This window comes from Hymenobacter sp. BT491 (genome assembly GCF_014349165.1).
Taxonomy (GTDB): Bacteria; Bacteroidota; Bacteroidia; order Cytophagales; family Hymenobacteraceae; genus Hymenobacter; species Hymenobacter jejuensis.
This window is the reverse complement of the sequence record NZ_JACSJJ010000002.1, coordinates 403,700-461,370: the sequence shown is the minus strand read 5'-3', so window position 1 is coordinate 461,370 and position 57,671 is coordinate 403,700. Positions and strand designations below refer to the sequence as shown.

General features: G+C 55.4%; 38 protein-coding genes (2 of these 38 running past the window's edge). 30 read left to right on the top strand and 8 right to left on the bottom strand.

All coding sequences use genetic code 11. The features are described 5' to 3' along the window. The 4 genes from H9I52_RS07765 to H9I52_RS07750 form a co-directional block, all read left to right on the top strand. Nucleotides 1-993 carry the 3' portion of a contractile injection system tape measure protein gene (locus tag H9I52_RS07765; protein ID WP_187453399.1) on the top strand. The gene continues 171 nt to the left of window position 1, outside the view, so only the last 993 of its 1,164 coding nucleotides appear in the window; the start codon falls outside the window, past its left edge; it ends in the stop codon at nucleotides 991-993. Between the two features lie 62 nt (nucleotides 994-1,055). Further along, entirely contained in the window at nucleotides 1,056-5,024 is a 3,969-nt protein-coding gene (locus H9I52_RS07760) for a DUF4157 domain-containing protein (RefSeq protein WP_187453398.1), read from the top strand. Between the two features lie 3 nt (nucleotides 5,025-5,027). Further along, nucleotides 5,028-5,600: a hypothetical protein gene (locus tag H9I52_RS07755; RefSeq protein WP_222940433.1), complete on the top strand. Its 573-nt coding sequence runs from the start codon at nucleotides 5,028-5,030 to the stop codon at nucleotides 5,598-5,600. A gap of 35 nt (nucleotides 5,601-5,635) precedes the next feature. Continuing rightward, the gene (locus tag H9I52_RS07750; protein ID WP_187453396.1) at nucleotides 5,636-6,958 is read left to right on the top strand and encodes an ATP-binding protein; all 1,323 of its coding nucleotides are present in this window, start codon (nucleotides 5,636-5,638) and stop codon (nucleotides 6,956-6,958) included. 34 nt (nucleotides 6,959-6,992) lie between these two features. On the opposite strand, the gene H9I52_RS23005 is transcribed toward H9I52_RS07750, so the two are convergent. Beyond that, nucleotides 6,993-9,176 (bottom strand): ATP-binding protein, encoded by a 2,184-nt coding sequence (locus H9I52_RS23005; protein WP_262385989.1) that lies wholly within the window; start codon nucleotides 9,174-9,176, stop codon nucleotides 6,993-6,995. Nucleotides 9,177-9,535: 359 nt separating this feature from the next. On the opposite strand from H9I52_RS23005, the gene H9I52_RS07740 reads away from it, so the two are divergent. Next, on the top strand, nucleotides 9,536-11,017 hold the full coding sequence (locus H9I52_RS07740; protein ID WP_187453395.1) for a sensor histidine kinase: 1,482 nt from the start codon (nucleotides 9,536-9,538) through the stop codon (nucleotides 11,015-11,017). Between the two features lie 32 nt (nucleotides 11,018-11,049). Here the strand turns inward: H9I52_RS07740 and H9I52_RS07735 are convergent, their stop codons facing one another. From H9I52_RS07735 to H9I52_RS07725, 3 genes are all read right to left on the bottom strand, one after another. After that, nucleotides 11,050-11,805, bottom strand: coding sequence for an SDR family oxidoreductase (locus H9I52_RS07735; RefSeq protein ID WP_187453394.1), 756 nt, complete (start codon nucleotides 11,803-11,805; stop codon nucleotides 11,050-11,052). Nucleotides 11,806-11,958: 153 nt separating this feature from the next. Then, the gene (locus H9I52_RS07730) at nucleotides 11,959-13,410 is read right to left on the bottom strand and encodes a Gfo/Idh/MocA family protein (RefSeq protein ID WP_187453393.1); all 1,452 of its coding nucleotides are present in this window, start codon (nucleotides 13,408-13,410) and stop codon (nucleotides 11,959-11,961) included. A 129-nt stretch (nucleotides 13,411-13,539) separates the two neighbouring features. Continuing rightward, a complete protein-coding gene (locus H9I52_RS07725) occupies nucleotides 13,540-15,687 on the bottom strand; it encodes an ATP-binding protein (protein WP_187453392.1) in 2,148 nt (715 codons plus the stop codon). A 363-nt stretch (nucleotides 15,688-16,050) separates the two neighbouring features. Between H9I52_RS07725 and H9I52_RS07720 the strand changes: the two genes are divergently transcribed. From H9I52_RS07720 to H9I52_RS07675, 10 genes are all read left to right on the top strand, one after another. Continuing rightward, a complete protein-coding gene (locus H9I52_RS07720) occupies nucleotides 16,051-16,518 on the top strand; it encodes a hypothetical protein (RefSeq protein WP_139516757.1) in 468 nt (155 codons plus the stop codon). 929 nt (nucleotides 16,519-17,447) lie between these two features. Then, entirely contained in the window at nucleotides 17,448-19,124 is a 1,677-nt protein-coding gene (locus H9I52_RS07715) for a GMC oxidoreductase (protein ID WP_187453391.1), read from the top strand. 11 nt (nucleotides 19,125-19,135) lie between these two features. Continuing rightward, nucleotides 19,136-19,744, top strand: coding sequence for a gluconate 2-dehydrogenase subunit 3 family protein (locus H9I52_RS07710; protein ID WP_139516755.1), 609 nt, complete (start codon nucleotides 19,136-19,138; stop codon nucleotides 19,742-19,744). A 146-nt stretch (nucleotides 19,745-19,890) separates the two neighbouring features. Continuing rightward, the gene (locus H9I52_RS07705) at nucleotides 19,891-21,141 is read left to right on the top strand and encodes a nucleoside permease (RefSeq protein ID WP_187453390.1); all 1,251 of its coding nucleotides are present in this window, start codon (nucleotides 19,891-19,893) and stop codon (nucleotides 21,139-21,141) included. A 24-nt stretch (nucleotides 21,142-21,165) separates the two neighbouring features. Then, nucleotides 21,166-22,317, top strand: a complete 1,152-nt coding sequence (locus H9I52_RS07700; protein WP_222940432.1) for a Gfo/Idh/MocA family protein — start codon at nucleotides 21,166-21,168, stop codon at nucleotides 22,315-22,317. A 7-nt stretch (nucleotides 22,318-22,324) separates the two neighbouring features. After that, entirely contained in the window at nucleotides 22,325-23,377 is a 1,053-nt protein-coding gene (locus H9I52_RS07695) for a sugar phosphate isomerase/epimerase family protein (protein ID WP_187453389.1), read from the top strand. Nucleotides 23,378-23,389: 12 nt separating this feature from the next. Further along, nucleotides 23,390-23,863, top strand: a complete 474-nt coding sequence (locus H9I52_RS07690) for a c-type cytochrome (protein WP_139516752.1) — start codon at nucleotides 23,390-23,392, stop codon at nucleotides 23,861-23,863. Nucleotides 23,864-23,957: 94 nt separating this feature from the next. Continuing rightward, a complete protein-coding gene (locus H9I52_RS07685) occupies nucleotides 23,958-24,845 on the top strand; it encodes a hydroxypyruvate isomerase family protein (protein ID WP_187453388.1) in 888 nt (295 codons plus the stop codon). Between the two features lie 55 nt (nucleotides 24,846-24,900). Then, a complete protein-coding gene (locus H9I52_RS07680) occupies nucleotides 24,901-25,773 on the top strand; it encodes a sugar phosphate isomerase/epimerase family protein (protein WP_187453387.1) in 873 nt (290 codons plus the stop codon). A 33-nt stretch (nucleotides 25,774-25,806) separates the two neighbouring features. After that, nucleotides 25,807-26,592 (top strand): DUF1080 domain-containing protein, encoded by a 786-nt coding sequence (locus H9I52_RS07675; protein ID WP_187453386.1) that lies wholly within the window; start codon nucleotides 25,807-25,809, stop codon nucleotides 26,590-26,592. A gap of 13 nt (nucleotides 26,593-26,605) precedes the next feature. Here the strand turns inward: H9I52_RS07675 and H9I52_RS07670 are convergent, their stop codons facing one another. Beyond that, nucleotides 26,606-27,490: a sugar phosphate isomerase/epimerase family protein gene (locus H9I52_RS07670; protein WP_139516748.1), complete on the bottom strand. Its 885-nt coding sequence runs from the start codon at nucleotides 27,488-27,490 to the stop codon at nucleotides 26,606-26,608. 129 nt (nucleotides 27,491-27,619) lie between these two features. Beyond that, nucleotides 27,620-28,408 carry an NUDIX hydrolase gene (locus tag H9I52_RS07665; RefSeq protein WP_187453385.1) on the bottom strand — a complete coding sequence of 263 codons (789 nt, stop codon included), beginning with the start codon at nucleotides 28,406-28,408 and terminating at the stop codon, nucleotides 27,620-27,622. Nucleotides 28,409-28,987: 579 nt separating this feature from the next. Here H9I52_RS07665 and H9I52_RS07660 point away from each other — a divergent pair. From H9I52_RS07660 to H9I52_RS07605, 12 genes are all read left to right on the top strand, one after another. Beyond that, nucleotides 28,988-32,191 (top strand): SusC/RagA family TonB-linked outer membrane protein, encoded by a 3,204-nt coding sequence (locus H9I52_RS07660; RefSeq protein WP_187453384.1) that lies wholly within the window; start codon nucleotides 28,988-28,990, stop codon nucleotides 32,189-32,191. Nucleotides 32,192-32,260: 69 nt separating this feature from the next. Then, complete coding sequence (locus tag H9I52_RS07655) at nucleotides 32,261-33,760, top strand: RagB/SusD family nutrient uptake outer membrane protein (RefSeq protein ID WP_187453383.1); 1,500 nt, start codon at nucleotides 32,261-32,263, stop codon at nucleotides 33,758-33,760. A 143-nt stretch (nucleotides 33,761-33,903) separates the two neighbouring features. Beyond that, the gene (locus H9I52_RS07650) at nucleotides 33,904-36,312 is read left to right on the top strand and encodes a glycoside hydrolase family 3 C-terminal domain-containing protein (RefSeq protein ID WP_187453382.1); all 2,409 of its coding nucleotides are present in this window, start codon (nucleotides 33,904-33,906) and stop codon (nucleotides 36,310-36,312) included. Nucleotides 36,313-36,336: 24 nt separating this feature from the next. Continuing rightward, complete coding sequence (locus tag H9I52_RS07645) at nucleotides 36,337-37,980, top strand: carboxylesterase/lipase family protein (protein ID WP_187453381.1); 1,644 nt, start codon at nucleotides 36,337-36,339, stop codon at nucleotides 37,978-37,980. Nucleotides 37,981-38,096: 116 nt separating this feature from the next. Beyond that, nucleotides 38,097-39,524 (top strand): glycoside hydrolase family 30 protein, encoded by a 1,428-nt coding sequence (locus H9I52_RS07640; protein WP_187453380.1) that lies wholly within the window; start codon nucleotides 38,097-38,099, stop codon nucleotides 39,522-39,524. A gap of 53 nt (nucleotides 39,525-39,577) precedes the next feature. Further along, nucleotides 39,578-41,851 (top strand): glycoside hydrolase family 3 C-terminal domain-containing protein, encoded by a 2,274-nt coding sequence (locus H9I52_RS07635; protein WP_187453379.1) that lies wholly within the window; start codon nucleotides 39,578-39,580, stop codon nucleotides 41,849-41,851. A 97-nt stretch (nucleotides 41,852-41,948) separates the two neighbouring features. Further along, nucleotides 41,949-44,030, top strand: a complete 2,082-nt coding sequence (locus H9I52_RS07630) for a beta-galactosidase (protein ID WP_222940431.1) — start codon at nucleotides 41,949-41,951, stop codon at nucleotides 44,028-44,030. Nucleotides 44,031-44,079: 49 nt separating this feature from the next. After that, nucleotides 44,080-46,947 carry a TIM-barrel domain-containing protein gene (locus tag H9I52_RS07625; protein WP_187453378.1) on the top strand — a complete coding sequence of 956 codons (2,868 nt, stop codon included), beginning with the start codon at nucleotides 44,080-44,082 and terminating at the stop codon, nucleotides 46,945-46,947. Nucleotides 46,948-47,339: 392 nt separating this feature from the next. Further along, the gene (locus H9I52_RS07620) at nucleotides 47,340-47,927 is read left to right on the top strand and encodes a hypothetical protein (RefSeq protein WP_187453377.1); all 588 of its coding nucleotides are present in this window, start codon (nucleotides 47,340-47,342) and stop codon (nucleotides 47,925-47,927) included. Nucleotides 47,928-48,668: 741 nt separating this feature from the next. Further along, entirely contained in the window at nucleotides 48,669-48,953 is a 285-nt protein-coding gene (locus H9I52_RS07615; RefSeq protein WP_139516739.1) for a hypothetical protein, read from the top strand. 428 nt (nucleotides 48,954-49,381) lie between these two features. Beyond that, nucleotides 49,382-49,801 (top strand): hypothetical protein, encoded by a 420-nt coding sequence (locus H9I52_RS07610; RefSeq protein ID WP_187453376.1) that lies wholly within the window; start codon nucleotides 49,382-49,384, stop codon nucleotides 49,799-49,801. A 61-nt stretch (nucleotides 49,802-49,862) separates the two neighbouring features. Then, the gene (locus tag H9I52_RS07605) at nucleotides 49,863-50,312 is read left to right on the top strand and encodes a hypothetical protein (protein WP_187453375.1); all 450 of its coding nucleotides are present in this window, start codon (nucleotides 49,863-49,865) and stop codon (nucleotides 50,310-50,312) included. 747 nt (nucleotides 50,313-51,059) lie between these two features. Here H9I52_RS07605 and H9I52_RS07600 read toward each other — a convergent pair. Continuing rightward, nucleotides 51,060-51,425, bottom strand: coding sequence for a hypothetical protein (locus H9I52_RS07600; RefSeq protein WP_187453374.1), 366 nt, complete (start codon nucleotides 51,423-51,425; stop codon nucleotides 51,060-51,062). Nucleotides 51,426-52,016: 591 nt separating this feature from the next. On the opposite strand from H9I52_RS07600, the gene H9I52_RS07595 reads away from it, so the two are divergent. Both H9I52_RS07595 and H9I52_RS07590 read left to right on the top strand, forming a co-directional pair. Then, entirely contained in the window at nucleotides 52,017-52,259 is a 243-nt protein-coding gene (locus H9I52_RS07595) for a KGG domain-containing protein (RefSeq protein WP_139516735.1), read from the top strand. A gap of 370 nt (nucleotides 52,260-52,629) precedes the next feature. Beyond that, a complete protein-coding gene (locus tag H9I52_RS07590) occupies nucleotides 52,630-54,804 on the top strand; it encodes a bifunctional alpha,alpha-trehalose-phosphate synthase (UDP-forming)/trehalose-phosphatase (RefSeq protein WP_187453373.1) in 2,175 nt (724 codons plus the stop codon). A gap of 168 nt (nucleotides 54,805-54,972) precedes the next feature. Here H9I52_RS07590 and H9I52_RS07585 read toward each other — a convergent pair whose 3' ends face one another. Next, the gene (locus H9I52_RS07585; protein WP_187453372.1) at nucleotides 54,973-56,778 is read right to left on the bottom strand and encodes a glycoside hydrolase family 15 protein; all 1,806 of its coding nucleotides are present in this window, start codon (nucleotides 56,776-56,778) and stop codon (nucleotides 54,973-54,975) included. A gap of 465 nt (nucleotides 56,779-57,243) precedes the next feature. Here H9I52_RS07585 and H9I52_RS07580 point away from each other — a divergent pair, with 465 nt between their 5' ends. Beyond that, on the top strand, nucleotides 57,244-57,671 hold the 5' end (the start) of the coding sequence (locus H9I52_RS07580) for a hypothetical protein (protein WP_187453371.1). Its footprint extends 1,741 nt past the window's final position; the window shows 428 of its 2,169 coding nt (coding positions 1-428); the start codon lies at nucleotides 57,244-57,246; the stop codon falls past the right edge of the window.

Below are 57,671 nucleotides of genomic sequence, written 5' to 3'. Positions count from 1 at the left end.
CAGCTCGAGGTGAACCTAGGGACGTTTGACCTCAGCCGGCTGGAGCAAGAATTGCCAGCGGCCGTGGCGGAGGCGCTCGAAAAGGCCATTCGGGAGAAGGTCGGGACTGCGGGCCTGCCTATCGGATCAGGCGGCCGGGAAGTGCAACTCAAAACCGACGCACAGGTGGTTTGGGAAGCTTTTTTGCATTTCTTACAAACGGGGCGGTTGCCGTGGTCCTTCCGACTTCCGCCGGGTGAAACGCTGGAAACGGCTTTGCAAAGAATGCTGGCGGCGGGCGTACCAGCAGTATATGTTGCCGAAACTGAACATCTTATTCATTCACAGACGGCGCGCAAACGCTTAGCAGAACAATTTTCGGAGGGTTTCTTGGCTACGCTCTTGGAGTTGATAAACCAGCAAACCTCCGCGCAGGAGCAGCTAACAGTTGCCCAACTCAAAGCCTCGTCCCGCACTGACGCTCTCCCCGACGACGTACCGGAACCTGCTTACCCGGAAACAGAAGCCCTGTATGTCGAAGATGCGGGGCTAGTGTTGCTGCATCCCTTTCTGCCGCAGTTTTTTGCGACGATGGGCGTGGCGCAGGCCCGAAAATTACTTCAGCCCGCACGGGCGCTATTTCTGCTGCATTACTTGGCTACGGGCGCCGAAACCGCGAAAGAATACGAATTGGTGCTCCCCAAAATCCTCTGTGGCCTGCCTGTGGACATGCCAGTTGAGGGCAACGTAGAGTTGACGGAAATCGAAAAAGCCGAGGCCAATACCCTGCTGGAAGCGGTTGTTCGGCTCTGGGGAGCGCTCAAAAACACCTCCCCCGACGGTCTGCGCGAGGCTTTTTTGCAGCGCGCCGGCAAGCTCTCCCGCCGCAACGACGACTGGCTGTTGCAAGTAGAGCAACGCGGCCACGACCTACTGCTCGAATCGCTGCCCTGGAATATTGCCGTGTCACAGCTGCCTTGGATGCCCAGTTTGCTGTGGACTGACTGGATATAAATACTTGATTATTAAATATTTACAAATACAATCTTAGAACACCTTGCGAACGCTATGAAGCTATGAGAATCACGGCGGAAAAACTGGTAAAAGCGGCGCCGGCACCCTCGGGAATGCGGACTGCCCAGCCTTTTTTTGAGAAGGCCGGGCGGGGCGAATTTTTCGAGCCTATCCGGCAGGCTACCCAGACGCGGACGCAAAACAAAATCCTGCGCAAAGCCGCTGGGCTCCCCGACGTGCTGTTTGAAACGCAGGCTACCATTCTGCCCAAAATTAGCAGCGGCGAAAGCGTACCGGAGGAAATTCGGCGGGCGGCCGAGTTGCGCCTGCAAGCCGATTTTAGCATGATCCGGGTGCACCGGGACTCGGAATTGGTGGGCATAACCCAGCCGCTGCGGGCGCAGGCACTCGTCTTTCAGCAACATATTTTCTTCGGGCAGGGCGAGTATCAACCGACTTCGCAAGCGGGCAAAAGCGTGTTGGTACAAGCGCTGGCGCACACCTTGCAACAAGGTGTTGCGGGGTTAAAAACCAATGAGTTGATACGGGCAGAAACGCAGCTTTCGCCACCTGATCTTTTGGCCTCCACAGCCGCCAAACCGGATACAGCTTCTGGCGGCCCGGTAATAACTGAAACCACGGCGCTCGCTGAAAAAAATGCCGGTGCCAGGTCCGCCGGCCAGCCTGGAGCATCTCCTCAGGCTACGCCCGAAACTGATGGCCTGCAACCGGGCGAGGCGCCGGTTCAGAGGGCGCCCCAAACGCCGCAGCAAGACCCGGAATTTGGGAAGGTAATTGGGCAGACGCGCCAAGTGAAAAAAGCGCAGAAATCGCACAAAAACCCCCAGGAAAAAAACACGGCGGTTACCGAATCGGCGCACCTGCCGGTAGCCGATCAGAAAGCCTACAACGACCGCAAACAACACCTGGAAGTCATCAACAAAACGGCCGTCAACAACAAGGACGCCAACAAAAAATTCACGGCCGCGCAGTTCAGAAAGCTGTTACAGACGCAGTTGAATGAGCTGGAGAAAAAGCTACCGCACAGCGAAGACGACAGCAAGCAGTTTAAGCGTGACAAACCGCTGGAAGGCATCAAGAACAACGTTAAGCAGCAGGTCAAGGACGAGAGCAAAAACGTGGCGGCCCCCATCACGGCGGAAACAGAGAAGAAAGCCCCTCCCGAAAGCAACCTGCCTACGCAAGAGCCCAAACCGCTGGTAGAGGAAAAAGCAGGCGCCAACCCGCGGCCCATCGACGCGGTAGCGGCCGCGCCCAAGCCCAAAACGGACTCCGAAATCTCGATGGAGAAAGAGAGCCAGTCGCTGGACGAGTTGATGGAGAAAAACCACAATACCGAGGAGCAATTCGCCGAGTCGAACGAACCCAAATTTCAGCAGGCCCTTAAGACCAAGAAAGAAGCGCAGGCTAAAGCGGGCGAAGCACCGCAAGTGTATAGTGTTGACGAACAGAAAGTTATCGCGGGGGCACAGAAAACTGCGCACAAAGACGCCGTAGTTGATTTTGGGGCCATGCACGCCGTACGTGGCCAAGGGTTCCACACGGTTTACGACAAACAATCGCACCACGACAGAGACGACAAAGAAGAGCAAAAGCGCATCAAAGGCGAGCTCGACGCCATTTATAACAAAACCAAAAAAGACGTCGACGATATTTTCACGGCGTTGGGCAAATTTGTAGAAGACACGTTTGAAACCGAGTCGAAAGCTGCCAAAGATGACTTTGAAAAACGCGTGGAAGACCAGCTCGACGACATTCACGGCTGGGGCGTGCGGGACTTTCTCTTCGGCGAGGATACCGAAGCCATTGAAAAGGTTTTTGAGCGGGAGAAAAAGAAATTTATCGACGCCCTCGACCTTACGCTCAACAAGATTGCGCAGCGCATTGCCGACGACCTGAACAAAGCCGTCGAATGCATTCAGCAAGGAGAAGCCAAAGCCGAAGGGTTTTATAAAGGCCTCAATACCAAGCAACAAGGGCTGGTAAGCGACGCGATGGAAACTTACCGCGTGCAGTTTGCCAACCTAGAATCCAGCGTGGATGAGAAGCAGGCGGAGCTGGCGCACAGTCTGGCCGAATCTTACAAGCAAAACGTGGATTCGCTGCGCAAGACCTTCGACAAGATCAACGAGGACGTGCGCAAAACCTGGATTCAGCGCGCCGCCGAGTTTATTAAGGAAGTTGCCCTGACCATTTATCGGTTGGGCGAACTCTTGGTGACCGTGCTCGTGCGCATTGCCTACGTCATCGGCGACATCATTGCGCACCCGATTCGCTTTCTGGAAAACCTGGCGGCGGGCATCAAGCAGGGGTTTGCCACGTTCGTGGAGAACTTCGACACCTACCTGCTCGAAGGATTTTTCAACTGGTTGAAGGGCAAAGTAGGTGGCGCCGGCATCCGGATTCCGGCCAAGCTGGACACCGCCGGGTTGTTTAGCATTGCGCTGCAAGTCATTGGCCTGACGTACGATAACTTCCGGGAAATCGCCAAAAACAAGCTGGGTGAACCAGTAGTCGCCGCCATTGAAAAAGGCGTGGAAGGCGCCGAGGAAGTGTACAAGCTCATCCAGATGGCCCGCACCGATATCGGGGCTTTCTGGGCGCACATCAAGGACGTGCTGGCCAATGCCGTGGATGAAATCTTCGAGAAGATTAAGAAAACGGTGCTCTACGAAACTATCAAAAAGGTGCTGGCCTACATTGTTACGCTGTTCAACCCCATAGGCGCCTTTATCAAGGCGGCACAGGCGATTTATGCCGGCATCCGGTTTCTGATGGACAACATCGAGCGTATTATTGCCTTGGTCAATGCGTTTCTTGATGGGGTGGAAATGGCCGTGAAAGGCGACGTCAGCGGCATCGCGTCGAAGGTAATTTTCGGGCTGCAAAATGCCATTGTGATGGGCATTGACTTCCTGGCTAAGTTATTGGGACTGGGCAACTTAGCCGACAAGGTGCGCGCCATCATCAAACAGCTCAAATCGCCAGTAGATCGGGCCATGGGATTTGTAGTAGACAAGCTGCTGAAACCTGTGGTGGGGCTGGTTCAGAAAGCGGGCAAAGCCGTGGTGGGCGCTGGAAAGAAAGCGGCTAGCGCCGTGCTAGGCTTTTTCGGAATTAAGAAGAGCTTTTCAACTAATACAGGCGAAACTCACTCCATCTATTTTGAGCAACGCGGCGAAAAGCCCATCCTGAAAATTGAAAGCACTCCGCAGGATATCAAAGCATTTCTGGAATTCTACCAAAGCAACTACAAGCTAGACTCGGCCAAAACTACTCTGCTCTCGATGATCTGGACGCATTTATCGACTTACGATGGCGATTACAACGATCTGAGAAAAGTGGGTGCAGATACGGAAAAGGCCAAACCGATTCACCAGCGCTTGTTGCAGAAAAATGAAGCTCTTACCGGACTACTTCGCACGCTGCTGAGCGGAAACAGGTCAATTGGCTTAATCATTGAAAGTTATTTACTGGAAGGCATAACGGGCACCTACGCCAGTATGCCGCGGCCACGCGTCGATTTTCTGACTCCCGACCACCAACCCCAGGCGGCAATTTTGAAATGGGCTGCCGACTTACAAATAAACAGGCGGAAGTTATTCAGCAGTCGGAGCGAAATGGCGAATAGGGCAAGTGGCAGCCACGCAAGCGGTGGATATGCCATTAACATACACGAAAACAGGCACAAAGAAGGACGGACGTTTGGCTCGAAAGGCGCAGATACTTTGAATGACTTCGTCACTTTCGTCACCGGCAAAATCACCAACGAACCGGACGAGCAAAAAATCAGGGATATCGTCGTGGATCGAATGAAAGTTGAGTTACAGCGAGACGTAGTGGCTATGCGAGCCGTTCTCCGGCGCAGCGATGTCTGGGAAGACATCAACGAGATTACGGATATCACCAAGGCTGAAAAAGACAAGCTCAAGGCAGGGATTAAAGCCCGAACCTTGGATGGTCTCAATCAAATTCAAAACCAACCCATGGATAATCTGAAAATTAAATAAGCTATGCAGAGGAAACAGCCAGATGTTGTACAGCAATTCGGGGAGTACCTGCAAAATTCGACCGCCGAGTTCGCTGATATACAACCTGTGAAAGACGCCGAAGCAAAACTGCACAACCTCCTGAATGACAGCCAAAAAGCCAAAGCCTTTCGGGTAATCGGGCAGGCTGGCACAGGCTCGCTGATCGCATTTTGGAAGGATAACAAAGCAACAGATTTCAAACGAGCGCCGGTAGTTTGGCTGAGCAGCGAAGGCTTTCCAAACAGCGTTTTTGCGTCGTCTTTTGAGGAATATTTATCTCTGCTGCCTTATGGTACGGGCTTTATTTATGATGTGCTTAGCAATTACTATTTTCACAAACAAAGTCCGCAGCTTCAGCCAGCGCCCCAAGAAAAATTCACCGCCGCAAAAATCAAATCCTATTTAAAGCAAAATATAAGTCAGTATAAAGGCCACGCCGAATTTCTGACTTGGCTGAAGGATGAGGCCACCGTTACAGTGGCGAGTGCCCCGTTAGACGTCATTGAAAAGGCTATCCAACATCACCCTGATCTGGCTGCTTGGCTTAAGCATTAAGGTAAAGTACCCATCGGTTGGCAGCGCCCGTATTCATGACCAATACTCCTAATCTCTCCACGGCTGTTCGTTACCTCCGGGCAGTGCTTAAGGGGCGTTTGCAAGTGTATACCGGCCAGGCGAAAGAGGTAGAAATAAATGAAATCGCGTACCTGAAGGATGAGTCGCCCTTTGCGAATTTTATAGTTCAGCACCGCCCTTCGTTTGAGGAATACGTCGTGCTGCTGCTGGCGCTTATTGTGCATATTCGGCCCCATTTTTTCACCCAGCTTATTTCCGAATTTCTGCCCGAAGGCGGCGACCTGCCGGAGTTTGGCGGTGTGCGGCTGGGAAACCACCGCGGGATTCTGCCGACTGGTGAAACGGCGCTTTTTGTATTGGCCGGCGACGACTTAGAGAAGCGCTTGGAAATCCAGCGGTTGCTCGGCCCTGAACACTGGCTGAGCCAAAAGCATGTTCTTCGCTTGGAGACCACGCGCGAAGGCGAGCCGACGATGAGCGGCCTTCTGATGCTGGACTCCGAAGTGGTAGAACTCTTGACTACGGGCACCGTCAGCGCGCCGCGGTTCAGCATCGAATTTCCGGCTGAGCGCCTGCTGACGGAGATGGAATGGAACGACTTGGTGCTGCTCCCCGGCACGCAGCAGCAGATTCAGGAGATTCAGAACTGGATCACGTACAGCGACACGTTGTTGCAGGACTGGGGCATGCGCAAGCAAATCAAACCCGGTTTTCGGGCGCTTTTTTATGGGCCGCCCGGCACTGGCAAAACTCTGACTGCCAGCTTATTAGGAAAACACACCAATAAAGATGTTTTCCGCATTGATCTGTCGCGTGTGGTGTCCAAATACATCGGCGAAACGGAGAAAAACCTGGCTGGTCTTTTCGATAAGGCGGAGAACAAAAACTGGATCTTGTTTTTTGATGAGGCGGACGCGCTTTTCGGCAAGCGAACCGACATCCGCGATGCTCACGATAAATACGCCAATCAGGAAGTCGCTTACTTATTGCAGCGCATCGAGGGCTACAACGGCTTGGTAATTTTGGCTTCTAACCAGCGCGCCAACATCGACGAGGCGTTTGCGCGCCGCTTCCAAACCATCGTGCATTTTCCGGTGCCCGGCGCCGAAGAACGGTACCGGATCTGGCAGAAAGCCCTGCCGGCACAGCTCGAAATCGCCGCTGATATCGACTGGCACCAAGTGGCCGCCCGCTACGAACTGACGGGCGCGGGTATCCTGAACGTAGCCCACTACTGCGCCATAGAAGCCCTGGCCGATCGCTCCTGCCGGCTCGATCTACATCGCTTGAAAAGCGGCATCCTGCGGGAATATTCTAAAGAAGGCAAGGTTATATAAGTATCTAATTATCAATTATTTATATAAAATACCTCTATACTTCATCCTCGCTGCTGACGAAAGGTGGGAGCCAAATGGTAAACTCGGTGTACTCGCCTTCCTTACTTTCCACCGTGAGGGTACCGCCGTGGCTTTTCGTGATGATGTCGTAGCTGAGTGAGAGGCCCAGGCCGGTGCCTTCGCCCGGCGGCTTGGTCGTAAAAAACGGCTGGAAAATCTTGGCCCGCACGGCTGGCGGAATGCCCATGCCGTTGTCGCGCACCCGAATGACCACGTCATCGTTGGGATGCCGCTCGGTGGTGACGATGACTTCGGGACGGTAGTCTGGCTGGCCCAGCTTTTGCCGCTGGTGCACAGCGTAGAAGGCGTTGTTGAACAGATTCAGCAGCACCCGGCCCATGTCTTGCGGAACCACTTCAGGCCGGCCGAGGTGCTCATCGAAGTGAGTGGTCAGGGTGGCGTTGAAGGTCTTGTCTTTGGCGCGCAGGCCGTGGTAGGAAAGGCGCAAGTACTCGTCGCAAACGGCGTTGAGGTCGGTGGGCTGGCGGGCACCGCCGGTCGCGCGCGAGTGTTCGAGCATGCCCTTGACGATGCTATCGGCCCGGTGCCCGTGGTAGGTTACTTTATCTAGGTTTTGCGTCAGCTCGTCCACCAACTCGTCGGCAAGCTTTTTTTCTTCCTCGGGCAGTGCCGGCAGCGGTCCTTCCTTCAATTCCGTCAACAGTTCCACTGCTACCTCGGCAAAGTTGTTGACGAAGTTCAAGGGGTTCTGAATTTCGTGGGCAATGCCGGCCGCCAGTTCGCCCAACGACGCCATTTTCTCGCTCTGAATTAGTTGATGCTGAGCCGTTTGCAAATTAGTAAGCGTGCGCTGCAAAGCGGCCGTGCGCTGCTGCACCTGCAACTCCAGCGTTTCGTTTTGCTGCGCCAGTAACTCTTGTTTTTCCTGCTGCTGGGCCATGGTCTGGGCCGAGAGCCGCCGCACCTGCACCAGCTTAATGGCGAGTAGCCGGCTATCTAGGGCAAAGCGGCGGGCCAGAAACATGGAAATGGCCAGCACCGGACTTAAAAAAGCCGGAAACGTAAGCAGCGTCCGGAGCGGAATGGACAGGATCTCGATGTGCAGCAGATCTTCATGGAAAGTGGCCATAAACCCAAATATCACCAGGAGCGTGAGGGCAATGCCAAACCCGGTGGCGATGATGCCGGCGGCCCGTTTGGTTTGGCGCAATGCGCTCAGTGTCAGGCGTAACTGCTCGGCCGTTACGAGCACCATAAACGCTACCGTCGGGTACCAGCTTAAGCCCGGAGCAAACGTCAGGAGCACCATGCTCACCCCGTTGAGGACCCACAAGGCGTAATAAATCGCGCCGATCCGTACATTAAACAAGCTGTAGAGCGCCCGCACGACCAGCACGCTCCCGGTCTGGAGTGTGAGGTAGGACAGGATATCCATGCCCAGGCGCAGATCGAGCCACCGTACTTCGTCGAGGAAGCCGGTACAGCAAAAGCTGCACGCCTCGGCCAGGGTGTAGAGGGCAAAGTAGTAGTTGGCGCGTTGCTTGGGATTGTAGGAATAGAAAGCCAGATGCAACATCCCCAGCAGTACAAAGGCCCCAAACAGCAGCATGTCGGAGGTTTTGTAGGTGGCTTCCTGCTGCATGTCTTGCACCAGCTGGGGCAGCCCATCGAGGCGCGCCTGAAAGAAAACGGGCGCAAAAAACTCGCTGAACATGGCAAATTGCTTCCAATTGGCAAAGCGCACGGCCAGCACCTGTTCGGCCTGATTCGTAAACGGCAGTTCGATGGGCTCGCCGTCAGGCCAATAGGGTTTTACCTTCGCTGGATCGGTGCTGACGACGCCGTAGCGGCGCAACAAGCGTCCATTGAAATACACTTCCGTGGCCGCGTACTGAAACACGCCCAGCACCACGGCCCGCTGCCGAATGCCCGGCCCCAGCCGAAACCGCAGCCGCAGCCAGCCCACGCCCGCCTGCTGCACCTGCGGCAACCGGCGCAGGCCTAGAGTTGGATTGATGGGTTTCCACTGCCGGTCGTCGGCGTCGGGGCGGGCCCAGGCAGGGTTGTCGCCGGGGTGAAATTTCCAGCCTTTGTCCAGCACAATGCCGGTGGCCGGCATCTCCGCAAAAGTCACTACCGAGCTGGTATCGGGTTGGGCCGCCTGCACGTGGGCAGTGCCGCCAAGCAATACGAGCAAAAGAACTTGTAGGAGCCGCCAGAAACGGCCAACCGGCAATCGCGCCTTCGGCGCAGCGAGGAACTCAATACGGCACAAGCAGTCAGCCCGACTCATAGTTTCGTTATAGTCTTACACTCCTCTCCGGTCGCTATCCCAAGTGCAGGTTGCGCCGGCGTAGCCGGCTTGCTTTCGGTTCTATGCGGCCGAACACAGTACCCTTGCTATGAATATAGTGTTATTATATATGCATTTATTACAAATAATACTTATACTTAGCTACTTAGGGGCAAACTCTGACCTCCGCCAGCACGGAGGACAAGTACTGCGTTATTCCGGTGGCGTTCGTCACTCCGTTATCCTGGCCAGTCAATCGTGTTATGCTTGCACCCCGCGCCTATGCTAACCACAGTGCACCTTCCGGCCTCTGGGCCAAACTAGTTCACCCTTTCAAGATCGCGTGGCACCGCCTCATCAACATCGGGGTGCAGCCTTCACTCACGGTCTGGCAAAAGAAGCGGGTACATCTGCTCAATGGCATCTGCTGCATTACCATAGCCATTTATGCCGGTTACGTTCTTATTTTCTTCAACTCACCCGACTGGCTCACGTTCCGGATTTGCCTCTGCGGGCTGGTGCTCAATCTGCCGCCTCTGGTCTTTAATTATTACCGGCGCTACGATGCTTCGGCTTATTATAGCATCTTGAGCGTCACGGGGTTATGTTCTTTCATCGCCATTGCCCGAAAATACGACGGCGTCGAGTATTATTTGATTTCCAACAGCATTGTAGCGATGCTGTTCTTTCGCAATTTCTGGAAAATAGCCTTTCTGTTTTCCGTGAACGTGGCAGCCTATTTTGCCGTGCGCCACGCCATGACCTTTATCAAGCCGTTTCTTTACGTGGCCGACAGCGCGTACTTCTACAACGTGAATGTGCTGCTGTTTTTCATGACGCTGTTTTTTGTGGTCTACTACTTCCGTTCCGAGAATCTGGGGCAGGAAGCGCTACTGATGCGGCAAAATGAGTCGCTGGCGTTTTCGCTGGAAGAGCTACAGGCGACGCAGGCGCAACTGATCCAGCAGGAAAAGCTGGCCTCGCTGGGCGCCCTAACCGCAGGCATTGCCCACGAGATCCAGAACCCGCTCAACTTCGTCGACAACTTTGCCGAAGTGGGCGTGGAACTGGTAGAGGAGCTGCGGCAGGAGTTGGCCCATGAGCAGCTGTCGGAAAAAGGCCGCGAAGCCGTGACGTTTCTGCTCAACGACCTAACCCAGACGCAAAAGAAAGTCAACGAGCACGCCGACCGGGCCGGCAGCATTGTCAAGAGCATGCTGCTGCATTCGCGCACCAGTGGCGGCGAGCGGCACGCCACCGACCTCAATGCCCTCTGCGACGAGTATCTGCGCCTCTCTTACCACGGCCTGCGCGCCAAATACCCCGATTTCAACGCGTCGCTGATTACTGATTTCAACACGCATCTGGAGCCGCTGAAAGTGGTATCGGAGGATATTGGGCGCGTGCTGCTGAACTTGTTTAACAATGCCTTTTACGCCGTTCGGAAAAAGGCCCTGAGCCTCCCCGCCGGCACGACGTTCAAGCCGGTGGTTTCGGTGAGTACGCAGCGCGCGCCGGATGGCGTAATCATCCGGGTTCGCGACGATGGCACGGGCATTCCGGCCGATATCGTCGACAAAATCTTTCATCCGTTTTTCACGACCAAGCCGCCGGGCGAAGGCACGGGCCTGGGCCTCTCGCTAAGCTACGACATCATCACCAAAGGCCACGGCGGCACTATCACCGTCGAGAGCCAGGAAGGCGAGTACACCGAGTTTGCCGTCTGGCTCCCGACCGAGCCGTGAGACTGACTTGGCTAGCTCTCCGTGGGCCGGCGCTACAGCGTAATCATGCCCCCATCGACAATGAGCTCGGCGCCCAACACAAACGACGAATCGTCGGAGGCGAAGAACAGGGCGGCCCTGGCAATTTCTTCGGGCGTGCCGTAGCGGCCCAGTGGCACCTGCTTTACCGTGCTTTCGTCCATTTGCCGAAGCTGCTCGGCCGAGATGCCCAGCTTGGCCGAGCTGTGCAGCGGTGTAGCTACCGGGCCGGGACTGATGGCATTGACGCGAATGCGGCGGGGCAGCAACTCGGCCGACAGGTTGCGGGCGAGCGAGAGCAAAGCGGCTTTCGAAGCCGCGTAGAGGCTGGCATTGGCCACGCCCATGTGCGCGTTTACGGAGGTATTGAGGATGATCGAGCTGCCGTCGCGTAGGAGCGGCAAGAGCACCTGAATGGTGAAATAAGCGCCCTTGAAATTGGGGGTCATGCTCTCGTCGAAGATCGCTTCCGTCACGTCCGCGATGGGCGTGAATTTGGCAATGCCGGCGTTGATAAACAGAACGTCGATCTGCGGGAAATGCGCCGCTACCGCTTGCGGAAGCGCACGAATGTCGGAGAGGCTGCCGGTGTCGGAAACGATGCCATAGCCGCGCTCCCCGAGTTCGGCCGCCACTTTCGCCACCGACTCCTGCGTGCGCCCGGTTACGAATACGCTTGCGCCTTGCGCCACAAATTCGTGCGCCGTGGCCAAGCCAATGCCGCTCGTGCCGCCAGTAATTACGGCTACTTTATTGTCGAGTCGATTCATGATCGGTTGGGCGCTGAATTTGGTGAGCACTCCGGGCGATGCCTACAGCACCGCCCTCCCGATGCAATATACAATCATTTGATTATCAATAACTTACAAAATAATGGCTTATCATCTGTTTACGCACCGCTGAGCCAGGGCCCGTTTCGCCTTTTAGATTCCCAGCTTCCAGCCTTCGCGGTAGTTGCGCTTCACGAAGCGGTTTACGTCGTCGAAGTTGGTCACCTTCATTTGCTTGTTGTCCCACACCAGCTCAATGCCGCGGCCGGGGTAGTCCATGCCGGAGCCCGTGGCTTTGGGGCGCTGGATGTCGTAGCCGCGAATGGCGAGGTTGGCCATGAGCAAGGCCTCCGTGAGCGGGCCAGCCATCTCGAAGGGGGAGCTGACCGCTTTGTTGCCGTAGCCGGCCAGGCACGCTTCTACCCACTGCGCATAGTGGCCGCCAGCCTGACCCGGCACGCGGGCGATGGTTTGCTTGACGTGGACTTCCTGAGTGCGCGAAACCGGCAGCAGGCGCGGGTCGGCGGAGTAAGTACTGGCCATCATCTTGCCCTTTTTCCCGACGAACAGAATGCCGTTGCCGCCGTCGCCAAACAGCTCATTGGGGCCCAATTCCTCGGGCCGCTCGGGCTGAATACCGCCGTCCATCCAATGCAGCGTCACGTCTTGCTTGGTTTTGTTTGTTTTGGGAAAGGTCAGGGTGACGTGGCTGGAAGGCGGGCAGCTTTCGGGGAAATAACCGCGCTTAAACTCATCGACGTACACGCTGCCCACGCTGGCCTGTACCGTGGAGGCATATTGCAGATTCAGGACGCGGAAAGGGGCTTCCAGCAGATGGCAGCCCATGTCGCCGAGCGCACCGGTGCCGTATTCCCACCAGCCGCGCCAGTTGAAGGGCACCAGCTTATCGACGTATTCGCGGTAGGGCGCCGTGCCCAGCCACAGGTCCCAGTCCAGTTCCGGGGGCAGCGCGGCTTTGGTAGTCGGCCACGGAATGCCCTGGGGCCACACGGGCCGGTCGGTCCAGCAATACACGGTGTGCACGTCGCCGATGATCTTGGCGTCGTACCACTCTTGCAGCTGCCGCACGCCATCGTTGGAAGCGCCCTGGTTGCCCATCTGCGTCACGACTTTATACCGCTTGGCGGCTTCAGTCAGCATACGCGCCTCGTAAATATCGTGCGTGAGCGGCTTTTGCACGTACACGTGCTTGCCCAGCTGCATGGCGGCCAGCGTAATGATGGCGTGGTTGTGATCGGGCGTGGACACCGACACGGCATCGATGTTCTTGGCTTCTTTGTCCAGCATCTGCCGCCAATCCTTGTAGTATTTGGCCTGCGGAAATGCCGCCACCGATTTGGCGGCGCGGCGGTCGTCAACGTCGCATAAATAGCCGATGCGGGCTTTGCCGGTTTTGGCAAACGCAGCCACGTCGCTCTCCCCTTTTCCGCCGACGCCGACGCTGGCGACCACCAATTGGTCGCTGGGCGCGGTGTACCCTTTGCCGCCCAACACGAAGCGCGGCACAATCATGAAGGTGGCCGCAGCTACGGCACTGTGCTTGATAAACTCGCGGCGGGACGGCGAATCCGGGATCTGGCTCATAGAGTATCTGGGAAGATTAGGACGGGACGGGTACGGACGATTGCTTCTGCGCCTGACGGCAGGCAGGCAAAAGGTACGGGATTGTGCGACTTTGTCCTACCTCTAGCGCAACGGAGTAGTTGACATCGTTTATACAGCGCTTTCTTCCCACGCTTCGTTGGTTTTATCCCAGAGGCTGGTGCTGGTGATCGGCAGGGTAAGAACCACCTCGGTGTATTCACTTTCGCGGCTCTCCACGGTGAGCGTACCGCCATAGCCTTTCGTGATGATATCGTAGCTCAAGGACAGGCCCAGCCCAGTCCCCTGTCCGGCGGGCTTGGTGGTGAAAAACGGCTGAAAAGCTTTCTCTATAACTTCTGGGGGCATGCCTACGCCGTTGTCGTGCACCCGCAACTCCACATTCGACCCGGCACGTTGTGTGCTGACCGTTACTTCCGGATGATATTCCGGGCCCATTTTGGCCGCTTTCTGGTGCACGGCATAGAACGCATTGGCGTAGAGATTCAGCAGCACGCGCCCGATTTCCTGGGGCACGGCCTCTATCGGTTCCAACTCCTTGGCGAAGCGGGTGGCGAGCGTCACGTTGAAATCTTTGTGCTTGGCGCGCTGGCTGTGGTAGGCAAGGCGCAGATGCTCTTCCGCTACCGCATTCAGATCGGTGGGCTGCCGCTCGCCGGCAAAGGGGCGCGCGTGTTCGGCCATCCCTTTCACGATGCTCGCGGCCCGGCTTCCGTGCTGACTGATTTTATACAGATTCTGCTTCAGGTCGGCCAGCAGTTCGGTTTCCAGAGCTTCGTCGCGTGGGATTTGTTGTTGGGCGTCGGCGAGTTCGCTAACCAACTCCGCCGACAGCTCCGAGAAGTTGGTCACGAAGTTGAGCGGATTCTGGATCTCGTGGGCGATGCCCGCGGTCAGTTCGCCCAATGACGCCATTTTTTCTCGTTGCACCAGTTGCGCCTGCGTAGCTTTGAGCGCACGCTTCTGCTTTTGCAGCCGGACGTTGGTTCGCTGTTTCTCCTGGTTGTTGCGCCACAGCAACACGCTCAAGCCCGCTACTGCCGCCAGAGCCACCAGGGAGCCGACCAAAAGCAGGCGCTGCTGTTCGGCGCGCTGGCGGCTAAGTTGCTGGTTGCGCGTGAGCAGCCGAATCTGCGATTGCTGCTTGTCCAGCTCGTGGTTGTATTGCAGCGCTGCCGTGCGTCGCCGCAGGTCTTGGTTGCTGAGGCTGTCTTTGTAAGCCGTAAACAGCAGCTGGTAGCGGTAAGCGTCGGCAAAGCGGCCGAGCCGGGCGCTGGCTTGGGCCAGCACATCGCTGGCCTCCCGGATCACCATCTTGGTACCGCTGCGTTGGCCGGCAAGCAGGCTGGCTCGTCCGTACACCAGAGCGCTATCGGGGCGGTTGGTGTGCAGGTAGGCCCGCGCCAGAATGATTTGCATATACGGAATGTTGCCCACATCATCCAATTTGCGAAGGCGCTGAAGGGTCCGGAAGCTGACGGCAAACACCTGTTGGTAGTGACCCAAACGTTCGCTCATCTCCGCGCTCCGCATTTGCCCTAAAGTAGCAAGCCTTTGATTACCAGCCGCTTGCGCAAGCACCACTTGCTGATCGTGGTAGCGTAGCGCTTCGGCCCATTTTCCCTGCAAAGCCGCCAGCCGGCCCAAGCCGTCGATGCAAAACGCGGCTCCTTCTTGGTCGCCCGCTTGCTGGGCCAGCCGAAGGCCGCGCAGCAGGTAGTGCCGGGCCTGTGCGTATTCGCCTACCGTTATGCAAGCAATTCCTAATTGGCTGTGTATCAAAGTCAACCACTTTTGACTGTGCAGCTCTTCGGCCAGATTTAAGCCTTCGAGGCTGTAGGTCATGGCTTGGGCAAACTGGCCTTGTCCGTACACCGTGAAAGACAGATTATACAGGCACCAGATCTGACTCAGTTTATCGCCTAGCTGCCGAAACTGCTGTTGGGCCTGCTTCGTGTAGCGAAAGGCGCGGGCGTAATCGTTGCGAAAGCGGTAGTAGAAGCCCAAGCCCAGCAACGCGTGCGCTTCGCCGGAAGCATACTTTATCTGCCGCGCCAGCGACAACGCTTCCTGATAAGCGGCGAAGCTGCGCTTAGTCGTTTTTTCGCGCTCCGCCAACGCCAGAAGGCGATTTACCCGCCCGGTGTCGGCCTGCGGATGGTCACGCACTGCGGCCAGCACCCGATCGCCGCTTGGTTCCTGCGCCCTTGCCCCGGCGGCCAGCATACTGAGCCAACAGATGAGTAAGAGCATCTTCATGGGGAACACCACCTAAGGTTGCAACCGATTTTTAAGTTATTGATTATAAACAATATATCGGAAAAAGGAAATTTACTTAGCAGTCAGCTCCCTTTCTTTCGCACCTTTTTTCTTTCGTCGTCCGGAGCGGAATTATCTTCTATCAGCCTGCGGCTTATTTCGACCGCAATAAGCTTCCAGATAGGCCTGTAGGCATGATAATTACAGGATAAGCTCAGCCAGAGATCTTCCCAAAAGAGCCTGCATATAGGAGCATTTTATGCTTGAGCTTAGCAGGAAAATTTCGCCAGCCTCCAGATACTCAACCGAATGCGGCACACAGTTTGTTGCTATATCCTTTGAAAAATCAAATTCAAGGGCTGTATGTTGACTTCGTTCTCTGTTCCTGTGTCGCCTAGCGAGTCTGACCCCATCGTTTTAGATCGGCGCCAGCGTCTGTACTTCGCCAATTCCGTGGGCAGCATCACGGAGCACCCCGACGGTTACGCCATTGTGCGCTACAACGCCGGACCGCGACAACTCGATCATTTACAAGCATTTCTGGCCCACGCCAGCCAACTGTTGCGCAGCCGCAACTGGCACAAAATGCTGGGCGACCAACGCTTGATGTCGCCTTATACCCCCGAAGAGCAAGCCTGGATCGTAGATTACTGGCTCATGCGTCAGCAAACCGAAGGCCGCGCCGTGTACGGTGCCGTAGTCGTTCCCCACGATGTATTTGCCCGCCTTTCGCTCAGCCAGATGATGCACGAAGCCCAAGCCGCCGCCCTAACCTACCGCTTGTTTGACGAAGAAGAAGTGGCCATTGCCTGGTTACGTCAGCTTGACTAGCGCCAGTTTCTTGTTTTGAAATTCTTGATTTAAGTCTCGCGTAGTAAAGTGCGCAAACGGCTCGGGGCGGGCGTAACACATTGAAAACGTGTTACGCCCGCCCCGAGCCGTTTGCGCACTTTGTGGTTTATGATGCTTCACCCATAATACGTCACTTCCGCTACAGAAACCACCCTCAACGTTCGGGAATTCTCTTCTGGCACTTATCGCTCAAAGTCCAGACTGACTAGGGGGCACAGGTTCGCCAGCGATTCGTGAAGGTAAAACCCTGGTATCCTGATAACGTGATGCGCTCATTTGAAACTACAGTTTTACAGGAGCAACGGCTGCCGGTACTTACATAATTATCTGATTGCAAGTGACTTATAAACGAGATCAGGTATTCCATTGGAATACCTGATCTCGTTTATGGCTGGCTGCTATCTACTCAATGTAGACTAGAGACTCTTAGGCAGGCTTCGGCAACTGTTACCGCAGCATTTCGCCATCATGAGGCTATCCCCATTATTATAGCAAGGCGTTTTCTCACGCCTCCTTAAATAACAGCTTCTCCTTTGCGCTTCTCATTTACAAGCGGTTTTGGGCGCTAATCAAGATTTTTATTGCGTAATTTTTACGCACTCAATCGCAGGGCCGACGTGCGCCCGATCCTTACGAGAAAGGGCTTCTGGAACCTTGAATCAATGAATTCTGGGATTCAGAGTCATTTTTGATCCTATTCAAAACACTCTAAAAAAGGCAAAAATGCCTCAAGGCTTATCGACTCAGCGCTGGTGCTCTATTCAAAGTATCATTTATTGATGATAAATTATTTCTATTATTGTCAATAGCCGAGTCTTGGCCTGCCGTTCTGCTTACCTGCCCGTTTTCACACCCGACCTGCTGCTTTTATTGTCCTCTAAATCCCACTCATTCTTTACTAGCACATCATGGAAAAAAACACGTACGATGCCATCGTTATCGGTTCTGGCATTTCGGGCGGTATGGCAGCTAAGGAGCTGACCGAGAAAGGATTAAAGACTATAATGCTGGAGCGGGGCCGCAACATTGAGCATATAAAAGATTACGTTAACGCCAACAAAGCTCCCTGGGAGTTCCCGCACCGGGGTGGCAAAACCCAGCAAATGATCGCGGATTATCCGGTGCTGAAACGCGATTACACGCTGAACGAGACCAACCTAGATTACTGGGTCAACGAGAAGGAAAGTCCCTACGTGGAGGTCAAGCCGTTCGACTGGTTTCGGGGCTACCACGTGGGCGGCCGCTCGCTGATGTGGGGCCGGCAGTCGTACCGCTGGAGCGACTACGATTTTGAGGCCAACGCCAAGGATGGCATTGCCATCGACTGGCCCATTCGCTACAAGGACTTGGCGCCGTGGTACAGCCACGTCGAGAAGTTTGCTGGCATCAGCGGCAACCGCGACGGCCTGCCGCAACTACCCGACGGCGATTTTATGCCGCCAATGGAAATGAACGTCGTCGAAAAGGACGTAGCGGCCCGCATCAAAGCCCATTTCAAAAACCGACACATGGTGATTGGCCGCACAGCCAACATCACGCGGGCACACAACAACCGCGTCAGCTGTCAATACCGCAACAAGTGCTGGCTGGGCTGCCCGTTTGGCGCGTATTTCAGCACGCAATCGGCCTCGTTGCCGGCCGCCGTGGCAACCGGAAATTTAACTTTGCGCCCCTTCTCAATCGTTACCAAAATCCTTTATGACAAGGATACCAAGCGAGCCAAGGGCGTAGAAGTGCTGGATGCCGAAACCAATAAAACATACGAGTACTACGCCAAAGTTATCTTCCTGAATGCCTCTACGCTGAATTCGGCTTGGGTACTAATGAACTCAGCTACAGATGTTTGGCCCGAAGGGCTAGGCAGCAGCAGCGGCGAACTGGGGCACAACCTCATGGACCACCATTTCCGCGCTGGGGCCCATGGCGACGCGGAAGGCTACGAAGACAAATACGTGTACGGACGCCGCGCCAACGGCATTTACGTGCCGCGCTTCCGCAACCTATTCGGCGATAAGCGCGACTACATTCGCGGCTTCGGTTACCAAGGCAGCGCCGGCCGTGAAGGCTGGAGCCGCGAGATTCCGGAAATGAGCATTGGTGGCGAATTCAAGGACGAACTCTCCGAACCCGGCAAATGGACGATGGGTCTGACGGGTTTTGGCGAAACCCTCCCCTATCACGACAACCGCACCTACCTCGACAAAACCAAGAAAGACAAGTGGGGCCTGCCGGTGCTGGCCATCGACGCCAGCACCCGCGAAAACGAGCAGAAAATGCGCGTAGACATGATGCAGGACGCGCAGGAAATGCTGGAAAAGGCTGGGCTCAAGAACGTGAAGACCTACAACAACGGCTACGTGCTGGGCGGCGGCATTCACGAAATGGGCACGGCTCGCATGGGCCACGACCCCAAAACGTCGGTGCTGAACAAGCACAACCAAGTGTGGGATGCCCCCAACGTGTACGTCACCGACGGCGCGTGCATGACTTCCGCCGCCTGCCAAAACCCCTCACTGACCTATATGGCTCTCACCGCCCGGGCGGTAGATCACGCCGTTGGCGAACTCAAAAAACAGAACATCTAAGCGCTACGGCCATGAACAGAAGAGACGCCCTCGCCCGAGTTGCCATCCTCATGGGCGGCACCGTAATCGGAGCCGACTATTTCCTGAGCAGTTGTTCCTCGCCCACAAAGGAGAAAACGAAAGAAGGCAAGGAGGTCGCCAAAACCTCCGACAAGCCTTTCTTAAATCAGGATCAGGTTCGTTTGATGGATGAAGTAGCCGATACGATTTTACCTACTACGGCGAAGAGCCCCGGCGCCAAAGCGGCGCAGGTGGGCAGCTTTATGGCCGTGATGGTACGCGATTGCTACACGCCCGCCGACCAGAAAATCTTCCTGAACGGCATTACGCAGCTCGACAAAGACTGCAAGAAACAAACCGGCAAAACCTTCCTGGAGTGCACCCCGGCCCAGCGTACCACCTTCCTGACGGCGTTGGACAAAGAGCAAAAGGAGTTCACCGCCAACCAGCGCAAAGACGACCCCAGCCATTATTTCCGGATGATGAAGCAGCTCACGCTGCTAGGTTACTTCACCTCCGAAGTAGGCGCGACGAAGGCGCTGCGCTACTTGCCTGTGCCCGGTCGCTACGACGGTGACGTACCCTACAAAAAAGGCGACAGAGCTTGGGCTACTACTTGATAATCAAGTAGTTATATGAAAGCCTAAATTTATACTTCTGAATCTTACGCCAGGCTCTTACCCTGGGGCCCACAAAGGAAAGGGCCCCAGAGTGAGGACAACTACCTGAACGACAAACCCTTACCCTCTCGCCAACCCTATCCCGTATGACCCCAACCATCCGCTTCAAACTGTCCCTGATGATGTTCTTGGAGTTTTTCATCTGGGGCGCCTGGTTCGTGACAGTGGGGACGTACCTGCTGCACAACCTCCACACGACGGGCACGCAGGTGGGCGCCGCGTTTCTCACGCAATCGATTGGGGCCATCATCGCGCCCTTCGTCATTGGGCTGATCGCGGATCGTTTCTTCTCGGCGCAGAAGATACTGGGAGTCTTGCACTTAGCAGGTGCGGCTTTGCTGTGGCGGGCTTCGATGGCCGCCGATTTCAGCAGCTTCTACCCCAGCATCCTGACGTACATGATCCTGTACATGCCTACGCTGGCGCTGGTAAACTCCATCTCCTTCCGGCAGATGCAAAACCCGCAGAAGGAGTTTGCTATGATTCGGGTGCTGGGCACGCTGGGCTGGATTATCGCGGGTATTACGATCGGCTGGCTCAACTGGGAACAGACTGACAATCTTGGGCTTACGTTCAAGATGGCGGCCGGCGCTTCGCTGCTGCTGGGCTTATTTAGCTTCACCCTGCCTCCTACTCCCCCGGTCAAGAAGGAAGGGAAAAGCAGCATCGGCGATTTGCTGGGCCTGGAAGCCATCGGACTGCTCAAGAACCGCTCGTACCTGATCTTTTTTCTGGCGTCGGTGGCCATCTGCGTGCCCCTGTCCTTTTACTACGGCTTCACCAACCCCTTCCTGAACGAAGTAGGCATGAAATCGGCGGCCGGCGTGCAGAGCCTGGGGCAGGTTTCGGAAGTGCTGTTCATGCTCCTGATCCCAGTGTTTTTCAGCCGATTGGGTGTTAAGAAAATGCTGGCCATCGGGATGTTGGCCTGGGTAGTTCGGTACGCTTTCTTTGCTTACGGCAATGGCGAAACCGCCTACTGGATGCTGATTGCGGGCATCGTGCTGCACGGCATCTGCTACGATTTCTTCTTCGTAACCGGCCAGATTTATACCGATAACTTGGCCGGCGAGCAGTCGAAAAGTGCGGCCCAGGGCTTCATCACGCTGGCTACGTACGGCGTGGGCATGCTGATTGGCTCGCTGCTGTCGGGCCAGATTGTGGACGCCCACAAAGTTGCCAACGACCTGCACGACTGGCGCACCATCTGGCTCATCCCGGCTGGCATTGCGGCGGCGGTTCTGCTCGTGTTTATCCTGCTGTTTAAGGACCGTAACGCACCTGTATCATCCGAAGATATAAGCTACGCGGAGGCCAATGCTCGCCTCGAAGTGTAAGGCGAAGAACCTCATCATCACTACATGAAACTACGACTGGGCATGATCGGCGGCGGACAAGGTGCCTTTATTGGGGCCATTCACCGCGTTGCCGCCTCTCTCGATGGCTTATATGAACTCACGGCCGGAGCCTTCAGCAGCGATGCCGAGAAATCCAGGGCTACCGGCGTATTGCTGGGCTTGCCGACCGACCGCGTGTACGCCTCCTACCAAGACTTAATCGAGCAGGAAAAGCAGCGGCCCGAAGCCGAGCGCGTGCAGGTTATCTCCATTGTCACGCCCAATCACCTACACTTCCAGCCCGCTAAGCTGGCGTTGGAAAACGGCTTTCACGTCATCCTCGACAAGCCGATGACGTTCTCACTGGCCGAGGCCAAGGAACTACAGCAAATAGCGGCCGCCAGCGGCAAAAAGCTCTGCCTGACCCATACCTACACCGGCTACCCGATGGTAAAAGAGGCCCGGCAGCTAATCGCCTCCGGCGCACTCGGCACCATCCGCAAAGTGTACGTGGAATACCCCCAGGGCTGGCTTAGCAGCTTCGAGGAAGGCTCCGACAACAAGCAAGCCGCTTGGCGCACCGACCCTACGCGCAGCGGAATAGCCGGCGCCATGGGCGACATCGGCACGCATGCCTTCAACCTACTGGAGTATGTATCAGGCTTGCAAGTAGTTAAACTCTGCGCCGATATTAACGTGGTAGTAGCCGGCCGGCAGTTGGACGACGATGGGGCCGTGTTGCTGAAGCTCTCCAACGGAGCCAGTGCCGTTCTTACCGCCTCGCAGATTGCCGCCGGTGAGGAAAACAACGTCCGAGTAAGGGCATACGGCGAAAAAGGCGGCTTGGAGTGGCAACAGGTTGATGCTAATACTTTGCAGGTCAAATGGTTAGATAAACCTACGGAAATCTGGCGGGCCGGGACCGGGTATGTGAGCTCTTATGCCCAGCACAACACGCGCACTCCGGCCGGGCACCCCGAAGGCTACTTAGAAGCGTTTGCCAATCTCTACCGCAACTTCGCTCTGACCCTGCAAGCCGAGCTTGCGGGCGAGCAGGCTTCCTCGGAAGCGCTTGATTATCCGAGCCTTGAGGAAGGCGTACGCGGCATGGCCTTTATTGAGAACGTGATTGCTTCGGGCAAGTCGGATAAAAAATGGACCGATTTCATCGTCTGATCTACCTATGACTACCATTCAGGGACCCGCCATTTTTCTGGCCCAGTTCATCAGCGACCAAGCTCCGTTCAACAGCCTCGAATCGATCTGTGCCTGGGCTAAGGAGCTAGGTTTCAAGGGGATTCAGATTCCGACGACCGATCCGCGCTTTATCGATCTGCAAAAGGCCGCCGAAAGCAAAACCTACGCCGATGAAATTCGGGGCACCGTCAATGCGGCGGGGCTGGAAATCACGGAGTTATCCACGCATTTGCAGGGGCAGCTGGTAGCCGTGCACCCCACCTACGACCAATTGTTTGATGGCTTTGCGCCGGAAGCGTATCGGAACAACCCGCAGGCGCGGCAAGAATGGGCCGTGCAGCAATTGAAGTACGCCGCGCAAGCCTCTCAAAATCTGGGGCTTAAGGCGCATGTCACGTTTAGCGGCGCGTTGCTCTGGCCGATGGTGTACCCGTGGCCGCAACGCCCGGCGGGCTTGGTGGATACGGCTTTCACAGAGCTGGCGCGCCGCTGGACGCCGATTCTGGACGTGTTTGACGAGCACGGCGTGGACTTGTGCTACGAAATCCATGCGGGCGAAGATCTGCACGACGGGGTCACGTACGAGATGTTTCTGGACAAAGTAAACCAGCATCCGCGCGCGTGCCTGCTCTACGATCCGTCGCACTTCATCTTGCAATGCCTTGATTATCTGGAATATATCGACATCTACCACGAGCGGATCAAGATGTTCCACGTCAAGGATGCCGAGTTTAACCCCACCGGGCGGCAGGGGGTGTACGGCGGCTACCAGAATTGGATCGATCGGGCCGGCCGCTTCCGCTCCCTGGGCGACGGACAGGTCGATTTCAAAGCTATTTTCAGCAAGCTCGCCCAATACGACTTTCCCGGCTGGGCGGTGCTGGAGTGGGAATGCGCCCTGAAGCACCCCGAAGACGGCGCCCGCGAAGGAGCCCAATTCATTCGCGATCACATCATCCGGGTTACCGACAAAGCCTTCGACGATTTCGTCAGCACGGCCTCCAATTCTGATTTCAACAACACTTTACTGGGGTTATAAAACTACCATCTTATGAAAAAAACCGCCCTGTTTTTCAGCTTCTGTGCCCTGCTCGCGGCTTGCGATTCCGAGACGAAAAAGACCGAAACCACCGAAACGAGCGTGCGCGAGGCTTCTTCTGCGGAGCTCAACAGCGATAGCGTTTCCTCGGCTAACCTTTCGGCGGTAGCCCACCAGCCCACCGTCGACACCAACGCGACCAAAATCGGTACCGAGCACACGGGCGGCGTGGTGGCCAAAGGCGCCAAACTAATTACGGCCTCGGACTGCACGAGCTGCCACAAGGAGCGTGATCTGTTGGTGGGCCCGGCTTACACGGCCGTAGCGCAGAAATATCCCGCTACCGACGCCAACATCACGATGCTCGCCAACAAGATCATTCAGGGCGGCAAAGGCAATTGGGGCGAAGTGGCTATGACGCCGCATCCCGGCGTACCCGTGGAAGACGCAAAAGAAATGGTGAAGTATATCCTGAGCTTGAAATAATCAGCTCTCGCTGTCTTCAGTCGCCAGTAGTTGCGCATGGATGGCGTGCAACGGCTACTCACTCGTATCTTCTTAACAATCAATTACTTGCTTCATGGCATCGCATCCGAATCGTCGTACTGTAATCAAAAACATTCTGGCTGGCACGGCGGCAGCGGGTGCGGCGGGTGCGTTAAGCTCATTTGTGCCGGAAGTGAAAGAAGCGGAAGAAGTTGCCCTCAAGAATAACATCAACCACTCGGTCTGCCGCTGGTGCTACAAGGAGTTGTCGCTTGATGAATTGTGCGCGGCCGCCAAAAATATCGGCATCAAGGGCATTGACCTGGTGGGCCCCAAAGAGTGGCCCACGCTGAAGAAATATGGCCTCGACTCGCCCATGTGCAACGGCGCGGAGATCAACCTGACCGATGGGTTCAACGACCCGCAGTACCATGCGACGCTGCTGAAAAACTATTCGGAAATGATTCCGCTGGTGGCCAAAGCGGGCTACAAAAACCTGATTTGCTTTAGCGGCAACCGCCGGGGCAAAGACGACGAAACTGGGTGGGCCAACTGCGTGAAGGGTCTGACCCCTCTGCTGGAAGTAGCCGCCAAGCATAAAGTGGTGCTGGTCATGGAGTTGCTGAACAGCAAAATCAACCACAAAGACTACCAATGCGACCGGACGGCGTGGGGCGTGACGCTGGCCAAGAAGCTGGGGTCCGAAAACTTCAAGCTTCTCTTCGACATCTACCACATGCAGATTGACGAAGGCGATATCATCCGCAACATCACCGACAACCACACCTACATCGCGCACTACCACACGGGCGGCGTGCCGGGCCGCAACGAGATCGACGATACGCAGGAGCTGTATTATCCGGCGGTGATGCGCGCCATCAAAGCCACCGGGTTTAAGGGCTACGTAGCCCAGGAATTTGTGCCAAAGCAGGCCGATAAACTTGCTTCGCTTCGCAAAGCCATTCAGATATGCGATGTGTGATGCATCATGCATCTATCTGTTGATCAGTTGTTTATCTAATTAAATTATTCCCCTAATGCAGAGAAGAACCTTCCTCCGTCAAGCCGGCTTGCTATCCGCACTTTCGTTGCTGGAACCCGGAAAATTGCTGGCTTCCCCTTCCTCTCTGAAAGTGGGATTGCAACTGTATACCCTGCGCGATTACATCGGCAAGGATGTAAAAGGCGTGTTGACCAAAGTTGCAAAAGCTGGTTATCAGGAGGTTGAGACCTACGGCTATAGCAAAGCAGGCGGCTTCTGGGGACTGACGGCCAAGGAATTCAAGGCCGTGCTGGCGGCCAATGGACTGACGACTTCCTCCGGGCATTACGAGATGAACGGCTTTGTCCGGGATGGTAATCAGGACGCTTTGAAAACGTACATCGAAGCCGCCAAAATCTGCGGGCAGACGTACGTCGTAGTCCCGCATCTGGATGATAAGCTAAGAGCCACCGCGGATGATTTCAAGGTGGTCGCGGAGAGGGTAAACAAGGCCGGCGAGTTGTGTAAAGCTGCGGGCCTGCGGGTAGCGTACCACAACCACGATTTCGAATTTAAGCCGGTGGGCGGCACTACCCTCTACGACGTGCTACTGAAGGAAACCGACCCGGCGTTGGTTGATTTTGAGCTGGATCTGTATTGGGTGGTGCGGGCCGGTCAGGACCCCATCAAACTCATGGAAGCTCATCCCAAACGCTTTACGATGTGGCACGTCAAAGACATGGATAAGGCTCAGCCTGAACACAATACCGAAGTAGGTGCGGGCTCAATCGATTTCAAGAAAATCTTTCAGCACGCGACGGCTTCCGGGCTCCGCCACATCTTTATGGAGCAGGAATATTTTGCCATCGACGCTTACCAAAGCATCACGCAGAGCGCTTCTTACATAAAAAAGAACCTGCTTTCGTAGGTACTCCCAAACCCCGACTCAAGCTAACGCCCCATGAAACTTCGCCTGGTACTTACTGCACTGCTGGCTGGCAGCTTCGGCGCCGCCCATGCCCAACAAACTGGCAAACCCGAGGACACGGAGGTGTGGGAGCCCGTTCCGAAAGTAATTACGCCAGGCAAAACCAGCAGCGACGCGCCTTCCGACGCCTTGATCCTGTTCGACGGCAAGAATCTCGACCAGTGGGTATCAACCGACGACCGCACGGCGCCCGCCAAATGGACCGTTTCCAATGGCATAATGACCGTGAAAAAAGACGCGGGCAACATCGAAACCAAGCGCTCTTTCACCAACTACCAACTGCACCTGGAGTGGCGCGTGCCGGCCAACATCAGCGGCACGGCGCAGGCGCGGGGCAACAGCGGCGTGTTTCTGGCCTCGCTCGGCAAAGGCGACCTAGGGTACGAATTGCAGATTCTGGATTCGTATAACAACAAAACCTACGTCAACGGCATGGCGGGCAGCATTTACAAGCAACTGATTCCGCTGGCCAACCCCACCCGCAAGCCCGGCGAATGGCAAACCTACGACGTGATCTGGACGGCCCCCACCTTTGCGGCCGGTGGCGCTATGGCCACGCCCGCCCGCGTGACGGTGCTGTTTAATGGGGTACTAGTCGAGAACAACGCAACTCTTTTAGGACCAACACTTTACATTGGCAAGCCCACTTACCAAAGCCACGGCCCTGCCCCGATTAAGCTGCAAGCCCACGGCGACAAAAGCGAACCCCTCAGTTTTCGTAACATCTGGGTTCGCGAATTGCCGGCCGCGGGCCAATAGAACTTAACAGCTTCTACACCAAGTTCTTCTTGATGTAGTTGATGCTTTTGGTTACGCTGTCGAAAGGTGAGCCGGGGGTCGAGTCCTGCTCCACGAAGAAGTACTTCAGGCCGGCTTCGTCGGCGTGGGCAAATATCTTCTTGAAATCGATGCTGCCGTTGCCCACTTCTGTGAAGGCTTTCTGCGGCGTCTTGTCCATGTCTTTGACGTGCCACAGCGGGAAGCGGCCGGGGTGTTGCTTAAACAAAGCCAGCGGATCGTGGCCGGCCTTGGTCACCCAGTACAAGTCTAACTCCATCTGCACCAGCTTTTTATCAGTACCGGTTAGCAGCAAGTCATACGGCAGCTTGCCGTCTTGGGCTTTGAATTCGAAGTCGTGGTTGTGGTAGCACAACTGGATGCCGGCTTTCTGGCACCGTTCGCCCGCTTTGTTGAGTTGCTCGGCGATATACTTGTAGTGCTCCAGGTTGCCCCGCTCGGCTTCCGATAAATATGCGCACACCATGTACTTCACACCGGCCGCGGCGGCGTCATCCACGGCCTTATCCCAGCCGTGCAAAATGGTGCCTTGCACAGCCTCGCCCTTCATTTGCTCCTCGCCGAGCCGATAATGGCTGCTAGGCATGATCAGGCCGTTTTGCTTGAGCAAAGCGGCAAATGCCTGGGGCGTCATGCCATAGAATTTCTGGCTGCCCGTGTAGGTAGCGCCTTCCACCGAGTTGTACCCGATTTTGGCCAGTTTAGCTAAGGTACCGGCTGGGTCTTTCTCCATGGCGTCGCGCACGGTATAGAGTTGCAAACCTACGTAGCGCTTGTTGTAAGCCAACAAAGAAGGAGACACCAGCAAGCCGGCGGAGAGCAGGGCGGCCGAGGCCAAGAAGGATCTTCGGGAAGTCATAGTGCGGCTGGGTTGGGTTTTAGGATGGAAAGGAAATGTATGCTTAGGCTATTGGCTCCAAACGCCCTGTAAGATAAGGTTTTGAAGAAGCCAGGGATTCTTTTGCAAACAACGTGCTAGTACGCGGCCCTAAAAAGCCAGTACCGAGCCTTCTTCCAAGGCTTTGCGATAGTTCTCTAAATCAAACTCATACAGAAACGGGGAACGGTGCGGACCGATGCGTTTTTGCTCGTCCAGCTGCCGGATCAGGCCGAGCGTAAGCAGCTTTTTGCGGAAGTTGCGGCGGTCAAACTGCTTGCCCAGAATGGTTTCGTAGAGCGCGTGAATTTCCGGCAGCGTAAACTTCTCGGGCAGCAGACTGTAGCCGATGGGCTGCTGGTAAATCTGCGAACGCAGCGTGGCCAGGGCTTTGGCGATGATTTCGTTGTGGTCATACTCGAGCGGCGGAATCTCTTTGATCTCCAACCAGCAGAACCCATCTACCAGAAACTCAGGCGTTACCACCACATCCAGGTAATCGACCAGGGCATAGTAGCCAATGGACAACGTCCGCTCCGATAGCCAGTGATTATCGCCAAGGGTAACGCCGACCTTTGCAAAAGTGGTGTTGTGCGTCTGTTGCGTTTCGATTCGGCTCATGCGGACGACGCTGTCGCCGAATACATAAAACTGTTGCAGAAAAAGGTCCGTGATTTGCGTTTTTTCGGCCAGAATGCGGTGTGCCGCCTGCGTAAGCGTTTCGTCGCGGGCGATGTAGCCGCCCGGCAAGCTCCATCTTTCGTGCCCGTGGTGCCGGATCAGCAAAATTTTCAGCTGATGGGCATGGTAGCCGAAAATTACGCAGTCGATGGAGAGGTGCGGCAGAAAACGGGTGTGGCCGTTCTTCACAAAATCCAGGACCTCTTGGCGGGTATTCATAGAGCCAAAAAAATTATTGTGTAAAATGTACGTATTAGAAAAATATATTTACATTTATCCTGTCGATATTCCAAAAATAACTTGACTTGCAGCTCGAATCTGCAATTCCTTTTTGCCCGAAATCGATTCCGCTTACGATCTTCTTAACAGACGCCCTTAGCAAACCGCTTCCAGACCAGGATCACTGGCTCTTGAAACGCACAAGTACCCATGCTAAGTGCTGCTCCGCTCCTGCTGCAAAGCACACCCGATTGTAACTGACGCTCCGCTGCCTCGCCACAACTTACCAGCAGCTTTTCTCCCACTCCGTCGGCATTGCCTGTTGCACGCGGGGTCACTATGCCTATTGCTTAGCCGCTTGCTATGCCTGCTACTATGGCATGCTTTCGCAGCAATTGCTACGCCAATTGTTTTATCATAATCTGCTTATAATCAATTGATTATAGTTTTGAGATGAGTTTTTAACGAAGTCCTGGATAATGCACTTAAGTCTATCGGACCACGCTTCTTCCTGTCTTCGGTTTGCGCATACATCAGCATCCATTCACTCAAAAATTAGCCACTTATAACCTCACCTCTATGCTTTCACATTCTTACAAAAACCTGCTGCTGCGGAGTGCAGTGCTGCTCGCCGCGGGCAGTATGCCAACGTTTGTACAACCGGCGGCGGCTTCGCCATTGCCAAATGCTCCTTCGCGGGAGGTTGGGCCGTTCCAAACCGCAAACGTTCCCGTATCAGGGCGCGTCACTCAGAGTAATGGCGAAGGCTTGCCGGGCGTAACGGTGGTGGTGAAAGGCAGCTCGCAAGGTACCAGCACCGACGCCAGCGGCAATTTCAGCCTGGAGGTGCCCGAAGGGAGTACGCTGGTATTCAGCTATGTAGGCTACACCCGCCGCGAAGTCCCGGTGACTGGCGCCTCGACATCGTTCAACGTTACGCTGAGCGAAGACACGCAGGCCCTGAAAGAAGTGGTGGTAGTTGGTTACGGCACTCAGGAGCGGACGAGCGTAACCGGTTCTGTGGCTTCCGTATCGGCCAAGGAAATTGCCGCTCAGCCGGTTGCCGATGCCGCGCAAGCCCTGCAAGGCCGGGCGGCTGGCGTGCAAATCGTGTCGAACTCGGGCGCGCCGGGCGGCGCCGGGGGTACGTCGGTGCGGGTGCGGGGCATTACCTCCGCCGGCAACAATAGCCCGCTTTATGTGGTGGACGGCTTTCCGCTCCCGACAGCGGTAGACGGCAACGGCAACGCAACCGGCACAGAACTCAGCACCATCAACCCCAACGACATTGAAAGCATCGACGTGCTGAAAGATGCCTCCGCCACGGCCATCTACGGCGTGCGGGCTGCCAACGGCGTGGTACTGATCACCACCAAGCGCGGCAAAGCGGGCACGGCCAATATTAATCTCGACGCGTACGTGGGTACTCAAAACGTATGGCGGCAGATTCCGATGCTCAATGCCACGCAGTTTGCGCAGCTTAACAACGAGGCGCGCACCGCGGGCGGCCTGGCCATTATCCCGAAGTACGCCGATCCGGCAGCCCTGGGAAAAGGCACCAACTGGCTGGATGAGATTTTCCGACCCGCCAAGATTCAGAACTACGCCATCTCCGCCACGGGTGGCAGCGAGAAGGCCCGCTACGCCGTTAGTGCGGGCTACTTTCAGCAAGATGGCACCATCATCAATTCTAACTTTCAGCGCTTTACGCTGCGGGCTAACGGGGAAGTGCAGCTCAGCAAAATCCTGAAAATCGGTAACACGCTCGCGCTGACGCACCAAGACGAGCGCCCGCTCAACAACGAAAACAACGAGTTCAGCGGCGTTATTCAGCTCGCCGTGCAGGCCCCGCCGGTGGCGCCCGCCCGCAACCCCGACGGCAGTTTCTACGAGTTTTCCAGCCTCGATAACTACGGCGAAGAAAACCCCGTAACGGCCGCGCTTCGTCCCATAATCAAGAATAACCGCAACCGGGCGACTTCCACGTTTTACGCCGAGTTGGAGCCGCTTACTGGCTTGCGCTTCCGAACCAACATCGGGGCAGATTTGCAGTTTCTGCAACAAGATCAGTTCTTTCCCTCGATCGTTGGCTCGTCAAAGTATCCGGCTTCGCAGTCGTCGGCCAGCAGCAGCAGCAACTACAGCCCCAGCTACCTGATCGAGAACACGGCTACCTACGACAAGATAATTGGCAATAAGCACCAGTTTACTTTCCTGCTGGGCCAATCATCGCAGCAATTCGACAACTTTTACCTGACCGCTACCCGCGTAGGCTACAGCCGCAACGACCTGCAAATAATTGACCGCGGGCCCATCAACGCCCAGATTAACAACGGCGGCAACAACAGCCGCAGCCGGCTGGCCAGCTATTTTGGCCGCATCAACTACGAATTTGCCGGCAAATATCTATTCTCGGCCACGGCTCGCTACGATGGTTCTTCGGCGTTTGCGCCCGGCAACCAGTTCGGCTTCTTCCCCGGTATATCGGCCGGCTGGCGCCTGAGCGAAGAAGATTTCCTGAAGAGCTACTCCTCCATCAGCAACCTGAAGATCAGGGCCGGTTATGGCAAAGTAGGTAACCCGCTCAATGCCGGCTCGTTCGCCTTTCTGGCTACTATCAACTCCTCCGCGCTTTCCAATAATGGTGTGCCCGGCACCGGTTACGTATTTGGTACGGGCAGCCAGAATCAGGTGATTGGCGGCGCCCCCACACGCCTGCAAAACCCTGACTTGCAGTGGGAAAATAACGAGCAATACAACATCGGCATTGACTTGGGTTTGTGGCAGAATCGCGTGTCGGCCTCGGTCGACTTGTACAAGCGTACCTCGCCCAACCTGATTGCCGCCGTGCCGGTGTCTTATGTATCGGGTACCAGCGAGAGCATCAATACCAACGCGGCGTCCTCGAGCAACCGCGGTATTGACCTAGCCATTACCACCAACAACCTGGTGAGCGACAACGGCCTCAACTGGACGACTACGTTGAACTTTTCGCTCTACCGCAACAAGGTAACGTCGCTGGGAGCTGGCCGGCCCTACTTTGGGCAAGGCATTCGGGCCAACAACTACTTGGTGCGCTACGCGGCGGGTATCCCATTTGGCTCGTTCTACGGCTACGTGGCCGATGGCATCATCCAGACGACCGAAGAGCTGACGGCGTTGAACGCTGGCTCTTCTACGGGCTTCTACCAGCAGTCCGGCACTGCCCCCGGCGACATCAAATACAAGGACATAAACGGCGACGGCGTCATCAATTCCCAGGACCAGGCCTACATCGGCAATCCGAACCCGGACTTCACATATGGCCTTAATAACACACTGAGCTTCAGAGGTTTGGATTTGAATATATTCTTACAGGGTTCGCAGGGCAACGACGTTTACAACCTGAACCGCTACTACACGGAAGGCGGCTTGTTCGGTGCCTCCAACGCCAGCACCATCGCGCTGGATCGCTGGACGGGCCCCGGCACCAGCAACTACGTACCGCGTGCCGTAGCCGGCGACCCAAACAACAACCTGCGCGTTTCGAGCCACTACGTGGAAAACGGCTCCTACATGCGCATCAAGTTGCTCACCCTCGGCTACACGTTGCCCACCACGCTGCTAGGCCGAGTTCATGCGCAGCGCATTCGGGTGTATGTCACCAGCCAGAATTTGCTGACGATTACCAAATACAAAGGCTTCGATCCGGAGCTGGGTAACCAAGGCGGCAGCCTCGGCGTCGACCGTGGCATTTACCCGCAGTCGCGCGTCTTCTTGGCAGGTGTCAACATTGGCTTTTAATCAATCCAAGCGATGCGCCCAGGCCACGTAGCCAGCGGCGCGCCGCCCACCCCTGTAAAAACTACTACGATGTTTATAAAGAATAAAACGCTTGCAGCCTCGGTGCTGACCCTCGGGCTACTCGCGGGATGCGGGAAAGATTATCTCAGCCTGCAGCCGCGAAACGCCGTAACGACCGAAACGTTTTACAAGACCGAAACCGATGCCATTCAGGCGACTACGGCCGCTTACTCGCAGCTGAGCCAGTACGGGATGTTTAACTACTCGCTGTGGGGCATCGGCGACATTATGTCCGACAACTCCAACACGGGCGGTGGCGGAGCTTCCGACGGTATCGAGTTCCAACAGCTTGATAATTACTCCATTCCGACGACCAATCCCCTCACCAGCACCCACTGGCAGCGCGCCTATCTGGGTGTTGGCCAGGCCAACCAAGTGCTGGCGCGCGTGCCAGCTATCGAAATGTCGGCTACCCTCAAAACGCGGTGTCTGGGTGAGGCGGCCTTTCTGCGGGCTCTGTATTACTTCTACCTGGTGCGCGGCTTCGGTGACGTGCCCTTGGTGCTGACGCCTGCCCAAACGGCTGCCGAAGTTTCTAACATCACGCGTACGCCGGCCGCCCAAGTGTACACGCAAATCATAACCGACCTTCAGGATGCCATCACGAAGTTGCCGGCCTCTTACACCGGCGACGACGTGGGCCGGGCTACCAAGTGGTCGGCAACGGCCTTGCTGGCCAAGGTGTACCTCACGCAAGGCAATATGGCGAATGCGGCCACGCAGGCCCGCGCCGTAATCAGCGGTTCGGGTAAGACCATGTGGGCAAATTATGCCGACAACTTCAAGGTAGAGAACGAGAATGGGCAGGAGTCGCTCTTTGAAGTTCAGTTCAAAAACGGCCTGAGCAACTATTCGCAGGATGGCCCTGGCGCAACCATAAACGAGTTTTGGGGCGCCCGTTTCTTTGGCAGTCCTTACGTAGTGGCTTCCGGCGGCTACGGCTTCAACGTGCCGGAAAAAGAATTTGTGGATGGCTACGAGCCCGGCGACCTGCGCAAGCAAGCTACCGTGTGGGTGCCCGGCGATGTATACCCGGCCGGCCAGATTCAGCCGGCGAGCTTGCCCGGCGACCCCTTTGGCTTCAACGTGCGCAAGTTTTTCGTGGGCACCGTGAACGTCAACAACTGGGATTCGCCCTTGAACGTGCCGGTGCTCCGCCTGGCCGAGATGTACCTAATCTTGGCGGAGGCCGTGGGACCAACTGCGGAAGGCCTCGAAGCCATCAACAAAGTACGTCGGCGGGCTTTCGGCCTGCCCATCAATACGCCCTCGGCCAAGGATCTGGCGATAACTTCGGCGGCAAGCTTCAAGGATGCCGTGTTGCGGGAGCGCCGCTACGAGCTCGCGTTTGAGATGGACCGTTGGTACGACCTGAAGCGCACGGGCACGCTGGTTTCGACAATGAAGGCCAAAGGCAAGACCGGCGTACAGGAGTTCAACAACCTCCTGCCCATCCCGCAAACCGAACTCAACGTCAATCCTAATCTCACACAAAATCCTGGTTATTAAAGGGTTACAGAACGGCTAAAATAACCTGAAATCCAGCCCTGGGGAGAAGCAGCATCTGGTTGCAAACGCTGCTTCTCCTCAGGGTTGGATTGGTAAGGCCTAGCTACCCAAGCGCCCTCTGAGTCACTAACATTCCACTGTTCATGAAAATAAAAATTTCCCTTTTGCTTGCCGCTTCAAACGCCTCCCGTTTCCGCACCTTTGCCACGTGTAGCCTGTTGTGCAGCAGTTTTTTGGCCTCGGCACAAGCCCAGACCGCGCCCCAATTAGGCAAAGCTCCCCTCAAGGAAGTAATCGCGGCTCTCACGCCCGAAGAGAAGGTAAAACTGGTGGTCGGGATGGGTTTTTACCCTGCGGGCTTCCCGGAGGGCATTCTGCCGCCTTCCGACCCCGAGGACCGGAAAGTACCCGAAAAAGTACCCGGCGCGGCGGGCCGTACGCACGCCATTGCGCGGCTGGGCATTCCGTCGCTGACCTTATCCGACGGGCCCGCGGGCGTGCGCATCGATCCCATTCGGGGCGGCGACAGCACCAAAACCTATTACGCCACGGCTTTTCCGGTGGCAACGCTGCTGGCATCTTCCTGGGACACGACGCTCGTGCGCAAAGTCGGCGTGGCATTTGGTAGCGAAGTACGTGACTTCGGCATCGACGTGCTGCTGGCCCCGGGCATGAACATTCATCGCAACCCGTTGGGTGGCCGCAACTTCGAGTATTATTCCGAAGACCCCGTTGTGGCTGGCAACATCGCGGCGGCGATGGTCAACGGCATTGAATCCAACGGCGTGGGCACCTCCGTCAAGCACTTTGCCGTCAACAACCAAGAGTTCAACCGCATGCAGCTCAACTCCAAGGTGAGCGAGCGCGCCCTGCGGGAAATCTACCTCAAAGGCTTCCAGATTGTGGTTCGCAAGGCGCAGCCCTGGACGGTGATGTCGTCTTACAACCTCGTCAATGGCACGTACACCTCCCAAAGCCGCGATCTGCTCACGACGCTGCTGCGCGGCGAGTGGGGCTTCAAGGGCTTGGTCATGACCGACTGGTACGGCGGCAAAAACCCCGTTGCGCAGCTCCAAGCCGGCAACGACCTGCTTATGCCCGGCACCACGGCCCAAACCCAGGCAGTATTAGCTGCCCTAAAAAGCGGCCAACTAACTACTGCTCAGATTGATGCCAACGTAGCGCGCGTGCTGACGCTGGTGCTGCAATCGCCTACGTTTAAGGGCCTTAAATACACGAGTCAGCCCAACCTAAAAGCTGATGCCGCCGTGGCCCGCCAAGCCGCTGCCGAAAGCATGGTGTTGTTGCGCAACGAAGGCAAAACGCTGCCGCTAGCCGCAGGTCGAAAAGTGGCGTTGTTTGGCAATACGTCTTACAACCTCATTGCTGGCGGCACGGGCAGCGGCGACGTCAACCGCGCTTACACCATCTCGATAGCACAAGGCCTTACCAACGCCGGCCTCACCGTGAACGCGCCGCTAACGCAGGCGTACGGGCAATACATAAAGGGCGAGAAAGCTAAACTCCCCAAAACCAAAGGGTTACTGGACCCCGCGCCCGTCATTGCCGAGATGCCCGTGGATGCTTCCCTGCTCACACAGCAGGCCCAGGCTGCCGATGTAGCCTTGGTTACCCTTGGCCGCAGCGCTGGCGAAGGCGGCGACCGCAAAGTGGAAAATGACTTTACGCTCACGGCGGCCGAACAGGCGTTGCTCAAGCAAGTAGCCACGGCCTTTCATGCCCAAGGCAAAAAAATGGTGGTGGTGCTTAACGTGGGCGGCGTAATTGAAGTAGCCAGCTGGCGCGACCAAGCCGACGCCATTTTACTGGCTTGGCAGCCCGGCCAGGAAGGCGGCAACGCCGTGGCCGATGTGCTGCGCGGCACCGTGGCACCTTCGGGCAAGCTTGCCACAACCTTCCCGGTGAAATATGATGATGTGCCTTACAGCAAAGACTTTCCGGGCCGCTTATTGGCCAGCACCGGGCAAGCAAGCGGGAATTCGCTCACGGGCGCGCCCTCCGAAAATACCTACGAAGAAGGCATTTACGTCGGCTACCGCTACTACAACACGTTCCAGGTGAAGCCCGCCTACGAATTTGGCTACGGCATGAGCTACACCACATTTGCTTACAGCAACCTGAAGCTAAGCGCCCCGACTTTTGCCGGCAAGATGACGGCCACTGTTACCGTAACCAACAACGGCCCGGTGGCGGGCAAAGAGGTCGTGCAGCTCTATCTTACGGCTCCTTCCGGCAAGCTCGAAAAGCCGGAAAGCGAGCTCAAAGGATTTGCCAAAACCGGTCTTTTGCAACCATCTCAATCACAAACACTTACCTTTCCCCTGACTACTGCCGACCTGGCGTCTTTCGATACGGCTACCTCGAGTTGGGTGGCCGATGCGGGTACGTACAAGGTGAAAGTGGGCGCCTCTTCGCTGAATATCAAGCAGACGGCTTCATTTGCAGTGCCCAAGGCGCTGGTAGCCGAAAAAGCCCACAAACTGCTGGCCCCGCAGGCGCCAATCACCGAAATGAAACTCTCCCAAAAATAACCTCCCTCCGGTAACTCCCTCCGCATGAAATTTTACTTGATCATAGCGCTTTTGGCCGTACAGCTAGTGCCCGCGGCAGCCCAAACGAAAAATACACCCAGCAAATCCCTGACTATCAACCAAGTAAAAACAGCCAATGGGGTGCTGGAAGGCACCACCGCCGCCAGTGGCATTCGGGAATTTAAGGGCGTTCCGTTCGCCGCGCCCCCCGTGGGAGATTTGCGGTGGCGGGAGCCGCAGCCGGTTAAAAGCTGGACGAACGTGCGGCCAGCCAAGCAGTTTGGACCGCGGGCCATGCAGCTCCCTTTGTTTGGCGACATGAACTTTCGCTCCAACGGCGTGAGCGAGGATTGCCTTTACCTAAACGTCTGGACGCCAGCCAAAACCGCTCAGGAAAAACTCCCCGTGCTGGTGTATTTCTACGGCGGCGGCTTTGTGGCCGGCGACGGCTCCGAGCCGCGCTACGACGGCGAAAGCATGGCCCGACGCGGCATTGTGGCCGTAACGGTCAATTACCGGCTCGGCGTATTTGGGTTCATGGCCCACCCCGAACTAAGCAAGGAATCGCCGCACCACGCGTCTGGCAACTACGGTTTTCTGGACCAAAGCGCGGCGTTGCGTTGGGTGCAGCAAAACATCGCGGCTTTCGGCGGCGACCCCAAAAAGGTGACCATTGCCGGCGAATCGGCTGGCTCGATGTCAGTGAGCGCCCAGATGGCTTCGCCCCTGTCGAAAAGCCTGTTTGCCCGTGCCATCGGCGAAAGTGGCTCGATGCTCAACACCGGCTTCGGACCTTTGCCCCTGGCCGAAGTTGAGAAAAGCGGCGTAGCGTTCGCTACCAGCTTAGGCGCCAATTCGTTGGCGGCACTACGTGCACTGCCCGCCCAGCAATTGCTGGAAGCAACGGGCAAGCCCGGAACCCAGCGCTTCGCTCCTACTCTTGACGGCTACTTTTTCACGGAAAAGCCTACGGCCACGTTTGAGGCGGGTCGGCAGGCGCGCGTGCCGCTGCTGGTGGGCTGGAATTCGCAGGAAATGTCTTTCCAGGCACTGCTTGGCCCCGATCAGCCGACTCCTGAAAACTTCGCCAAGGCTGTACAAAAGCTGTACGGTGAGCGCGCTGCCGAAGTCCTGAAGCTGTACCCCAGCACCACGGCGCAAGAGGCCGAACAAGCAGCCACTGACCTGGCCGGCGACCGCTTCATTGCTTACAGCACCTGGAAATGGGCCGATATGCAAGCCCAAACGGGTGGCCAGCCAGTGTACCGCTACCTCTATGCCCGGCCCCGCCCAGCCATGACGCCCGAAATGGGCAATGCTACGGCTGGCTTAGCGGGCGGCGTGGTCAAACAACCCGAATCGGCTCCTAAGGCGCCGCCTGCCCGCGGAGCTGTGCACTCGGCCGAGATCGAATACGCCTTGGGCAACCTCTCGACCAATAAAGTGTACGCCTGGACGCCCGAAGACCAGAAAGTGTCGGAAGCGATGCAGAGCTACTTTGCCAACTTCATCAAATCTGGAAACCCCAATGGTGCCGGGCTGCCCAACTGGCCCGCTACCAAAGCCGGCACCGACGCCCAGGTGATGCGCCTCGATATGACGCCTCGCGCTGAGCAAGAGCCAAACCGCGCCCGCTATCTGTTTCTGGATCAATTAGTTACAAAATAGGCCATTAACGAGGTCCAGTGCCCCAGCTTTCTTTTTCTGACCATCAACCCGCTCGTTACATGGCCTGCTCCCGAGAGTTCGTGAGATGTAATTCCGCGCCCGCGCACCTTCTGAAAATGGCAGTGGTAGCTGGCGCGGCTGTACTGCTAAATACTGCGGCCATGGCCCAAACGCGCGTGGAATGGGTAACCACTACGCCCACAGCAAGTTGGGTAGAGCAGAAAGGAATGCAAACCGCGGCGGCCACCGGCCCTACCGATGCCGAGATCAACGTTGCGCAGCCCTTGCAGACTATCGACGGATTTGGCGCCTGCTTCAATGAGCTGGGCTGGACGTCGCTGAGTGCGCTTAGCAAATCCGACCGCGAACACATTGTGCGTGAGCTGTTTGCGCCGGGCGTGGGCGCCAACTTCACCATTTGCCGAATGCCCATCGGGGCCAACGACTTTTCGCGCGACTGGTATTCGTACGACGAAACACCCGGCGATTTTGCCCTCGAACATTTCAGCATCGCCAACGACGAGCAAACCCTGATTCCGTTCATCAAAAGCGCGCAGCAGTACAACCCGAAGCTGAAAGTGTGGGCTTCGCCCTGGAGCCCTCCGACGTGGATGAAGTATAATAAGCACTATGCGGCTGCCGAGGTAAAACCCGAGTACCGCCAGATGATGCCCACCCTGGCCGACAACGGCCTCAAGCCGGAACAAGCCGGCAAGGAAGGCACCAACATGTTCATTCAGGAAGATAAGTACTTCACTGCCTACGCGTTATACTTTGCCAAGTTCATCGAAGCGTATCAGAAAAAAGGCATTGCGGTGAGCATGGTGATGCCCCAAAACGAGTTCAACTCGGCCCAGGTGTTTCCGAGCTGCACCTGGACGGCCACGGGGTTGGCGCGTTTTGTGGGCTTCCTGGGGCCGCAGATGCAGCAGCGCAAAGTCGACGTGTTTTTCGGGACCATGGAGCGGGCCAAAGAAGCCTTGGTTGACACTGTTTTGCACGATCCGCGCAGCGGCAAATACATCAGGGGTGTTGGTTTTCAGTGGGCGGGCAAAGGGGCCATTGCCGGCATCCACGAGCGCTACCCCAACCTGACGCTGTACCAGTCGGAGCAAGAATGCGGCGACGGCAAAAACGACTGGAAGTACTGCGTGTACACGTGGTCACTGATGAAGCATTACCTCAGCAGCGGCGCCAATGCCTACATGTACTGGAATATATCGCTGAAAAAAGGCGGCGTCAGCCGGTGGGGCTGGAGCCAAAACTCGCTGGTCACCGTCGATGAAGCCGCCAAAACCTACCAGTTCAACTACGAATATTACCTGCTCAAGCACCTGAGCCACTACGTGAAGCCCGGTGCCAAACGCCTGACTACCAGCGGCGCTTTCACCAACTTGCTGGCCTTTCAGAACCCCGACAAAAGCGTGGTAGTCGTGGCCCAAAACGACAGCAACCAAGACCGCGTCCTGAGGCTGAAAGTAGGCAAGCAGACGCTGGCGCCCACTCTCAAACCTGACTCCTTTAACACATTGATAATCAAATAATTACATCAAATGCAACTTTGATGTGGCCCTCTATTCATTCTAACCCAATCCGAATGTTTCTTCCCACCCCTCGCTTGGCAGCCTTGCTGGGCACCACCTTCTTTTACGCGACCCTGAGCTTTTGCACGGCACAAAGCAAGCCTGCGGTACCAACGAAAGCTCCTGCTTCGCAAAACAAACAGGCTGCGCTCACGGCCAACGACGCCAAAATCGATGCGCTCATCAAGAAGATGACGCTGGAAGAAAAGATCGCGATGTTGCACGCCAACTCGGCTTTCGCGGCCGGCGGCATCAAGCGCCTGGGCATTCCCGAAATCATGACTTCCGACGGCCCGCACGGCGTGCGCCCCGAGCAGGGACGCGACTGGAAGGGCGTCAAAGACGCCAACGACGCCGGCACCTACCTGCCCACCAACAACACGCTGGCCTCCACCTGGAATCCGGAGTTGGGCTACGCTTACGGCACGGTACTGGGCAGCGAGGCTGCTTTCCGGGGCAAAGACATTATTCTGGGGCCGGGCATCAACATCGTGCGCGCGCCGTTGAACGGGCGCAACTTCGAGTACCTGAGCGAAGACCCCTACCTCATTTCGAAGATGGTAGTCGGCTACATTAAAGGCGTTCAGGATCAGGGTGTTTCGGCGTGCGTGAAGCATTACGCGGCCAACAACCAAGAAGAGCACCGCAACGACATCGACGTGGACATGAGCGAGCGGGCGCTGCGCGAAATCTACCTGCCGGGCTTTAAAGCCGCCGTGCAGGAAGCGGGCGTGTACACGCTGATGGGCTCGTACAACAAGTTTCGCGGTACCTATGCCACCGAGAATGCTTACCTGATGAATGACATTCTGAAGGGCGAATGGGGTTTCAAAGGCCTGGTTATAAGCGACTGGGGATCAGTTCATAACACCATGAATGCTCTGCGCAACGGCACCGATCTGGAAATGGGCACCGACCTGTCCTTGATGTACGGCAACGTAGACCAGAGTGCAGCCACGGGCGGGCCTTCCGCCAACCGGTCGCTTTACGACCGCTTTTACCTCGCCGATGCCGCCCTGGACGCCGTTAAGAAAGACCCGAAGCTGGTGCCCTTGGTAGACGACAAAGTGCGCCGCATTCTGCGGGTGATGTACGCCACCAATATTCTGGACGGCGCCAAGCGCAAGCCCGGCGCTTACAACACCAAAGAGCACCAGGCCACCGCCTTGAAAGTGGCCGAAGAAGGCATTGTGCTGCTCAAAAACGACGGCATTCTGCCCCTCAAAAAGACGGTGAAAACTATTGCCGTGATCGGCGAAAACGCCACCCGCGAAAATTCCATGGGCGGCGGCAGCTCGCAGCTGAAGGCCAAGTACGAAATCACGCCGTTGCAGGGTCTCAAAACGGAATTAGGCAGCCAGGCAAACATCACCTATGCTCAGGGCTACAAAATTGCACGCAACCAAAAGGCTGATCCACAGATGATTGCCCAAGCCGTTGCGGCTGCCAAAGCCGCCGACGTGGCCATCATTGTGGGCGGCTCGACCCACGGCTACGACTACAGCAAATGGGGCGACAATGCCTACGACGCCGAAGGGTTCGACAAGCCCGACATGAAGATGCCGTTCGGCCAAGACGAACTCATTCAGGCCGTGCTGGCTGCCAACCCCAACACGGTGGTCGTGCTGCTGGGCGGTGGCCCGATTGACGTGTCGGCGTGGGCCGGGCAGGCCAAGGGCATTGTGGAGGCGTGGTATCCCGGCATGGAAGGCGGCAACGCCCTGGCACACATCCTGTTCGGTGATGTAAACCCGTCGGGCAAGCTGCCCTTCACCTTCCCCGTGAAGCTGGAAGACTCGCCTGCCATGAAACTGGGCGAATACCCCAGCACCCCCGGTAACCCGCTGAAGCAGACTTACAAAGACGACATTTTCGTGGGCTACCGCTACTTCGACACCTACAAGGTAGCGCCGCAATTTGCCTTCGGCCACGGCTTGAGCTACACCACCTTCAAATACAGCGGTTTAAGTGTAACGCCGGGCACCAAAAACGCCACCGTAAAGCTGACCGTGACCAACAACGGCAAAACGTCCGGCGCCGAGGTGGTGCAGGTGTATGTGAAGGACGAGCAAGCCGCCGTCAAGCGCCCGGAGAAGGAATTGAAGGCCTTTCAGAAAGTATTCCTAAAACCCGGCGAATCCAAAACGGTGACGATGACGCTGGATACCAATGCGTTTCAGTATTATGACGAAGGCAAAAAGCAGTGGGTGCTGGAGCCCGGCAAGTTCGACGTGCTGGTCGGCAGTTCCTCCCGCGATATTCGCCTGACGGGCAACGTAACGCTGTAAGCAACAATTAAGCACGTCACGCTTTTGCAGCGCTCAGCGTGACGTGCTTTTCGGTTTTGACATGCTTTCACCAATTCCTGTCCTTGACTTTAGGTAGATGAATCGACTGCTCCTTGTCTTGTTGCTTCTGATCGCCCTAGCCCAAAGCGTTGTGGCACAAGCTCCTAAGCAAAAAAAGCTACTATACGGCGTGGCCTACTACGACGAGTACATGCCCTACGAGCGTCTCGACAAGGACGTGCAGATGATGAAAGCGGCGGGCATCAACGTGGTGCGCATTGCCGAATCGACGTGGAGCACGGTGGAACCGCAGGAAGGCGTGTTCGATTTTTCGCACATCGACCGCGTGCTCAACGCCATGCACAAGGCTGATATTCAAGTGATTATTGGTACGCCTACGTACGCCGTGCCCACGTGGCTGGTGCGCAAATACCCGGCAGTGCTGGCCATTACGCCCACCGGCCAAAACCAATATGGTGCGCGGCAAAACATGGACATCACCAATCCTGACTTCCGCCGCCATGCTGAGTTGGTAATTCGGGCGATGCTGGGACACGTCAAAAACCATCCGGCCATCATAGGCTATCAGGTTGATAATGAAACCAAAGCTTACAACACCGTGGGGCCGGCGGTGCAGAAGCTGTTTGTGCAGTACATGCAGACCAAGTACAAATCCCTGGACGTCATCAACAAGGCCTACGGCCTGGATTACTGGAGCAACCGCATCAACAGCTGGGAAGATTTTCCGTCTACGGTGGGCACCATCAACGCCAGTCTGGGCAGCGAATTTTCTAAGTTTCAGCGCCAGCTGGTGACGGATTATCTGGCCTGGCAGGCCGGCATCGTGCGTGAGTACAAGAAGCCGAACCAGTTTATCACCCAGAACTTTGACTTAGATTGGCGGGGCTATTCCTTTGGTATTCAGCCCGATGTGGATCATTTTGCGGCGGCCAAAGCGCTCGACATAGCTGGCATCGACATCTACCACCCCAGCCAGGACCAGCTTACAGGCACCGAAATTTCCTTTGGTGGCGACGTGACGCGCTCCATGAAGGGCGGCCAGAATTACCTGGTGCTGGAAACCGAAGCCCAGGGCTTTCCGCAGTGGGTGCCCTACCCTGGGCAGCTGCGCTTGCAGGCCTTCAGCCACTTGGCCTCGGGGGCTAACATGCTGGAATACTGGCATTGGCACTCCATTCACAACTCGGCCGAAACCTACTGGAAGGGCTTGCTCAGCCACGACTTCGAGCCGAACCCAACCTACGACGAAGCCAAAACCATCGGGCAGGATTTCAACCGACTCGGCTCGCATTTGGTTACCCTCCAGAAAACCAACAAGGTAGCTATTCTATTCAGCAACGAAGCCCTGACGGCATTTAAGTGGTTCGGGTTTGGCTGGGGTACGCGAGAAACCTACAACGACGTGTTGCGGCCGCTCTACGATGCCCTGTACCGCCAGAACGTGGGCTGCGACTTCGTGGACCCGTCCAGCACCAACCTGGAAAGCTATAAGCTGCTGATTGTGCCTGCTTTATACGCTGCCCCGAATAGCTTGCTGGAGCGGCTGAACCGCTTTGTGCAGAACGGCGGCCATGTGGTGTACACGTACAAAAGCGGTTTCTCCGACGAAAACGTGAAGGTGCGCACCACCCAGCAACCGGGCGTTATTACGGAAGCCTGCGGGGTGAGTTTCAGCCAGTTTACCATTCCCGTGAAGGTGGCGTTGAAAGGCGATCCGTATCAGGTAGGCGCTGAAAATAACCGCGTTACGACCTGGATGGAGCTGCTCACACCGACCACGGCAAAGGTGCTGGCCACCTACGATCACCCGGTGTGGGGCAAGTACGCCGCCATCACCGAAAACCGCTACGGCAAGGGCTTGGCTACTTACATAGGCTGCGGAACAAGCACCGCAGTAACGGAAAAGATAGTCGCCGATGCCGTGAAAAAAGCCGACCTCTGGGGCCCTGACCAGGCTATTCGGTTTCCGCTCATCACCAAATCCGGTGTGAATCAGCAGAAGAAAACGGTGCATTATTACTTCAACTACTCTGCCGAGCCGGGCTCGGTGCCGTACCCCTACGGTGCCGGCAAAGAGCTGTTCTCCAACGCTGCCATCGCCAAAAATCAGCAGTTGCAACTGGCGCCCTGGGGCATGCAGATTGTGGAAGAAAAATAAAAAGAGCTTTATTGATTATTTACAAGTAATTGATAATCAAATACTTATTATGAAGCCACAATCACGTACTTTCCGTCGCTACTTCCTGATATCCCTTTGCCTTGCGCCAGCTTTTTCGGCTATCGCCCAGACGGCTAAAGTGGAGAAGCAGGCCGACGGAATCGTGATTCACCTGCCCCAGGCAAATGACCAAGCCGTCCGCACCGTTCGGTTGCAGGTGGTGTCGGACAAGATTATGCATGTGCAAGCCAGCCCATTGGACAGCGTGTCCACCGACAAAAGCCTGATGGTAGTGGCCCAAACGGGGCCGCGCGCGAAGTGGCAATACAAGGAAAAGAAGGGCCAGGGCGTGATCAGTACGGCTGCGCTGAACGTTACGGTGTCACTTGCGACGGGCGAACTTGCTTTCACCGATCCGAAGGGCAAAACCATCTTGCAAGAGCGTAAAAACGGCGGCAAGGTTTTCACGCCGGTGGTGGCCGATGGGCAGCAGTTTTACCAAGTGCAACAGGTGTTCGATTCCCCCTCCGACGAAGGACTGTATGGCCTGGGGCAGCACCAAAACGGCGTGATGAACTACCGTGGCCAGCAAGTAGAACTAGCCCAGAACAACACCGACGTGGCGGTGCCGTTTCTGCTGTCGAGTCGGAATTATGGCATTCTCTGGGATAATTATTCCATCACCAAAGTCGGCGATACGCGTGATTATGAACCGCTTACGACCCTAAAGCTTTATTCGAAAGAAGGCAACGAAGGCTGGCTGACGGCGACCTACTTCAACAAAAACAAGCCCAGCGAAGTAGTGGTGCAGCGGCCGGAGTCGATCATCAATTACGAGTACCTGGAAGACCAGAAAAACTTCCCGGCCAACGTAAAACTCGGCGACGTGCTGGCAACCTGGGAAGGCAGCATCGAATCGGGCACGACGGGTTTGCACCATTTCCTGCTCAAAAATGCCGGCTACGCAAAGCTGTACATCGGCAGAAAACTGGTGGTCGATAAGTGGCGGCAGGCCTGGAACCCAGGCACTTCGGTGATTGAGTTAAACATGGTCAAAGGCCAGAAATACCCGATCAGGCTGGAGTGGAACCCCGACGGCGGCGAGTCCTACTTAGGGCTGAAATGGCTGAGTCCGCTGCAAGGGCAAAGTGCTCACGAATACGGCTTTAAGTCGGAAGCCAGCCACGACCTAAACTACTATTTTGTGCAGGGCAACACGCCCGACGAGGTCATCAGTGGCTATCGGCAGCTCACGGGACCAGCCCCCATCATGCCGAAATGGGCTATGGGTTTTTGGCAAAGCCGCGAGCGCTATAAGACGCAGGAAGAGATATTGACCACTGCCGCCGAGTTTCGCAAACGCCGCATTTCGATCGACAACATTGTACTGGACTGGTCGTACTGGAAGCCCGCCGAGTGGGGCAGCCAGGAGTTCGACCCCAGCCGCTTCCCCGACCCGGTAAGCATGATCAAGACGCTGCATGAGCGCGACAATCTGCACTTCATGATTTCGGTGTGGGCGAAGATTTACGAAGGCATCCCGGTTTATAACGACTTCAACGCCAAGGGCTTCCTGTATAAGCGTAACATCGCCAACCGCACCAAAGATTGGATTGCGCCGGGCTACACGTCCACGTTTTACGACGCCTTCAATCCGCAGGCACGCGCCGCGTTTTGGAACCTGATGAATACCAAGCAGTTCACCAAAGGCATCGACGCGTGGTGGATGGATGCCTCCGAACCCGACATCTACTCCAACACCAACGTGCAGACGCGCAAGGAGTTGATGACGCCGACCTACTTGGGCTCTTCGACACAATATTTCAACGGTTTTCCGCTGCAAAACGCGAAGGGGATCTACGAAGGCCAACGCCAAACGGCCCCCGACCAGCGCGTGTTTCTGCTGACGCGCTCGGGCTACGCCGGTTCGCAACGCTACGCGGCGGCCATCTGGAGCGGCGACATTGGTTCGCGCTGGGAAGACTTTAAGAACCAGATTCCGGCCGGCCTCAACTTTTCTATGGCGGGCATTCCGTACTGGACGACGGACATTGGCGGCTTTGCCGTGGAACGGCGTTACGAAAAACCCAATGCCAAAGACCTGGAAGAATGGCGCGAATTGAATGCGCGGTGGTATCAGTTTGGCGCTTTCTGCCCGCTGTTTCGGGTGCACGGCCAGTTTCCGTACCGCGAGATCTACAACATTGCGCCGGAAACCCATCCGGCTTACCAGAGCATGTTGTATTACAACAAGTTGCGTTACCGCCTGATGCCGTACATCTACTCGCTGGCCGGCCAGACGCACTACCAAAATGGCACCATTATGCGCGGCCTGATGATGGATTTTGGCGGCGACGCAGCCGTGAAAAGCATCGCCGACGAGTTCATGTTTGGGCCTAGCTTGCTCGTGGCACCCATTACAGATTATCAGGCGCGCAGCCGTAAGCTCTACTTGCCCGCCGCTACGGGTTGGTTTAACTTTTACAGCGGCACCTATCACGCTGGTGGCCAGTCGATTACTGAAGACGCGCCGTTGGAGCGCATGCCGTTGTTTGTGCGCGAAGGCTCGATCATTCCCTTCGGCCCCGAACTCCAGTACACGACCGAAAAACCCGCCGACCCCATCACGCTGTACGTGTACACGGGCAAGGATGCGCAGTTTTCGCTGTACGAAGACGAAAACGTCAATTACAATTATGAGAAGGGCGCCTCAGCAGTAATTCCCTTCAGCTACAGCGAAAAAGCTAAAACCCTCACGATTGGCGAGCGCAAGGGCACCTTCCCTGGCATGCCAACTCAGCGCTCTTTTCGCGTGGTGTGGGTCAACAAGGACAAACCCACCGCCTTCAACCCCGATGCGGCATCGGGAAATCCGATTTCGTACTCGGGCAGCGCTGTAATCGTCAAGATGGAATAACCGGGTTTCTGTTAAGCTTTACGGAAATAACAATTCGGCGCGCCTGCTGGCAACCACTTGATATACTGTGCCTTACAAGATCAAATAAAAAGCTGATCCCCTGTCATTTCCTTGGTAAGAGCAGCTGGAATGTGAGCCAGGCCTTGGTTGGAAAACAGCACGCTAAGCTTTGCCTCTTGCAATCATTTCTCAACTTTTTTAGTGACTTATACTCAGAAGCTTATAGTCTTACAAGACTAGATTGTCAGCATTTTCCTGTCTTTGGAAGAAACCAATCGGTTTAGCTTTGCACCGATGTGGCTTGCTTAGAGTGCGTTTGTATGTTATCGATGCGTGTAAAAACGTACTTCATCAGCCTCTCCAGGATTTCAACTAATACTTCGTTTACTCGCATGATCAATCGTTTGCCCTTGCTTTTTGCACTACTTGCTGCCTCACTCTGCTCTACTGCGTCGTTTGCCCAGCAGATTTCAGAAATGGAGGAGACCGCTGCTGCCCCCGCGGTCGACCTGCAGAAGCTAGATCAGACTTATGGCTTTCAGGATCTGAAATTTGAAACCCCTGTTTCGGCAGTCAAGCACTTGGTACTGGTAGAAACCACTGGTCAGACCAAGATTTACCGCCGCACCACCGATTCCAAGGCACTTGTCAATGCGCAAGTAGCTACCCTGCTCTACTTCTTCTACAAAGGCAAGCTTACCAGCGTCCGCCTCACTACAAAAGGCTACACCAACAGCCGGGCGCTGCTCGATCATTTTACGGAGCTTTACGGGACTGGCTTTCAAGCCAATGAGCACACCGAAAAGCGCTCTTGGACGGGCAAAAAAGTTTACTTGGGCTACGAAGAAAGCCCGCTCACCAATGACGCCACCGTGTATTTGTGGAGCACTAAAATGACCAACCAGCGGCGCGCCGACGAGCAGAAAGCAGCTCAAACCGTCACGCCGTCCCACCGAACTATCACCTTACCGCGCCGGTAAGCAGAAGCAGATTCTCCCCGAGCTTTAGTGCCCGGCAAATGCAGAGGCCAATAATTGGCTGAATCCTGCCTTTGCCGGGCAATTTCTGTATTCTACTCATACGTAGCGCAATCCAGTAAACGCTTCGAAGCCGTATAGCAGGCTAATAAATCGCCTAAAAATTTGCCAGAAAAACTACTGCATTTCATTTCCAACTTTAAGAAAATAATATTTACATTTGAAGTTATGCAAACGCCCACATTCGTGTGTAGCAACATTTGATCAAGTGTAACGAAAACAAGAATTTATTTACAACACGCTCATTCACACATCTTTGTATAAAAAACCATATTTATACTCGAGCTAGTACAAATCATTATGCATTGAAACAAGCTTATAATATTTTGCATTTTTCAAATAACAGGCTGATAATTAAAAACGGGAATAGTTTTTGACAACTGAATTTTCATTACCCGAATATTTTTGAATTAATTACCTCTTGCGGAAGCCCAAAAAATTGAATAATTCTACGATTAATTGAAGCATGCTGAACCACAACGAAGCCCAACCCTCTCCTAACCGGTTCATTGAAACTGCCCTTATTCTAGTCGTTTTGCTGGGTTTGCTGGGCGAACTCGTTTGCTTTTGGCCAGCAAATGGCTGAGGTGCTCCTTGCAGTATATCAACTTTCATCTTCAAATAATTCGCTATGCAACAAACGGTTACTCTCTCACTCTTCACACACACCTTACAGTCGCGCCCATGAACACTACCGTAAACTTAGCCGCGCTTCGTGCGCACGCAGACGCCATTAAGCAAGTGGACATGAGTAAGTCGGCTGGCCAAAAACGGCTGCAACAGATTGCTACTGAGGTATTTGCTGAGCTGAACAACTGGAACGAAGAGCAATTGCCCGCCAAGCAAGCAGAAGAATATTCTGCCAGCTTCTGGACGCTGGTGCGGCTCTTGCCACAACGCAAGCGTCTGCCTGCCATGGCATTACGCGATCAACTATTGGGCGTGGTTTACCCGCTGCTCAACGCCTAGTAAATTATCGGCCCCACTAAAAAGGCCAGCGGCAGTAGCTAAAACCGGGCTCTGCTGCTGGCCTTTTTCATGCTGCTTATCGGAGCTGGCATGTTTTTCGACGCCGCCCAGCCGACGTACATATGGATGTTGGTGCTGGATAGCTGCTTAAGGAAAACTGGCCGAGCGGAAGCAAACAGAACCCGGCGAAGGAGGCTCATAAAGTGCGTTGGATACGGTACTTTCGTATGCAACGAAGCACGGCTCGCCTTTCGCGCCTCTTGTCCCCCGCATCCGTATGAATCATTTCCCTCCTATGCGGTGAGTTTTCTCACTACTTAGGTGGCAAGCTATCAGCAGAAGGTTAGCACTTGAGTGCTAGCGCCTGCACTCTTTTTATGCGCCCTATTTCATTTGCAAGTAAGATCGTTTTACCTTCTCTTTGAGTTATGAGTCTACCTTTTACCAAGGAGATAACTTACACCAGCAGTGCACTTTGCAACGTAGTCTGCCATCCGGACGGGTACCTTCGTCTGGACTGGAAAAACGCACGTGCTACAAGCACCGAAGTGCGTGAGACTTACCAGCAAGTGGCGGCGGCTCTCAAGCGCTATGGGCTGCGTAAAATCTTGAGCATCCATGACCATCGGCAGCCCATTCCGTTGGATGTGCAAAAATGGATGACGGACGAATGGATTCCTTCTACCGTACTCGCTACGGGCTGGGCCTATTGCGCGGTAGTGGAAAGCCACCAGCCCCTTACGCGCTTGGCGGTCAAAGCCATTATTTCAGTCAGCTCTCAACAGCTTACTTTTCATTATAGCTCGGCTGTTGAAGAGGGCATCGCCTGGTTGCGAAGCCATAACTAATTCCTGCTCTTAGTATTACACCACTCCCGCCGTATTAGCGGGACTCTATCGCCTTTTGTCAATGACTAGCGCTGCCGATACGCTGAACGTATATTTTCACAATTCACTTTGCACCATCCTTTATTGTTCGGGTGGCTACGTCCGCCTCGACTGGACGGACGCCGACGCTACTGCCGCTGACTTAGGCGGCATTTACGAGCACACCCTCGCCGCCCTGAAGCGGCATCGTACTACCAAACTATTGACCAATCATGCGCTTCGCCAACCTATGGCGCCACAGGTACAGCAGTGGCTAGCGCACGAATGGATTCCGCGGGCCATACGCGAAGCAGGTTATAGCCAATGTGCCATCTTGGAAAGCCAGAAAGAAGCCGGACGAGCCGCGGCCCATGCCGTCGGGGATGCCGTGTTTGGCTTTTTTTCCTTTAAGTATTTCAACACCAGCGCCGAAGCCCATGCGTGGCTAGTTTCCCAAGATTCAGTCAGCCCTAGCACCCAGACACTGGTTTAGCGCCCTATACATAATAATCAGATAATCAATGGGTTGCACTGAACTACCCCCAACTGGGTTTTATGCCTAAAGCCATTTGCACAGCCGCTGCAATGGCCCTGCGGCCAACCCGTTTACGCTCCCAAGGGTGAGCCAGCAGATAGCAGTCTTCGATAAATTGGGCTACCAAAGTGGGGCCAAGCGTATCGCAAACTGAGCGCGCCAAGAGCTTACGCCAACAATCGGCGTGGCTTCGGCTCCGGCGAATGGCCACGGTAAGCGTATCCTGATCTACTTTTTCTACCTCTACATACATACGCAAAGCCAATCCTTGTAATTCTCCTTCTCCTCATTTTCAGCCCGGTAATTATATACGGAAAAACACAAGGATGTTTGCGCAATGCTATCCGACTTTTTCCCCGGTAACGCGGTATTTATACGCAGGATAAGGTTTGTATGCGTGCTTGGTTCCTCCGCTAGTGAGGCTGTACCGCATTGCTTGCGTACGGTATAGTTATCACTCGATTACCCCTATAAAAAGCAAATATATTTTTTTCTATATATACACAGGACTCACGCAGGCCATCAACTAACTGATAAACAGCCGGTTGCATTGCTACAGGAAAGTGTTTTATACATATACAAAATACTATATATAATAACGCTTATCATAAAGACGCAGAAGACCGTTACTGTTACGAGTTTGCCTTAAGAAGGTTTCCTGTCCCGTGTAAACCTAACGGGACAACAAATTGCGCCTCGCAAAAGCTAAGCAACTAACACTACTTCCTCTTTCAAAGCAGAGAGTTGTCCAGCATCGAGTAGCGAAGGCAGTATGGGCGGGCAGGCGCTTAATCCACGTTCGCTCAAGAGCTTGCGAATGGCAGGGCACACATGGCAGAGCACTAGGTTCAGCCCTTTGCTGGAGAAATGATAATGGTAGCTCAGCAGCAGTTCGATGGCATCGTCGGGCATCTGTGTTAGTAAGCTACAATCGACGCACACGGCGGGCTTGCCACTACGACTAGCTCGGTAAAGCGCACGCGCCAAGATGGCAAATCCGTTAGCCGTTGAATCAGGGTTGAGAATCAATAAATAGCTCTCAGGAAGTGAAACGCGGAAAACTTGAACCATATCAATAATTTTTTTCCTCTAAGCCTATTCGAATCAAGATAGTTCCAAGATTATTCCTACTATTTCAAAAGCCAGCTTTACGCTTCAGTTTGTTGATTTAGCTGGTAATTGTATAAGGAATCAACTTAGCTCAAGGCTAGCAAAATGCTTAAGCATACTACAGTATGCATGCATAACTTCTTGAATTAGAACCTCAACAGTCAATTTTTGGCACCCAATTACCCTTCACAAAGAATGACTACATTGCCCTAGCATTACACAGGCAAACTACATGCTCAGCCAGCTAAAGCACAGAGCGGATTGTTAGTTTAATTATATCTGCTTGCAGGCAAACACCCAATTAAAACGATCCTGCGCACCCTTATGCCTGCTACCTCAAAATGCGCCGCTTGGGCATACGCATATGCAGTTGAGCTAACCAAGTATATATCCCGCTTGAGCTTGGCGAACTACGCACAAGCGCCTCAGTAAATAGTGGTATTTTAAGGATTTACAGGCTTTTTTCTGGATTTACGATCTATCTTAGTTTAGCGGCTACGTTAAACAGCCTAATCCCTATTACTCATTCACCCTGTTCTAAATACCACAGCTATGATTACTACCAACCAAACCCGCAACACCGGCAATGGCCAAACCAACGGATCGCGCAAGAGCCTTCGTGGCTTTGCAGCCATGGACCCAGCTCAGCAGCGTCGCATTGCCAGTGAAGGCGGCAAAGCTTCGCACGAAAGCGGTCGGGGTCATCGGTTTACATCAGAAGAAGCACGCGAAGCTGGCCGTAAGGGGGGTCAAGCAAGTCGTGGACGGAGCAACCAGGGCGGTGCCATCCGTTAAGCTACTATGATGTAACGGCTGGGCATTAACAACTGCTTGGTCGACACCAAACAAGCCCCCGCGTCCGACGCGGGGGCTTGTTTTATAATCGGGGGCCTGATACAAAGTATTGCCAATCATTATGTTGGCAAAGCCGTATAGCATAGCAGGTTACCGGGAAGGATGAAGTAGTTGGCAAGACCAGTTAATAGATTTTCAACGCGCAACACTAATCGACCGTGCAAACTGGTGATTGGCGTTGCGCTGATGCAGCGCCTTATAGCGCTTGCGCTGTTCCAGCGCCCAAGTTGGCTCCCGACCGTAACAAATTCTGCGCTTCAGCTCTTACTTCTCAACGGCGCCGGCCAATTTTCCACGAATACAAGCCTGTATGTCTCGAACAATTATTGTCTCTAACCGTCTGCCTACCAAAGTCCAACGGACGGCTTCAGGACTTTCTTTTACCCCCAGCGAAGGTGGTTTGGCCACGGGGTTGGGATCCATTTACAAATCAGATGATAATGTGTGGGTGGGCTGGCCAGGCCTGAGCATTGAGGGCGAAGACGAACAGCAACACGTCGTGGAGCAGCTACACGCCGATAGCATGCGGCCGGTGTTTCTGACCGATGCCGAAATCAAAGGTTTTTACGAAGGCTTCAGCAACGAAACGCTCTGGCCTACTTTCCACTATTTCTCCCAATACGCCGTTTATGACCTAACCCAATGGGAAACCTACCGGGCCGTAAACGAGAAATTCTGCCATGCCGTGCTGGAACTGGCCGGCCCCGACGATACCATCTGGGTGCACGACTACCAGCTGCTGTTGCTGCCCCAGATGCTGCGCAAGGCGCGGCCCGAAAGCAGCATCGGCTTTTTCCTGCACATCCCCTTTCCTTCCTACGAATTGCTGCGCGTTATTCCGTGGAGCAAAGAATTGCTGGAGGGCATGCTGGGCGCCGATCTCATTGGTTTCCACACCTTTGGCTACATGCGCCATTTTCTGAGCGCCGTCTCGCACCTGCTGGGCGCAACGAGCCAGAACGGCATCGTGGAACTGGGCAACCGCAGCGTGGTAGTCGACTCGTTTCCGATGGGCATCGACTATGAAAAATATGCCACTACAGCTGCTTCCGAAGAGGCGGCCGGGCACATCCGACAATACCGCGAGGCGTTGCAGGAAGTGCGCGTGATCCTGTCCATCGACCGCCTCGACTACACGAAGGGGATTGCCGAACGGCTAAAAGCCTACGACTTGCTCCTGCAACGGCACCCCGAATGGCGCGGCAAAGTCACGCTGTTGATGGTAGTGGTACCTTCGCGTGACCAAGTAGCTCAATATCAATCCCTTAAGGAGGAAATCGACGAGCTTGTGGGCCGCATCAACGCGGCCTACAGTAGCATCACCTGGACCCCGATTCAGTATTTCTACCGCTCCTATCCGCTCGAGGAGCTCTCGGCGCTGTACCGCTTGGCCGATGTGGCCTTGGTAACGCCCATGCGCGACGGTATGAACCTGGTAGCCAAGGAGTTTGTGGCCAGCAAGGAAGGCCAGCAGGGCGTACTGATCCTGAGTGAGCGGGCCGGCGCGGCCCGTGAACTTTCAGATGCCCTTATCATCAACCCTACCGATACAATTCAACTGGCTGAGGCCATGCACGAGGCCCTGACGATGCCCGAAGAGGAACAAGTGCAGCGCATGGAAAGCATGCAAGCCCTTGTGCGCCAATACAATGTGCATCATTGGGTGGAGCTGTTTATCAATCGCTTGTTCTACAGCAAAAACAAGCAGCTAACCCTGGCCACCGCCGCGTTTAGTGCGCAGGATCAGCAACAGATGCGCGCAGAATACGCGCAGGCAACCAACCGCTTGCTGCTACTAGATTACGATGGCACATTGGCTGCTTTCACCCGCGACCCGCAACGCGCAAAGCCGGACGCCGATCTGCTCGACTTACTGCGCCAGCTCAGCGCCGATGAACGCAACCGGGTGGTCGTGATCAGTGGCCGCGACCGCGCTACTTTGCAGCAATGGCTGGGCGATTTGTCTATCGATTTTATTGCCGAGCACGGCGTGTGGCTGAAGGCAAAAGAAGGCGACTGGACCTTATTTCAGCCTTTGCGCAGCGATTGGAAGCGTGAAATTCGCCCGATTCTGGAGTTGAGCGTGGGCCGCACGACGGGCGCTTTTATTGAGGAAAAAGACTTTTCCTTGGTCTGGCACTACCGCCGCGTCGATCCGGAGTTGGGCGCCACGCGGGCGCGGGAGTTGGTTAATCACCTCAACTTCCTGGCCAGCAACACCGATTTGCAGGTGCTGGAAGGCAACAAGGTGATCGAGATCAAGAATGCGGGCATCAACAAAGGGGCAGCGGCTACGCGCTGGCTATCCACGTACGAGCCCGATTTCATCTTGGCCATCGGCGACGACCGCACCGACGAAGATACCTTCGGGGCCATGCCGCCCGAAGCCTACACCGTGAAGGTAGGCAGCACCTGGCGCTCGCTGGCGCGCTTCCACATCGACACGCACGAAGATGCGCGCCGTCTGCTGCGGAGCTTGCTATAGAAACACAGCCACGTCCTACCCACTGCACGACAGCTTTCTAACGCAACAAGCCCTTTTCTTACTGCACATAACATGCTGTAGGAAAAGGGCTTGTTGCGTTATCGGGCTTTAGTCTCGTTTTACAGACAACGTTTTATTAAAGATCATAAAACCCTATCCGTCAAACACTTACACAAAGTTCGGAGTATCCAGCTTTTTGGCGATGCGGTAGGCGGCATTTACGAGACCTACGTGGCTATAGGCCTGCGGAAAATTGCCCCACTGGCTGCCGGTGCGCGCGTCCACGTCTTCGCTGAGCAGGCCGAGGTGGTTGGTGTACGTAATCAGCTTTTCGAACTCCCGGATTGCGTCGGCTACGCGGCCTACGCAGGCTAGCGCCTCCACGTACCAGAAAGAGCAGATGAGAAACGTGGTTTCGGGCGTGCCAAAGTCGTCGGCGTGGCGATAGCGGTAGAACAGACCTTCAGGCGTTTTTAGCTCTTTTTCAAGGGCTTCTAAGTGGGTGTTGGCCACATCGGAGGCTGGGTCGAGGTAGCCCATCATGATGAGCTGAATGGTGCTGGCGTCGAGGTGCGGCGAACCAATGGCGTTGGTGTAGGCACCGCGCTTGGGGTCGAAGCAATCCTCGATTTTTTGGGCTGACTCCCGAATCAGTTCGTTGGCCATGGCTTCCATTTCGGGGTTGCGCAGGCTGCGCGCCACTTTGCGGGCGGCGTTGCTACCGGCCCAATGGAAAAGGTAGGTGTAGCAGTGGTATTGCGCGATATTGCGAAACTCCCACAAACCGGCATCCGGAATATTCATGGTCGCCTTGATCATGTTGAGGGCTTCGGCGAGCAGCTTCTCGGGGTTGGCGCGTTCGGGGTTTACAAAGCGCTTGTCGACGTAAAGGGGCAGGAGAGCCACCAATACCTGTCCGTACACGTCGTTTTGGATGTGCGTGTAGGCGTCGTTGCCGATGCGCACGGGCTTGTTGCCGCGGTAGCCCTCCAAGTGATCCAGCTCTTTCTCAATGAGTTCTGAAGTGCCGCTGATGCCGTAAAGCGGCTGGTACTTGTCGTGGATTTTGGCGGAAATGTTGGCGATGTAGTGAAAGTATCGCTCCAGCTCCTCGAAGTGGCCGATGTTGTTGAAGGCCGTGAGAATATAGTACGTATCGCGCATCCAGCAGAAACGGTAATCCCAGTTGCGGCCGCTGCCAGGCGCTTCGGGCAGCGACGTAGTGGTGGCCGCAATGATGGCACCCGTGTCTTCGTACTGGTGGATTTTGAGGGCCAGCGCCGAGCGTATCACCTGCGTCTGGTAGAAGTTGCTGATGCTCGTGCTTTTCACCCACCGCAGCCAATACTGCACGGTCTCGCGCAGAAAACGCTCGGCCGTGCTATCCAGAGGAGCCTCCAGCGGCGCCCCATAAGTCATGACTAGGTAGCGCGTTTCATTCAGGACAAATGACTGCCTATCAAGCACATAGGTCAGCGGAATGTCCGTTGTCAGCCGCACTTCTTCTTCCAGCCCCAGAAACGCGATGTGGTTGGAGCTGCGCCGGCGGCTGAGCTGAATTTTTCCGTAATCGCCCACCGGGTTACAGGTAACGCAGATAACCGGCTCACCAGCAAGGGGTTCCACCTTCCGAATAAACATCAGGGGCTTGTAGTAGCGGTCGTACTGCGGGAAGCGCGGGGCAAAATCCGTGACGCGGTAGCGGCCGGTGGCGCACTCTACTTCGGTGCACAGCACGTTGGTGTTCTCGAGGTAGTATTGGTGCGTCGAAAAGTCGCCCACAGCGGGTTTGATGCTGTATTCGCCGCCTTTCTCGGTATCGAGCAGGCTGCCGAACACGAAGCTGCTGTCGAAGCGCGGCCAGCACAGCCACGAAACGGAGGTATCTTTCTTAATGAGAGCCAGATAAGCGCAGTTGCCAATCAAGCCCATGTCGTAGGTATGCTTGATGTTCAGGTCGGGATGTGTACTCATTTGCCAAGGGGAATTCGGGTTTCCAGCCGAACCGTTCGGTGCGGTTTTCAGCAAGTGTACCCTATTGGCAATGCCTGGGTTGCCTTGCCCTGGCACAAGGCTCTCTGGCAGCCAGCATGCTCGCCCACGGCTTACACACAGTGAGCGCCATCTATATCTTATACACAAGCATTTGATAATCAGTGTATTGTACACAAATAAAACATTTATTATCCGATCCCGACCAGCCGCTTCTTCGGGCCAATATGCAGCGTTGAGAAGCACATATTTTCTCCGATCAACGGCATTCGGCTCGCACCAAGGGACTACTGATCAGGGCGTTGCCCGACGCGAATGGATGAGGTATTTTTTTGCTCCGAATAGTACTTTTCCTTTTCCTGCGAGCTTTGCAGCGCCTAACTTTGCCAGCTTAAGGCGATCTGGATAATCGGTTGCTGGTTGCTCACTATTGACTTTGCTTGTTGCGTGCGCTATTTCTCGGGTTTTCGCGGTGGTGTTGGGGTTGCGCTGGTCTGGCTCCTTTGGTTGGGTTTAACTTCGTCAGCAGCGGCTCAGACGCCCGGCAAAATGCCTTTGCTGCGCGATTTGGTGCTTCGCACCGACACTTCCAACTACGCGCTTAGCCGCAACACCATCGCCGTGCAGGGCGAACCAAACCTTTACTTCTACTACCGACAGGAAGACGAAACTGCCGAGGTGCTGGCCTACCCGATCGCCTTCGATCCGCGAAATCCGCTACGCCTCACCCGCTCCGCCGATTTTGTGATGGTGGACTCGATGACGGCCGTTGATGGGCATTACCGCGTCAAAATTCGCTTTAAAGAACTCACGGCGGCTCGGTTTCTTAAGCTCACGTTTGCCCAAAATGCCGACAGCGCCGGGCGCCTGCTCAC

Bases quoted from the DNA above. Each gene is read 5' to 3' on its own strand.
- H9I52_RS07760 (WP_187453398.1), top strand. From the start codon at position 1,056: ATGAGAATCACGGCGGAAAAACTGGTAAAAGCGGCGCCGGCACCCTCG.
- H9I52_RS07755 (WP_222940433.1), top strand. From the start codon at position 5,028: ATGCAGAGGAAACAGCCAGATGTTGTACAGCAATTCGGGGAGTACCTG.
- H9I52_RS07750 (WP_187453396.1), top strand. From the start codon at position 5,636: ATGACCAATACTCCTAATCTCTCCACGGCTGTTCGTTACCTCCGGGCA.
- H9I52_RS07740 (WP_187453395.1), top strand. From the start codon at position 9,536: ATGCTTGCACCCCGCGCCTATGCTAACCACAGTGCACCTTCCGGCCTC.
- H9I52_RS07735 (WP_187453394.1), bottom strand. From the start codon at position 11,805: ATGAATCGACTCGACAATAAAGTAGCCGTAATTACTGGCGGCACGAGC.
- H9I52_RS07730 (WP_187453393.1), bottom strand. From the start codon at position 13,410: ATGAGCCAGATCCCGGATTCGCCGTCCCGCCGCGAGTTTATCAAGCAC.
- H9I52_RS07725 (WP_187453392.1), bottom strand. From the start codon at position 15,687: ATGAAGATGCTCTTACTCATCTGTTGGCTCAGTATGCTGGCCGCCGGG.
- H9I52_RS07720 (WP_139516757.1), top strand. From the start codon at position 16,051: ATGTTGACTTCGTTCTCTGTTCCTGTGTCGCCTAGCGAGTCTGACCCC.
- H9I52_RS07715 (WP_187453391.1), top strand. From the start codon at position 17,448: ATGGAAAAAAACACGTACGATGCCATCGTTATCGGTTCTGGCATTTCG.
- H9I52_RS07710 (WP_139516755.1), top strand. From the start codon at position 19,136: ATGAACAGAAGAGACGCCCTCGCCCGAGTTGCCATCCTCATGGGCGGC.
- H9I52_RS07705 (WP_187453390.1), top strand. From the start codon at position 19,891: ATGACCCCAACCATCCGCTTCAAACTGTCCCTGATGATGTTCTTGGAG.
- H9I52_RS07700 (WP_222940432.1), top strand. From the start codon at position 21,166: ATGAAACTACGACTGGGCATGATCGGCGGCGGACAAGGTGCCTTTATT.
- H9I52_RS07695 (WP_187453389.1), top strand. From the start codon at position 22,325: ATGACTACCATTCAGGGACCCGCCATTTTTCTGGCCCAGTTCATCAGC.
- H9I52_RS07690 (WP_139516752.1), top strand. From the start codon at position 23,390: ATGAAAAAAACCGCCCTGTTTTTCAGCTTCTGTGCCCTGCTCGCGGCT.
- H9I52_RS07685 (WP_187453388.1), top strand. From the start codon at position 23,958: ATGGCATCGCATCCGAATCGTCGTACTGTAATCAAAAACATTCTGGCT.
- H9I52_RS07680 (WP_187453387.1), top strand. From the start codon at position 24,901: ATGCAGAGAAGAACCTTCCTCCGTCAAGCCGGCTTGCTATCCGCACTT.
- H9I52_RS07675 (WP_187453386.1), top strand. From the start codon at position 25,807: ATGAAACTTCGCCTGGTACTTACTGCACTGCTGGCTGGCAGCTTCGGC.
- H9I52_RS07670 (WP_139516748.1), bottom strand. From the start codon at position 27,490: ATGACTTCCCGAAGATCCTTCTTGGCCTCGGCCGCCCTGCTCTCCGCC.
- H9I52_RS07665 (WP_187453385.1), bottom strand. From the start codon at position 28,408: ATGAATACCCGCCAAGAGGTCCTGGATTTTGTGAAGAACGGCCACACC.
- H9I52_RS07660 (WP_187453384.1), top strand. From the start codon at position 28,988: ATGCTTTCACATTCTTACAAAAACCTGCTGCTGCGGAGTGCAGTGCTG.
- H9I52_RS07655 (WP_187453383.1), top strand. From the start codon at position 32,261: ATGTTTATAAAGAATAAAACGCTTGCAGCCTCGGTGCTGACCCTCGGG.
- H9I52_RS07650 (WP_187453382.1), top strand. From the start codon at position 33,904: ATGAAAATAAAAATTTCCCTTTTGCTTGCCGCTTCAAACGCCTCCCGT.
- H9I52_RS07645 (WP_187453381.1), top strand. From the start codon at position 36,337: ATGAAATTTTACTTGATCATAGCGCTTTTGGCCGTACAGCTAGTGCCC.
- H9I52_RS07640 (WP_187453380.1), top strand. From the start codon at position 38,097: ATGGCAGTGGTAGCTGGCGCGGCTGTACTGCTAAATACTGCGGCCATG.
- H9I52_RS07635 (WP_187453379.1), top strand. From the start codon at position 39,578: ATGTTTCTTCCCACCCCTCGCTTGGCAGCCTTGCTGGGCACCACCTTC.
- H9I52_RS07630 (WP_222940431.1), top strand. From the start codon at position 41,949: ATGAATCGACTGCTCCTTGTCTTGTTGCTTCTGATCGCCCTAGCCCAA.
- H9I52_RS07625 (WP_187453378.1), top strand. From the start codon at position 44,080: ATGAAGCCACAATCACGTACTTTCCGTCGCTACTTCCTGATATCCCTT.
- H9I52_RS07620 (WP_187453377.1), top strand. From the start codon at position 47,340: ATGATCAATCGTTTGCCCTTGCTTTTTGCACTACTTGCTGCCTCACTC.
- H9I52_RS07615 (WP_139516739.1), top strand. From the start codon at position 48,669: ATGAACACTACCGTAAACTTAGCCGCGCTTCGTGCGCACGCAGACGCC.
- H9I52_RS07610 (WP_187453376.1), top strand. From the start codon at position 49,382: ATGAGTCTACCTTTTACCAAGGAGATAACTTACACCAGCAGTGCACTT.
- H9I52_RS07605 (WP_187453375.1), top strand. From the start codon at position 49,863: ATGACTAGCGCTGCCGATACGCTGAACGTATATTTTCACAATTCACTT.
- H9I52_RS07600 (WP_187453374.1), bottom strand. From the start codon at position 51,425: ATGGTTCAAGTTTTCCGCGTTTCACTTCCTGAGAGCTATTTATTGATT.
- H9I52_RS07595 (WP_139516735.1), top strand. From the start codon at position 52,017: ATGATTACTACCAACCAAACCCGCAACACCGGCAATGGCCAAACCAAC.
- H9I52_RS07590 (WP_187453373.1), top strand. From the start codon at position 52,630: ATGTCTCGAACAATTATTGTCTCTAACCGTCTGCCTACCAAAGTCCAA.
- H9I52_RS07585 (WP_187453372.1), bottom strand. From the start codon at position 56,778: ATGAGTACACATCCCGACCTGAACATCAAGCATACCTACGACATGGGC.